At 26.4% G+C, this 41,103-nt stretch carries 44 protein-coding genes; 14 read left to right on the forward strand and 30 right to left on the reverse strand.

The features are described from left to right. The 20 genes from L8U98_RS07200 to L8U98_RS07295 all read right to left on the reverse strand — a co-directional run. Positions 1-3,837: inverse autotransporter beta domain-containing protein (locus L8U98_RS07200; RefSeq protein ID WP_263737855.1), on the reverse strand; the 3,837-nt coding region annotated here is incomplete at its 3' end. Between the two features lie 20 nt (positions 3,838-3,857). Then, a complete protein-coding gene (locus L8U98_RS07205; RefSeq protein ID WP_263725386.1) occupies positions 3,858-4,268 on the reverse strand; it encodes a single-stranded DNA-binding protein in 411 nt (136 codons plus the stop codon). 12 nt (positions 4,269-4,280) lie between these two features. Beyond that, positions 4,281-6,311 carry a DNA topoisomerase III gene (gene topB, locus L8U98_RS07210; RefSeq protein ID WP_263725385.1) on the reverse strand — a complete coding sequence of 677 codons (2,031 nt, stop codon included), beginning with the start codon at positions 6,309-6,311 and terminating at the stop codon, positions 4,281-4,283. 10 nt (positions 6,312-6,321) lie between these two features. Next, complete coding sequence (locus tag L8U98_RS07215; protein ID WP_263725384.1) at positions 6,322-6,990, reverse strand: hypothetical protein; 669 nt, start codon at positions 6,988-6,990, stop codon at positions 6,322-6,324. A 246-nt stretch (positions 6,991-7,236) separates the two neighbouring features. Next, positions 7,237-7,941: a hypothetical protein gene (locus L8U98_RS07220; protein WP_263725383.1), complete on the reverse strand. Its 705-nt coding sequence runs from the start codon at positions 7,939-7,941 to the stop codon at positions 7,237-7,239. After that, on the reverse strand, positions 7,934-8,611 hold the full coding sequence (locus L8U98_RS07225) for a TrbM/KikA/MpfK family conjugal transfer protein (protein ID WP_263725382.1): 678 nt from the start codon (positions 8,609-8,611) through the stop codon (positions 7,934-7,936). Before L8U98_RS07225 ends, L8U98_RS07220 begins: the two co-directional genes overlap by 8 nt. Continuing rightward, positions 8,608-8,739, reverse strand: a complete 132-nt coding sequence (locus L8U98_RS07230; protein WP_256378939.1) for a hypothetical protein — start codon at positions 8,737-8,739, stop codon at positions 8,608-8,610. The genes L8U98_RS07225 and L8U98_RS07230 overlap by 4 nt, the downstream gene beginning before the upstream one ends. Next, a complete protein-coding gene (locus L8U98_RS07235; protein WP_012662271.1) occupies positions 8,732-9,169 on the reverse strand; it encodes a cag pathogenicity island Cag12 family protein in 438 nt (145 codons plus the stop codon). The genes L8U98_RS07230 and L8U98_RS07235 overlap by 8 nt, the downstream gene beginning before the upstream one ends. Further along, positions 9,153-10,949: a conjugal transfer protein TraG/VirD4 gene (locus tag L8U98_RS07240; protein WP_044599627.1), complete on the reverse strand. Its 1,797-nt coding sequence runs from the start codon at positions 10,947-10,949 to the stop codon at positions 9,153-9,155. Before L8U98_RS07240 ends, L8U98_RS07235 begins: the two co-directional genes overlap by 17 nt. Beyond that, the gene (locus tag L8U98_RS07245; RefSeq protein ID WP_257395666.1) at positions 10,939-11,514 is read right to left on the reverse strand and encodes a hypothetical protein; all 576 of its coding nucleotides are present in this window, start codon (positions 11,512-11,514) and stop codon (positions 10,939-10,941) included. The genes L8U98_RS07240 and L8U98_RS07245 overlap by 11 nt, the downstream gene beginning before the upstream one ends. After that, on the reverse strand, positions 11,504-12,505 hold the full coding sequence (gene virB11, locus L8U98_RS07250) for a P-type DNA transfer ATPase VirB11 (RefSeq protein ID WP_012662268.1): 1,002 nt from the start codon (positions 12,503-12,505) through the stop codon (positions 11,504-11,506). Before virB11 ends, L8U98_RS07245 begins: the two co-directional genes overlap by 11 nt. Next, positions 12,505-13,680, reverse strand: coding sequence for a type IV secretion system protein VirB10 (virB10, locus tag L8U98_RS07255; RefSeq protein ID WP_263725381.1), 1,176 nt, complete (start codon positions 13,678-13,680; stop codon positions 12,505-12,507). Before virB10 ends, virB11 begins: the two co-directional genes overlap by 1 nt. After that, positions 13,677-14,612, reverse strand: coding sequence for a P-type conjugative transfer protein VirB9 (virB9, locus tag L8U98_RS07260; protein ID WP_012662266.1), 936 nt, complete (start codon positions 14,610-14,612; stop codon positions 13,677-13,679). Before virB9 ends, virB10 begins: the two co-directional genes overlap by 4 nt. Continuing rightward, entirely contained in the window at positions 14,609-15,277 is a 669-nt protein-coding gene (locus L8U98_RS07265; protein WP_250324999.1) for a virB8 family protein, read from the reverse strand. Before L8U98_RS07265 ends, virB9 begins: the two co-directional genes overlap by 4 nt. A gap of 230 nt (positions 15,278-15,507) precedes the next feature. Further along, positions 15,508-15,969, reverse strand: coding sequence for a hypothetical protein (locus L8U98_RS07270; RefSeq protein ID WP_263725380.1), 462 nt, complete (start codon positions 15,967-15,969; stop codon positions 15,508-15,510). Next, the gene (locus tag L8U98_RS07275) at positions 15,959-16,969 is read right to left on the reverse strand and encodes a type IV secretion system protein (RefSeq protein WP_263695817.1); all 1,011 of its coding nucleotides are present in this window, start codon (positions 16,967-16,969) and stop codon (positions 15,959-15,961) included. The genes L8U98_RS07270 and L8U98_RS07275 overlap by 11 nt, the downstream gene beginning before the upstream one ends. A 289-nt stretch (positions 16,970-17,258) precedes the next feature. Continuing rightward, the gene (locus tag L8U98_RS07280; protein WP_263659910.1) at positions 17,259-17,813 is read right to left on the reverse strand and encodes a Bro-N domain-containing protein; all 555 of its coding nucleotides are present in this window, start codon (positions 17,811-17,813) and stop codon (positions 17,259-17,261) included. 13 nt (positions 17,814-17,826) lie between these two features. Beyond that, on the reverse strand, positions 17,827-19,143 hold the full coding sequence (locus L8U98_RS07285) for a type IV secretion system protein (RefSeq protein WP_263725379.1): 1,317 nt from the start codon (positions 19,141-19,143) through the stop codon (positions 17,827-17,829). Next, positions 19,140-21,914 (reverse strand): VirB4 family type IV secretion/conjugal transfer ATPase, encoded by a 2,775-nt coding sequence (locus L8U98_RS07290; RefSeq protein ID WP_263725378.1) that lies wholly within the window; start codon positions 21,912-21,914, stop codon positions 19,140-19,142. Before L8U98_RS07290 ends, L8U98_RS07285 begins: the two co-directional genes overlap by 4 nt. A gap of 6 nt (positions 21,915-21,920) precedes the next feature. After that, complete coding sequence (locus L8U98_RS07295) at positions 21,921-22,181, reverse strand: TrbC/VirB2 family protein (RefSeq protein WP_012662257.1); 261 nt, start codon at positions 22,179-22,181, stop codon at positions 21,921-21,923. 453 nt (positions 22,182-22,634) lie between these two features. On the opposite strand from L8U98_RS07295, the gene L8U98_RS07300 reads away from it, so the two are divergent. The 3 genes from L8U98_RS07300 to L8U98_RS07310 all read left to right on the forward strand — a co-directional run bounded on the left by L8U98_RS07300 (position 22,635) and on the right by L8U98_RS07310 (position 24,257). Further along, positions 22,635-22,970: a hypothetical protein gene (locus tag L8U98_RS07300; RefSeq protein ID WP_012662256.1), complete on the forward strand. Its 336-nt coding sequence runs from the start codon at positions 22,635-22,637 to the stop codon at positions 22,968-22,970. Positions 22,971-23,263: 293 nt separating this feature from the next. Next, positions 23,264-23,470, forward strand: coding sequence for a CJH_07325 family protein (locus tag L8U98_RS07305; RefSeq protein ID WP_173777034.1), 207 nt, complete (start codon positions 23,264-23,266; stop codon positions 23,468-23,470). Continuing rightward, complete coding sequence (locus L8U98_RS07310) at positions 23,460-24,257, forward strand: hypothetical protein (RefSeq protein ID WP_263725377.1); 798 nt, start codon at positions 23,460-23,462, stop codon at positions 24,255-24,257. The genes L8U98_RS07305 and L8U98_RS07310 overlap by 11 nt, the downstream gene beginning before the upstream one ends. A 79-nt stretch (positions 24,258-24,336) precedes the next feature. On the opposite strand, the gene L8U98_RS07315 is transcribed toward L8U98_RS07310, so the two are convergent. Continuing rightward, positions 24,337-25,110 carry a hypothetical protein gene (locus tag L8U98_RS07315; RefSeq protein ID WP_263725376.1) on the reverse strand — a complete coding sequence of 258 codons (774 nt, stop codon included), beginning with the start codon at positions 25,108-25,110 and terminating at the stop codon, positions 24,337-24,339. Positions 25,111-25,205: 95 nt separating this feature from the next. Beyond that, a complete protein-coding gene (locus L8U98_RS07320; protein ID WP_263725375.1) occupies positions 25,206-25,592 on the reverse strand; it encodes a hypothetical protein in 387 nt (128 codons plus the stop codon). Between the two features lie 287 nt (positions 25,593-25,879). Here L8U98_RS07320 and L8U98_RS07325 point away from each other — a divergent pair, with 287 nt between their 5' ends. From L8U98_RS07325 to L8U98_RS07335, 3 genes are all read left to right on the forward strand, one after another. Further along, on the forward strand, positions 25,880-26,548 hold the full coding sequence (locus L8U98_RS07325) for a plasmid partitioning protein (protein ID WP_044599638.1): 669 nt from the start codon (positions 25,880-25,882) through the stop codon (positions 26,546-26,548). A 4-nt stretch (positions 26,549-26,552) separates the two neighbouring features. Continuing rightward, entirely contained in the window at positions 26,553-26,777 is a 225-nt protein-coding gene (locus L8U98_RS07330; protein ID WP_263662990.1) for a hypothetical protein, read from the forward strand. A 121-nt stretch (positions 26,778-26,898) separates the two neighbouring features. Further along, positions 26,899-27,501 carry a recombinase family protein gene (locus tag L8U98_RS07335; RefSeq protein ID WP_263725374.1) on the forward strand — a complete coding sequence of 201 codons (603 nt, stop codon included), beginning with the start codon at positions 26,899-26,901 and terminating at the stop codon, positions 27,499-27,501. Between the two features lie 71 nt (positions 27,502-27,572). Here L8U98_RS07335 and L8U98_RS07340 read toward each other — a convergent pair whose 3' ends face one another. The 4 genes from L8U98_RS07340 to L8U98_RS07355 form a co-directional block, all read right to left on the reverse strand. Further along, positions 27,573-28,487: a helix-turn-helix domain containing protein gene (locus L8U98_RS07340; RefSeq protein WP_263725373.1), complete on the reverse strand. Its 915-nt coding sequence runs from the start codon at positions 28,485-28,487 to the stop codon at positions 27,573-27,575. A 234-nt stretch (positions 28,488-28,721) separates the two neighbouring features. Next, positions 28,722-29,555: a hypothetical protein gene (locus tag L8U98_RS07345; RefSeq protein ID WP_263725372.1), complete on the reverse strand. Its 834-nt coding sequence runs from the start codon at positions 29,553-29,555 to the stop codon at positions 28,722-28,724. 70 nt (positions 29,556-29,625) lie between these two features. Next, entirely contained in the window at positions 29,626-30,945 is a 1,320-nt protein-coding gene (locus tag L8U98_RS07350; protein ID WP_263725371.1) for a relaxase/mobilization nuclease domain-containing protein, read from the reverse strand. Further along, the gene (locus L8U98_RS07355) at positions 30,945-31,475 is read right to left on the reverse strand and encodes a hypothetical protein (RefSeq protein ID WP_257911298.1); all 531 of its coding nucleotides are present in this window, start codon (positions 31,473-31,475) and stop codon (positions 30,945-30,947) included. The genes L8U98_RS07350 and L8U98_RS07355 overlap by 1 nt, the downstream gene beginning before the upstream one ends. A gap of 203 nt (positions 31,476-31,678) precedes the next feature. Here L8U98_RS07355 and L8U98_RS07360 point away from each other — a divergent pair, with 203 nt between their 5' ends. The 3 genes from L8U98_RS07360 (at position 31,679) to L8U98_RS07370 (ending at position 33,824) form a co-directional block, all read left to right on the forward strand. After that, positions 31,679-31,951, forward strand: coding sequence for a hypothetical protein (locus L8U98_RS07360; RefSeq protein ID WP_044599609.1), 273 nt, complete (start codon positions 31,679-31,681; stop codon positions 31,949-31,951). A gap of 70 nt (positions 31,952-32,021) precedes the next feature. Beyond that, on the forward strand, positions 32,022-32,732 hold the full coding sequence (locus L8U98_RS07365) for a hypothetical protein (RefSeq protein WP_012662288.1): 711 nt from the start codon (positions 32,022-32,024) through the stop codon (positions 32,730-32,732). Between the two features lie 18 nt (positions 32,733-32,750). Next, a complete protein-coding gene (locus L8U98_RS07370; RefSeq protein WP_263737856.1) occupies positions 32,751-33,824 on the forward strand; it encodes a toprim domain-containing protein in 1,074 nt (357 codons plus the stop codon). A gap of 41 nt (positions 33,825-33,865) precedes the next feature. On the opposite strand, the gene L8U98_RS07375 is transcribed toward L8U98_RS07370, so the two are convergent. Together L8U98_RS07375 and L8U98_RS07380 are read right to left on the reverse strand one after the other, a co-directional pair. After that, complete coding sequence (locus L8U98_RS07375) at positions 33,866-34,432, reverse strand: hypothetical protein (RefSeq protein WP_263725369.1); 567 nt, start codon at positions 34,430-34,432, stop codon at positions 33,866-33,868. Between the two features lie 264 nt (positions 34,433-34,696). Then, a complete protein-coding gene (locus L8U98_RS07380) occupies positions 34,697-34,999 on the reverse strand; it encodes an EexN family lipoprotein (protein ID WP_263725368.1) in 303 nt (100 codons plus the stop codon). Positions 35,000-35,550: 551 nt separating this feature from the next. Between L8U98_RS07380 and L8U98_RS07385 the strand changes: the two genes are divergently transcribed. From L8U98_RS07385 to L8U98_RS07405, 5 genes are all read left to right on the forward strand, one after another. Next, complete coding sequence (locus L8U98_RS07385; protein ID WP_263696079.1) at positions 35,551-36,447, forward strand: replication/maintenance protein RepL; 897 nt, start codon at positions 35,551-35,553, stop codon at positions 36,445-36,447. Beyond that, the gene (locus L8U98_RS07390) at positions 36,444-36,857 is read left to right on the forward strand and encodes a type II toxin-antitoxin system VapC family toxin (protein WP_044599615.1); all 414 of its coding nucleotides are present in this window, start codon (positions 36,444-36,446) and stop codon (positions 36,855-36,857) included. The genes L8U98_RS07385 and L8U98_RS07390 overlap by 4 nt, the downstream gene beginning before the upstream one ends. Before the next feature lie 63 nt (positions 36,858-36,920). Continuing rightward, positions 36,921-37,646 carry a hypothetical protein gene (locus tag L8U98_RS07395; RefSeq protein WP_263663061.1) on the forward strand — a complete coding sequence of 242 codons (726 nt, stop codon included), beginning with the start codon at positions 36,921-36,923 and terminating at the stop codon, positions 37,644-37,646. A gap of 93 nt (positions 37,647-37,739) precedes the next feature. After that, entirely contained in the window at positions 37,740-38,930 is a 1,191-nt protein-coding gene (locus tag L8U98_RS07400; RefSeq protein ID WP_263737857.1) for a DUF5710 domain-containing protein, read from the forward strand. Between the two features lie 19 nt (positions 38,931-38,949). After that, on the forward strand, positions 38,950-39,165 hold the full coding sequence (locus tag L8U98_RS07405; protein WP_044599617.1) for a hypothetical protein: 216 nt from the start codon (positions 38,950-38,952) through the stop codon (positions 39,163-39,165). A gap of 40 nt (positions 39,166-39,205) precedes the next feature. Here the strand turns inward: L8U98_RS07405 and L8U98_RS07410 are convergent, their stop codons facing one another. Then, the gene (locus L8U98_RS07410; protein WP_263725366.1) at positions 39,206-39,508 is read right to left on the reverse strand and encodes an EexN family lipoprotein; all 303 of its coding nucleotides are present in this window, start codon (positions 39,506-39,508) and stop codon (positions 39,206-39,208) included. A 299-nt stretch (positions 39,509-39,807) separates the two neighbouring features. Then, positions 39,808-40,443: a recombinase family protein gene (locus tag L8U98_RS07415; RefSeq protein ID WP_263725365.1), complete on the reverse strand. Its 636-nt coding sequence runs from the start codon at positions 40,441-40,443 to the stop codon at positions 39,808-39,810. Positions 40,444-41,103 lie beyond the last annotated feature (660 nt).

Raw genomic sequence — 41,103 nt, forward strand, 5'->3', positions numbered from 1 at the left:
GTTATTAAAGGGTGATTTTCCTTGACCATTTAAATAAGCCTCGCCTTTAGCATTAAATTTGCTATCTTTTGAGGTAATTTCTCCATCTCCACTTAAAGTCCATTCTACACTTGCGTTTGGTTTTCCGCCTTTGACTGTTACTTTGAATGTTTCATCGCCTACAAGTTCAGTTTTATCACTTGAAATGCTTAATTTGTATTGATATAAATTAATATCATTCATAGTAAAAGTTTCTTTAGTATCCCCACTTTTAATATATTTAAATTGTGGTTTTATCTTTTTAATTTTAAAATCATTTATTTTGTGATAAGCAATTGTCGCTTCGCCTTTGTTATTTACTTGCACACTATCGCTTTTTGGTTTAATTACTCCATTTGTAATAGGTTCTATTATGCTATCAGGTAAAAGTCCTTTTACTAAAATTGAATAATCTGTATCATAATCTATTGTATTATTGTGTTTGCCATAAAGAGTAGAATTAAATACTGGATATGTTATTACTGGTGTGAAGGTTCTTAAATCATACACAATAGTTTTATTTGAATTTTTTCCTACACCTGAAGTAACAATTTTGATAGGAGTTTTAAATGGAGTTTTTGAAGTTAATAAGGCTTTAGCTTCTCCATTTTGATCAAAGCTTAATTCTTGATTGCTTAATGTGCCATCGCCAGTTAAATCCCATTCTACTTTTTCATTTGGCTTTCCTCCCGTAACTTTAACTTCAGTTTTATCTAAAACTAAATCTTTTGTAGGTAAGCCATTTTCATAAGCGTCAAGCTTATCTTTTTGACTATTCATTTCTAAAGAATATTGATAAAGTTTGATATTATCTTTAACTTCAATTTTATTTGCAAGACTTTGATTATAAATAGCTGTAATTTCTAAATTTTTAACATTATAATCTTTGATTGCTTCAAATACTACTTTACTTTCGCCTTTTTCATTTGAAGTAGTTTCTTTGTTATTACTAATTCTAATTTTCTTACCACTGTTGGTATCTTTAGCTATCCATTCTACTTTAGTATTTGGCATTAATCCAGTAAGTTTAACTTCAAACTCACTCACATAATCAATTGTTCCATTTTCAAATAAAGCATTTGTAACTGGGTGCTTGTGAGTTGGTAAAATCATAGTGGCTTTATAATTTTTAACCTCTAATTCTTTGATTTTTTCACTCACTAATTCATCATTAGTATTTTTAGCAAAGATTTTTACCTTACCATTATTTTCTAAGCCTACGATTTTAACTTTACTTTCGCCTTTATTATCTGCAATAAGTTGTAATTCTTTAGCAGTAGAGCTTTTATTTTCATTTTCTAAGATAAATAAAGCTTTATCCTCGCCCTCTAATCTCCACTTTACATTAGTTTTGTTTGGGCGTAAATTTTTATAAGTAGCAATTGCTATTTCTTTATTTCCTATGACTTCTTTATCAATACTTAAATCATTATCGTTATTACCAAATACCATAATTTGCACAGGTGCTTTAAACTCAACTCCATTAACACTAGCAATAACTTTAACTTCTTCTTTATCTTTCATCGTATCATCAGCTTTGTATTTGATAGTAGCATTACCATTGTTATCAGTTGTATCTGAAGTATTTGTTTTAATTAATTCGCCTTTGCCTATTAATTTCCAAACAACTTTTAAATTATTAGCTAAGTTTCCACCTGCTAAAGTGATAAGACTTTCTTCAAATCTTTCTATTTTTTCAGGATCTGCTTTAATTTTAAAATCAAGTTTTATAATTGAAATAGGAAATTTACCATTTGCTTCGCCAGCTACTGCATTTAAATCAGTTTTTGGAGTGCAAGAACGAATGATTTGCACATAAACTTTTCCGCTATTGTCTGTAATGTAATCAAAACCTTTTTCAAATACTACACAAGAATGAGTTGGTGTAACTCTCATAGGAGTATTTTTTACTACTTCATCAAAGCCATTTTTTAATAATATACAATGTTTATCATTACCTAAATCCCCACAATAAGAAATATGATACTTATTTGGAGTTGCTCTATATTCAAGAACCATAGAATAATCTCTATCAATAAATTGAGTTCTAGTGCCTTCAATAGTATTACTAATTCCTGCTAGTTTTGGTTCAAATGCTAATTTCATAGCTTTTTCATCAAGTGGTATGTTAATGTTTGCATTAATTGAAGTATTCTTTTTAGAACTCTCTGCACTTCTGCTATGACTTAAAGTAAAAGTTAATGCAGGGAATGGAGAATATGAAATTCCCCCTTCATATATTAATGGATTTTTCTCTAAATCATCAACGCTATTTGCTCCAAAAATACCTACTTTATCGCCATACCATTGTCCCATTTTTGCAAAAACTGAAACATTAATAAGAGAAGGAAAAGCATATTTTATTTTTGCGTCCCAGCCATTTGCAGGGCGTTCTTGCACATAATCTTTATCAAAATCATAGCTATCTATCCAGTTACTCAATCTTTGATAAACATTTGCATTAAATGCGAGTGTATCTAGCATGCTTTCAAAACCCAAAGACATTCTTTTATGCCCTCTGCTAAAATCATGATCATAGACTGAGTTTAGTCCTAACATAATATTACCTGAATTATTTAAAGCTGTTGCATTTGGATAATATCTTATACCCCCACCAAAGTGTCCTATGGTTCTATCATTAGCAAATTCGCCTATACCACTTTGTAAAAAATAAGATATTTTTGGATTATCTTCACTTACAATAGGTAAAAGTGCTTTAGCATTACCACTAAAACCGCTTCTTTCGTTGTAATTAAATGAAAAATCTGTATTAATAGAAGTATTTAATGAATCAATAAATTCTTTAGCTAGTTCATTTGCACTTGCATTTAAATAAGAACTTGCCATATTTTTTACAATTTCTTCTTTGCTCTTGCTATCTTCACTATCATAAATAGCACCAGCTGTTTGAATAACTTTCATTACTTTATTTGAAAATTCTTGATCTTCTTTGCTTAAATTATCATCTTTTTTACTATCATTTAAAGCTTCTTGTGTTTTTAAATTTTCATTATAATAGTTTGCATTTGTAGGGTTTTCAAGATAAACAGTTTCAAAAGGTTTTTTAATAATTTTTTTGTCTTTAAAATTAGTATGAGTGTGTTCTTTGATAACTTCTTTATCATAAAACTCAAGCCACTTAGCTGAAATATACTCTTCTTTATTAGCTAATTTAGCCCACTTAGTGCCTGTTTCATTAGTTATGATATTTTCAATATCTAATATTCTATTTTCTCTATAAATTTCTACTTGTTTGCTTTTTACATTTGGTTTTTCTCTTGAGATTATGCGATGAGCTTTTACTTTTGCTTTTCTTATAGTTTGTTCTTGAAAATTTGTATTATCTTCTTCGTTATTAATTTCTTTTAAATTATCATCAAGATTATTTTTTTCTTGAATTAGTTGTTCTTTTTTAGCAATTAATTCATTATTGTTTGAATTATTACTTAATTCTTTATCTATACTTCTGATTTCTTTGTTTATTTTTGCATATTTAGCATAGATTTCTTGCTCACTAAGTTCTTTGCTATCTTTTTCTTCTTTTATAATTTCACTAGCTTCATTAACTTGTGTTTCTTGTGATTGAATAGTGTTTGTGTTTTGGGTGCTTGAAGGTAAAATTTCATTATCAGTATTAGCTGATGAAATAATTTTTTTACTTAATATTTCAATCTCACTATCTACATTGTCAAAAATAATACTTGAATGTGTTTGATTTATTAAAGATGAACTTAATAAAAAAGACAACAAGATTTTTCTTAATATCCTTTTTTTTGGATATTTTGCTTTTAAAGATTTTTTATATATTACTGATTTCATTTTACCCTCTTTAGTTCTCATTAAAATGTTTCTTCTTCCATATTATCTGTTTGAGCAAAATTTTCAACAGAATTATCTTCTTTAGTTGCTTGGTGATCTATATTTTGCTTTTCTTTTTGATGAACAAATTCAAAATGATCAACTATAACTTGAAAACCAGTTCTTTTATTTTGATTTTCATCTTCATAAACTGAAGTAAAAATCCTTCCTTTGCATAAGAATTTATCTCCTTTTTTTAAGTAATTTGCTAAAGCATTTACCCTATTTGTTCCAAAAACAACCAAAGGAATCCAATCTGTGTGTTTTATTTCCTCATTTGCTTTTTTAGTAATAGTCGTAATTGCTAAACTATTTTTTGCTAAAAGTTCTTTTTTTCCTTGAGATACTTCCCAATCTTTACCAAGAAAACCACATAATACTACTTCATTCATTTTTTCATCTCCTTATTTTAATTTTGGCTTATTTTTTTCATCAAAACACATAAACTTACAACCATTTTTATACTCACTACATCCCCACCAATAAGTCCCTTTTGTGTTTTTTCTTCTTATTAAATAACCATTTTTACATTCAGGGCAACTATATTGTTTTTCTTTTGATAATTGTGAGAATTGATTCATACTCCCATTTTCTTTTATTTTCAAAATTTCACTATTAACCTCCTTTAATATATTTTGTAAGAAATCTTCTTTTTTTATTGTGCCTTGCTCAATCATTTTTTGTTGCTCAAACCATAAAGCAGTCATATCAGGGTATTTAAGAGTTTCAGGTGCTAAAGATATTAAGAGTCTTCCTTTTTTAGTAGATTTAACAACTTGTTTTTTATCTTTACTTACCTCAATATATCCTTGCTCAATTAAATTTTTAATATGAGTTGATCTAGTAGCAGGTGTTCCAATACCTCCATTTTCACCTTTTTTGTCTTTATCTTTTTCAATTAGTAATTTTTTTATTTTTTCATCTTTCACATATTTAGCAACACTATTTAAATCCTTTAATAAAGAATCCATCGTATAATAAGGACGCGGTTTTGTTTGCTTTTTCTCTATTTCAATATCTTTAATTTTGCAAACACTATTATTCTCTATTAGTGAAATGTCCAAATGATTATTAGTATCTTCATTGTCTTTTTCATCACTTTGCTTGAAAAATTTTCTAAAACCCTCGCTAATATTTTTGCTTTGAGAAGTGCCAAATACACTCTTATCATAAGTTTGTATCTCAAGATTTGTAACTTCATATTCTCTTGGTTTAAAAAACTGAATCACAAATCTTTTTGCTATTAAAATATAGATATTCTTTTCTTCTTCTTTTAAAAGCCCACAATCAAAATTGTTTTGAGTTGGTATTATTCCATAGTGAGCGGAAATATTTTTATCATTAAAAGCTTTGCTTTTAATGCTTAAATCACTCTTTTCAAGCAATAAACTTAAATCACTATCATTATTTTTTATATTTAATTTAATAGAATTTAAAATATTTGGAGCTTGTTCAAACATTGTTTCAGGTAAGTATTGACAATCTGATCTATTGTAAGTTATGGCTTTATATTTTTCTCTTAAATTTTGAGTGATTTCTAATGTTTTATCAGGTGAATAGCCATATAATTTAGCACACTCTGCTTGCAAAATTAAAAGACTATAAGGCAAAGGGGGATATTCTTTCTTTTTTTCTTTAAAAACACTAATTAACCCCGTTTTATTAATGTTGATTTCTTTTATTTGTTTAGCAATATTTTCATCGATAATCTTTTCTTCTGTTTTTAATCTTGCATTAAATACTTTTCCATTTATTTCAAATTTTCCTAGCAATGAATAATAATCTATGCTTTTAAAATTTTCATATTCATTATCTCTTGCTGTTATAAGCCCTAAAATTGGAGTCTGAACTCTTCCTAAAGTAAGAACTTCTCTAAAACCACTTTTTTGCTGTGCTACACTTGTATAAGCTCTTGTAAGATTAATACCTACAATCCAATCAGCCTGACTTCTTGCAAATCCTCTTTCACTCATTCCTTTAAATTGAGAATTCGGCTTCATTTTAGAAATTTCAACTTTAACTGCTTTTGGAGTTAAATCATTAATTAAAACTCTAAAAACAGGTTTTTTTGTTTTTGAATACTGAATAATTTCATCAATAAGAATTTGACCCTCATCATCTGCATCACCGCAATGAACAATACTATCTACTTGATCATTTTTAATCAATTTGCAGATAATTTCTAATTGTTTTTTGCTATTATTTATAGGAATATATTTAAATTCTTTAATGTCCAAAGGCAAATCATTTAAATTCCACAACTTCCATTTTTCATTATAAAATTCAGGTGTTGCTAATCTCAATATATGACCAAAAGCCCAAGTAATTAAATTATCGCCTTTTTGAACATAACCTTCAAATTTCTTAACATTACCATCTAAGCCTTCTGCAATTGCTCTACCAAGTTCAGGTTTTTCCGCTATAAACAATCTCATCTTTTACCTTTTATCTTTCGATATCTTTTTCTTTGCTTGGAACTTGAGTTTCTTGCTCTATTGTTTGTTCTTTAGAAAAACCATCTTGTTGTTTTGCTTTTTGCTCTTTCATTTCGGCTTCATTTTTTATTTCAAAACCAGTGCTTCTAACAATAGCTAGATAGCCATCACCTTTTTCAAGTTTAATCTTTTCTAGCTCTTCTTTAATTTCTTTATTAGTAAGCTTAATGTTTGTGTCAAGATAAAAACTTTTGCTACCATCTTGGTTTTGAAATTCGCTAATTCCAATTCCTTCAACTAAAGCTTTTCCAGCTTCTCTTTTATCGTTGATTGTGTAGTAAAATCTGTCAGTTTCTTCATTCCAGTTATTATTAATAAAGATATGATTATCTCTATTACTTCTTTCTTGCGGATCTGTTGGCAATAAAACAATGTTGAAATTTTCTTTATCTCTTCTTACAAAGTAATTTTTCCATTCATTATTTACTTTAAAAGAAGCTGTTACAGCTCCCTTATCCATTCCAACAACTTTTCCAGCCTCTTCTATCACATCAACTAAAGCGGTAGCAACTTGTCTTTGCTTAATTTCACCTGTTTGAGTGTCTTTATAGTTTAATGCGTTATTTACATCAACCATAAGTCTTGGATGATCTCCATTTGATAATCTTACAAATGCCATTTTTTCTCCTTAATAAAAATTTTTATGTTTTGTTTTTTGGTTTTTGGTTTGGGAATTTAAAAAAAATATATATAATTACATGTTCATTCACCTCCTTGTAGTGTGATATGAATGCCATTCTCATCTTTATTAAGAATGGTTTTGTTTTTTGGGAAGCTCAAAGTTAAGCTTTTGTCTTTATTTTCTTTTATAATGATAGAGCTTAACTTTTGGGCGTTTTGGGTTATTTTTTTATAATCTTCGTATTTAGTATACGATGAAAGAAAAAACTCCAAAAGAAAACCCAAATAAAACAAAAAACATCAATGAAACAATCATAGTTTGTTTGATATTTTTAGTTAGCTTCGAAAAAATTTTAGAAAAATCTAAAATTGCATTTTTTTCTTTTTCTAAAAACACTTTTAAAGTTTGATCATATGTTTGTAAGCTATCACTTAATCTAGCTTCGGTTTTTGACCTAAAATCCTTTAAATCATCATTACTTACTTTTAAAGCACTATTTAATGATTCAAGAAATGTATTATCAAAATTAACTAAAGAATTATCAAGTGCAGTTTTTAGTTCCATTGCTTTTTGACTAAATTCTTCTATTTCTAATTTTGAAAAAGATGAGTTCAAACTATCAAGTTCTGTTTTAATCAAAAGCGTTTTATTGATTATTTCCAATTCTTCTTGACTTGGGGGATTTTTAAAATACGAAATTAGAGAATCAATATTCATTTTAAGTTTATAAAAATTTTGCTCTAAATCTTTAAAAATTCCTTCTTTGGTATTCTCATCAAGAACATTATTTAAGCCTATATTGATAGTATTATTAATGATTTCTAAGATTTTTATCTGCTCATCAATAATTTCTTGATAGTTGCAAATTTTTACTTCATCAAGTAAAGAATTATTCATATCTTCTTGATCTATTTGCTCATCAAGTAAGCTTTGATTTTCTTCAGTCATTTTTTATCCAACATTTTTTATTAATAAAAATCTTTTTATAAAAAACCCATTTCCACTTAAAACCTACTCTCTCGCGATGTTTCTCTCTTAAATTATCAGGAAGTAAGTTATATTCTTGTTCAGAAATTTCTTTTAATTCATAACCTCTTTTCCAACTGACATCCTCTATAAAATTTTTAGAGCATATATACTCAAAACCTTGATAATCAGTATAAGAACTAGATTGCAATAGGTAACAAGATTGCGATAATTGTGGATTTATTCTATATCCATAATGCTCTATTTCTTCACATGATCCATCATCACATACTCTTTCTACCCATAAAAGTTTTTTTTCTACTCTTTTATTAAGTTCTTCCAAAGAACATTCACCATCTAAATGAGCTAAAATATCATTCTTATATTTAAGCATTTCAGTATCACTATTATCCACAGGGCAAAGATTTAAAAAAGCTTTTCTAGCATTAATTGTTTCCCAAGGTTTTTTAAACTTAATTGCAAAATATCTTGCAATTGCTGCATTACATTCAGGTGGTTTAATAGGCGAAACTAAACAAAGCATAGCTTCACAAGCATATCTAGTATCCCCACTTAAATAATCCAATTTTATAGCTTTTAAATTTGAGAACATAAACATAGCTAAAATTATTGATATCAATTTTATTTTCATTTTTTATTCTCCTTTTTTTTAATTTTTTTGGCTTCTTGTATCATTTTCTTTTCTACAATTTCATCTTGATTAATGGTTTTAATCACGGTTGGTTTAATCTCATTATTATCAAATAAAGAATTACTCATTTATCTCTCCATCTTTTGCATGAAAAAAAAGCATATTGATGGTATTTTTATCTCCCTTAATAATGCTTATAGGCTGTAAGATCATTTCTGCTTCAACACCATTTTTTTTAAAATACTCTTCATATTCTTGAATGATATTTTTTTCGCCTATTAAGATAATTCTTTTTGCATTATGAGCCAAAAGAAAAGTTTTTACTATTTGCTCATTAGTGAGCAAGCCTTCTTTATTTTTTGTAAGCTCTATTTGATAAATCCAGTCCATATTGCTTAACTTTGAATCTTTAGGAACAAATCTATATTTTTCCTCCAATAAAGAATTATTCAAGGTTAGCTTTGAACCGCCTTCAAGCTTTTTAGGTTTTGGTGCAGAACTTGCACATCCTATAAAAATTACACTTGCCAATAAAAGCAAACTAAGCGTTTTTTTCATTATTTTCTCCTGTTGTTGGTATTTGTATGCGACACTCTCCTCTTTGAAAAGCTCCTTTTAAGATATGTTCTTTAGGTATGCCTTTAATTTTTGCCAAAGTTGGAGAGACTTGTTTAAATTTATCAATAAAATATGGATCGTTATAATAAAAAGCTTTTTTACATAAAATAGGCTTTCCATTATCTATGGTAATAAGCTCATCTTCAAAAGACATTTCTCGAAGTTCTTGCGGAAGCATTAATGCCCTACTTGCTTCACTATAACTTGTAGATCCACCACTTGCCCCTACACTTCTTGATCTTGTTTTAAATGTAGTATTACCAAGTATTCTACTAATCTCCTCTGCATCTTCTTGCTCTCTTGGGGTATAAAAAATTTGACAAGCATGGTTAGTCAAAAGAGTTTTTGCTCCATCATCTCCATATCCATCAGGAGCAGGTGCTTTAAGTTGAGATTTTGATTGATAAATCATCAAAGAACGCATTAAATAACCTGCCATAAAACTTACTGCTGAAAGATATATAGGAATTTTTCTAGGTGCTGTAAATTCATCCATAAGCATTAAACAAGTATATTTAATTTGTGGATTTTGTTCAGGAAGTTCTTTTGTATTCAAAAGAATTAACTGCGACCAAAAAATATTCAATATAAATTTTGCATTAGTTAATTGATCAGGGGTTATACCTATATAAATAGTCATTTTCTTTTTGCGTAAATCTCTCAAATCAAAATCACTAGTTTGAGTAGAAAGTTTTAACACTTCTGCTTCAAAAGGAGTTAAAGGCTCGTTAAAAGAAGACATAACTCCTGATTTTGTATTATCACTTGAAATACTAAAATAAGTTTCTAACCTTCTTTTTGTGATATCTGAAAGCAGATCATCACAATTTGATAAGTACTTATAAGTATTATCAAATCCATTTATTTTTTTACCCTCATATTCAAAAGTAAAACCTTTTGAAAGTTGTAATATTCCAAAAAAACTAAATTCTGTTTTTAAGTTAAATGTTTCTAAAAAAAGTTTCCCATCTTCTTTTAAATTTAAATCTTTCCACAAATAACAAAGTCCTATAAATAGGTTTTGTGCAAGACCATTAAAGAATTGAGTTGTAGAATCCCCTTCTTTTGGATAAATGATATTTGCTAAATCCATTAACTGACTATCACAATTATCACTATCACTCATATCAATATAAGTTAAAGGGTTGTAACGATGAGTTCTTTTTGAAAATGGATTAAAAAGAAAAACATCTTGACCCAAAACTTCTTTTCTATATTTACTTGTAAAATCAAAACATTCTTGTTTTATATCCTGAACAACAGCACTCTCTTTCCAGTCCATTAAATTTGGTATTACAATACCAACCCCTTTACCACTTCTTGTTGGAGCTCCCAAAGCCACAAACTGAGGACCTTTAAATCTTAAAAATTTTCCCTTATATTTTCCGATGATTATTCCATTGTCTGAAAATAATTTCATTTTTTTAATTTCTGCTAAATTTGCAAATCTTGCCTCGCCAAATTGAGTTTTTTTGCTTTTAGCTATTAATGCTAAAAGCATTAAAACAATAACACTAAAACCAAACATACCAAAGAAAGAAATATAAGCTTTTGGGTAAGCATTTATTAATGCCTCAAAAGTGAATTTAAGATTGTAAAACCCAAGAATTCTTTTTAAGCTTACATCATTAAGATAAAACATCACAAAAGGACTTAAAAAATAAGCTATTAATAGTGAAAAAATACTTATAAAAACAAGCATTACAATCTTATCTTTCATTTTCTATTCCTTTTATTTTTGTAGAAAAGCTTTCTAATTTTTGTTTAAAATAATTAGAATTTTTTTCTTGTTTTAAAGATTTTTCTTCATAATAAGCTTTAACTTTTGGATTTTTAAATTCCATTCTCTTATTAAGATTTCTATCAGAATAAAAAGTTATAATAATTTCATCAGAGGGGGATAGTGGCGGGATGAGACCCTCCCCTTTGATCTTATCAGTAGCAACTCTAAAACGAATGCCTTCTTTATTTTCCCATTCATATACTTTTCCACCTCTTCCATCATCAAATGGTTCTTTAAAGACTTTCAAATATTCTCTTATAGAGTTACCAAGATTTAAAAGCTCTTCAATCTTTATTTCTCCTTCGCTTTCTTTTGCTAAATGTAATTTGATATGTTCAGCACCTCTTCCTTTGTCTCTTTTTGTGTTATGCCAACCCTTAACATAATGGACAACATAATCAATGATTGCCTCTTCAATAATCTCTAATTCTGTATTAATTGGAGTTGAGTTTTTATCGTTAAAACTCACATTATAAATTCCTCTTTTTTCTTTATTTGCCATTCTTCATCTCTTTAAAATATATTTGACTAATATGTCTTTTTCCATTATGAGCTCTAATATGGACAACTACATCAATAAGATTTTTAAGCATATCTTGTATTTTTTCAAAAGGTATTTTTTGACCTTGAGTATTTTGTAAAGTCATCAAAGCCAAACGCTCGAATGTTTCAGAAGTGCTTCCTGCATGGCAACTTGTAATGCTACCACCATGCCCACTAGAAAGAACATTGATAAAATCATAAGTTTCAGCACCTCTAAGCTCTGCCAATAAGATTCTATCAGGCTTCATTCTAAGACACGATTTTAAAAGAGTTGCAGAATTTAAAAAATCTTCATTTTTAGCTTCACTAGGATAAAAAAGTTGTACAAAATTTTTATGCTCATAAAATTTTATTTCTTCAACATCTTCTATAGTTATAATTCTTTGTTCTTTGGGAATAAAATCAATTAAAGTTTTCATAAAAGTTGTTTTACCGCTTCCTGTACCTCCTGCTATAATGATATTTTTTTCATACTCTACTGCTTTACAAATAAAATCTTTAAAATTTTTAGCTTCATAAAGCTTTTTCAACTCCTCATCCAAAGGATTTGTTATAAAATGATCAGTTTTTATTTCTTCAAAAAGACCACTTTTAACATGATCTTGTATTAAAAATCTTTTCTCACTTGGTTTTCTAATTGTAATTGAAATATGCTCTTTTTTAGTCGCTGGCGGAATTACTACCTGAACCCTTTCACCTCCATGTAATATACAAGAAAGGATAGGGCGTGATTCATCTATCTTATCTTCTTTAAAAGAAGCTAAAGAAGTAGCAAACGACTTAGAAGCTTCATAATCTAACTTACTTGTTTCTTCTTGCCATTTTCCATCATTAGTTTGTATGAAAATATTTTTTTTGCCGTTGTAGCATATTTCAGTTACGCTGGAATTAGCCAAATGTTTTCCAAAAAAATCATTAGCTAATTTTTCTAGGGTTCTTGAATTACTCATTAAAAGCCCTTTCTTTTTAATTGATAAACCTTAGAAAAATCAATATCTTTATTAACATATACACCTACTAAATCACCGTGATTTTTGTAAAGAGTTGGTTGGATATTAATCATTTTTTCTAAAGCAGTATTAGCTATTTCACGAGAAGTTTCTCTTGAATTTTCCGTATAATCAACGCTATTTTCTTTTTTATTAATAACTTGATTAGCTAAAATATTTAAAGAATCATCAATTATTGATAATAAAATAGCTGAACCAAAGCGTTTCATATAATGATGATCTACCCATCCTTGTATTCCACTTGCTCCAAGCTCATCAGTTGCACCTGAATAAACTGGTATAATAATATTATTAGGCGTTCTTATTTCTTGCCAAATAACAAAAAGCCTATCCATACCATCATTTAATTGTCCTGAACTAAAACTTCCTGTAATGGTGCTTCCTTTTTCAATTAAAAGAACATTGCCATTTGAAGAATAAACATCATTTGAAACAATACAAGCAATACCCCCTTTAATAGTGCTAACCAAACGAGTTTTTAAAGAACAACCTATATAAGTTCCTTTGGATAATAATAAATTTGGATCAAACTGACTAACACTAGCACTAGTTGGGGTAAAAACATCGCCGATAAAATCATTTGATCCATTAGATAATAAAGCATTATCTCCTTGCATAGGTTTAGAATTAAAAATATTATTTGAGCTTTCTTGTGTATTGTTTTCTTGTGCATTAAAAGCCCCACCATCACTACTACTACTTACCACAACTAACCCTGCACCTTTTACTATTCTTGGTTGTAAAGGTTTTGAGATAAACTCGAAAGGATTTTCTTTTGGAGTTACTTCAACGGGTTTTTCCTGTTCTCTTTCTTTCAATAACTCTTCAAAACTCTTTGTTTCTTCTTTAACAGGCTCTTCTTTTTGAGGTAAAATAAAATCTTTTAATTTCACACTACTAGCAATGTCTTTATTAACTTCTTTTGCTTGTGTATTTGCAGTATCATCACTACTACCAATAAAAGATTTTGCAAAGATATATGCAAAAATCAATAATATAAATACACAAGCAATAAAGAATACATAGATTTGAATTTTTTTAACATTAACGCTTTGTGCTTGCAACTCACTTTGTAAATCCATATCTTTTAATTCTTGTTTTTCTTGATTACTCATTGCTCATTTCCTAATAAAGATTGTTCTAGTAAAAGTGTTTTACTTGGATCGTTTATTACTCTTTGTATATTTTCATTAGAGGTTTCTCTAGTTTTATCTAAAGGATTTTTTCCATAGCCATTATTAAAAATTCCAACAACCTTATCTCCACTTCTTAGTAGAATTTGTTTTGCAATTTTTTGAACTACTAAAACATCATATTTTCCATCTTTTTTAATGTGAGTATTTAAGATCATTTCTTTGCCGTTTTCATATAAAAATACACTCGGAAATGTTTTTGTGTTATCAAAACCTAAGTAAGTAAAAACACCATCATCATAAGCATAATTTGGTGCTATATCTTCACTTCCTTTATTCGCTTTCATTAAAAAATCCCAGTTTCTAGGAACTATATTTTTATCAAGCTCTTCTCTTACAATTTTCTTTTCTAGCTCTTTTTTTATTTTATTCTCTTGCTTTAAGATTTTATCAGCGTGGCTAAAAGACAATTTATAAGTTGCTTGCTTGCTATCATTAGTTAGCAATAAATCAAAAATATAAGTTTTTAAATTAGTGGTAACAATTAAATTTGTTTTCCAGTCTTTTGGATTTGGATCAACAATCATCTCTTTTTGCTGACCTTGATTATAAGGATCATTTTCTACAAAAAGTCTAGTTTTATAAGCTTTTGGTTTAATAAATAAAAGATTTTTTTTCTCTATTAAATCCCAACCTTCAGAAAATCCTGTAGCGGTATTTATAATGACTTCTTCATCGCTAAATTCAATCATACTTACAAAACCATTTCTAGCTACCATTTTAAAAACATCTTTAGAGTTATACTCAGCATGTGCTACGCGTTGATCGTATTCTGATTTTTGCGGTTCATTTAATGCAAAAACAGGTAAAGCCAAAAATGAAAAAGAAAGGGCTAGGCTAATATTTTTTATCATCTTATTTCCTCATCAACTCTATAGTTAGTAACCTTAAAGCCAAGAGGGTTTAAAATTCTATTTTCTTCACTTGTTTTTGCTAGTAAAAAATCATACGCCAAAGTTATAACTTTAGTTGATTGCTGTGTGCTTTTTGTTACAGAATCTTTTTTAGTAATTAATGCTCTTATAGTAGAGGTTTTTACTCCATTGCTATTTCCAAGAACAATACTTAAAATCTTAACGCTTACTTCAACATTATCTTTATAAATTTGATCTAAAGCATTATCACCAGCATAGATAGCTCTATACTCATTTGCAACATTTTCATCACTCATTAATTGAGTAAGAACATAATCTTGATTTAAAAACTTATAATAATAACCTTCTCTAGCTTTTATATATTGAGAGATAAAGTATTTATCTAAAGCTTCAATAGAACTAATTTGCTCTTCTTGTAAGCTAGTAATAATATCCACCATACCAGTAGTATTATCCACTCTAATCACATAAGGTTCAGTAGTTTTTAATGGTGTTAAGAAAATTACAGCAATTACAGCAATAATTGATATTGCCATACTTATAAATGCAACTAACCAAGCTCTTTGATTTGATTTTTCAATCAAATATCTTACACTTGCTTCAAAATTCAAAGCATTAGAATTAATTTCATTTTGGTTTTTCAATTTTATGTTTAAAAGAAGTTAGTATAATTAAAAAGGGTGGAATGCCAAAGGGTGCCACCTTTGACATTCAATTTACCGCCCAGAAGGGAGGTGAGTTAAATGTTCAACATTATCCTTGTAATTATATTAGTTATGCTTTGCTTTGTCAAGGCATACTAATCTCCCTGCAATTATAGCAGGGTTTAGGATAATCCCTTTGGCTTTATACTAACTTTCTTTATCTCCTTTCTTTAAAATTTGTTTTCTAAAACTTCAGTTTCAATTATTTGCACATCTTTTTCTTTGAAAAAAAGATTTTGTTTTAAAACTTTTACAAAAACATCTCCTTGCTCCGTATGGTAAGTGATAGAATAATCAAACTCGCCAGCTTCAACCATCTTATCTTCATGATAAGAATTAGAATCATTTACAGCCTTTTTTAAAATCACATAAGACATACTCGGATAATTTAAAATAATTCTCTTTTTCTTTTTAATGTTTTCAAAGCTTTTAATGGAAGTTTCTTTTTCTTCTTTCTTTTCAAACACAGGAACAATTTCCATTTTTAAAAACTTTTCTTGATCTTTAATATCATTTACAGCAACCCAACCACTTTTATCATCAAATAAATAGTTATAATTAGTATTGTTTTTAATAGAACAAGCACTAAAAAAGATTGCACAAAATGCAAATAAAATTATCTTATGCTTCATTTCTCATCCTTTGTAATATGCTCTTTCCTAAAGACATAGCATTAGCACCTGCAACAGAAGCACCTGATTTCATAGCAGAATAAGCACCTTCTGCCATTTTAGAGCCTCCTTTTTGAGCATGCCCAAATAAATTTCCAAGAGTTTTTCCAGCAACAGAACTTATAGGATTGCTTACCCTTGAAAACACACTTTGCATAGCAGAATCTAAAGCAACGCTTCCTACTTTTTCAGCAAAAACCTTTGCTACAAAAACCATAGCAACTAATAAAACAGAGGAAAAAGTCATTCTCACGCCTATAAAAAAAGAATCAACATTTCCGTTAGAGTATTGTTTAGAAGTTTCATATACAAATGCATATATTTCTTTTGCAAAAACCTTAAAAAATAAACTCATAAAAAGAACTAATAAGGTATTAGAAATAAGCAATGCAAGCCATTGAGTAAAAACATTTTTAGTGCTTTTATATAAAAGACAATAAAACATTAAAGGTGCGGCAATCACCAATATAGTTTGAGTAAAGGCAGTAGCATTAATCACTACTAAAGCAGGTAGCACAGCTATACCAAATGCTATATAAACTATAATTATAGTAATTCCAGCTATTACTGTATCAAATCCACTAGCCTTAGCCCATATATTATCAGCTAAATTTCTAACTTCATTAAAAATAATATCAATTTGCTTATACATACTAAGGCTTCCACCAGCCCACTCATGAAAGCCATCCATAGCATTAATAACTAAAGTAAGCCATCCGCCGATATTTAAAGCAAAAGTGATGATCATAGCCTTAGCAGCTAAATCCCACATTACTTCTTTAGTAGGACTTTGAGAACGACCAAATAAGATTTCATAACCCTTATACATAATAGTAATGACAAGGGTAATAGAAAAAAGCACGGCAAGTTGAGTCATTTTTTCACTCAATGCTGCATTTCTTACTACTTCTAAAATCACATGAGTAGCATTACCAAGCTCTGTAAAGAAATTACCTTGCATGGTAAGCCTTAAAAGAAAATACAAGATTAAACATTATTGTGTTTTAAGAAGTTTAAGAAGACTAAGGTATAATACCCCGAAGGGTTAGCCGTAGGCTGCAACCCTATGGCTTAATCTAACCCTTAGAATGGGGGTGAATTTATGTCATACAAAATTATAACTATAATTATACTTGTTTGTGTAATTATAGTCAAGGCTTATTAGCTTTGCCCCTTTTAAAGGGGTATAATTTTACCCTACGGCCTTTCTTAAACTTTCTTTATCTCCTTTCTTTAAAATTTGTTTTTATTTAAATTAATTTGGTTTTAAAATTAAGTTTTTGTAAAACTTGTGTTTTTCCATTTTTAAATTTTTCTACTATTTCATATTCTATTAGTTCTATAAATTTAGAATTTTGTTTTTGTTCTATTTCCTTTATAGCATTTGCTATCTTTTCCTTATAAGGTGTATCAGGAAGATCGTATTTGTTGTTATAATTTTCTAATTTTGGTGCATTGTTAAACGCATAATAACCTTGCTTTCTAATACTTGGTAAGACTTCTTTAATAACCCATTGTCTAAAAGGCTTTGCTTTTGGCTTATCACTTCTCATTAAAACAAAGTAAAGTTCAGGTTCATTAATTACAATAAATTTTTGCGTTCCTCCAGAAGTTTTAAAGGGGTACCACTCAAAACCGCCCCCTTTATCAAATTCCTTATTTATAGAGTCTCTAACACTATTTGTCTTTTTTATATTTAATATTTTGCATATATCATTTAGGCAAAACAAAGGTTCATTGTTTTTATCTCTTATTGTTCTTACTTGTCCTAATTCTTTATTTTCAAATAAAATAACACTACTCATTTTTCACTCCTATTTAGTCAAACAAAGCATTTGCTTTTTCTCTACCTTCATCTAAAAGCTCTTTAGAATCCAAAGGCTCTTTCCCCATTGATTCTGCAAACAGCTGTGCTGCTTGATCTTGTCTTATTCTTCTTTGATTTTCATAATGCATATTAGAAATTTCAAGATTAGTTTTAATGATTTCTAGTTTGGTTTTTTCTACATTAATCGCATTGTTAATGTCATTAGTTTCTTTAATATCTTTTGATTCTATAAGTCTTTGGTGTAGTTTCTCTAAAGACTTTGCTACGGTATTAACTTGGATAGAAGCTTGATTATAATGCTCCACTTGAGCTGCATAAGTAATCATATCCATTCTACATATTCTTTTTTGCTCTTCACTCAAATAACTAGCATTGCAACGATCAAAAAGAGTGAATTTTCTAAATGTATCTTTGCTCTTATCGCTTAAAAAGCCTTGTGGATCTTGCAATACATCATCATAAAAAGATTGTATGTTTTGTCCAGCTTCAGCAAAATCTAAATAAATTTGTTTTGTATCTTTCATAAAAGCAACGACATCTCTTGAACCTGTTTTAGACATAAGTTCATTTTGATAAGCCTGAATTTGTTGTTGATAGTGTTTAACCGTATCTTGCCATCTTGTAGCTTGTTTAGTCCATTCTGCAACTTCTTTTGCATTTTGGGTTGCCATTTGTGAATTTGCAGTCGCATCAACTACAGGAATACCAGCACTAAAAGCTAAGTTAGGTAAAATCAATAGGGAAGTAAGAATAAGAATAGATTTTTTAAATTTTTGGATATAATTTTTTGGGGTGTTTGCCACAAGGTTCGCACCCTTGTGGCTTAATTTGCACTCCGAAAGGAGGCGATTAAATTGAGTCATATAAATCTCATAGTTATTATTATACTTCTTTGTATGATAATAGTCAAGACTTATTAGCCTTGCCCCATTTTTATGGGGATGAGATTTCCTTGTGGCTTTAAATCTAAAAATAGCTACTAATATAACTTTAACATTAATACCAGCACTAAAAGCTAAATTTGCAATACATAATGATGAAATTATGGAAAATAAAAATTTATTTTGTTTTTGGATATAATTATTTTTGGGGTTTGCCACAGGGCGGCAACCCTGTGGCTTAATCTTAACTCCAGAAAGGAGATATTTTAAGATGAAGTTCACACGCTTTATCTTAGTAGCAATTATACTACTAAGTTTAATAGTAGTCAAGGCTTTTTGAGTCTTACCCTGTCTTTTGACAGGGCTATTTAAGATAAAGCGCCCCTGTGGCTTTTTGGTTTGATTTTTACTTAAACTTAATCTCATTGTTCTTCCTTATAAAATGTTTTAAGTTTATTGATTTTTTCTTCCAAAGTTTTGTTTTCTTGATTAAAGATATTTTCTATTTTTTCTATATAGCTTGTGCCTGTAGATAAAATTTTTAGGTTTTCTTTGCCTAAAGATGAAAGATCCAAAGAACAAACAACTGCTTCATCTTGTCTTTTAACAAGGAATTGTCGTTTATGTGGGGCAAAGTTTTTAACTATTAAAAATTCATCTTTACTAAGACCTAGTCTTAAATACTCATCTTCTTTTGCTAAAGGGTTTGGTAAAAATATTTTTGTAGCAGATTGTTCAACTAAAGTATTTGCTATCTTTAGTTTTAAAAAGTCCTCTATACTTTGTGTAGCAAGTCTTAAAAAGCCATTTTGTTTTCTTATGGTTTTAAACTTGTTTTTTACTTCTTCTGCCACAATATCATTTTCTAACCACTTCCAAGCTTCATCAATATCTATACAAAGTCTTCTTCCATCTGCTAAATTCATAACACGCCAAAGAATAAAATAAGAGATTAATGCTGAAACATCTTTTTCATCTAAAAATTCAGTTCCATCAATACCAAATAAATTAATATCATCAGGAAAATCTAGGTTGTCATATTCATTATCAAACACCCAGCCAAATTGTTTTCCTTTTTGGAATAAAGACAATCTACTTTTTAAAGAGTTATTGTCATTAAAATCATCTGTAATATTTTCAAGAAGTAAAGAAATAGGATATTTTCTTTCAGAAATTTCAAATTGAAACATTAGAGTATTTACAGCTTCATTGATTTGTTTTTCTTCTTTTGTATTAAGAATTTCACCATTGCGTGTTACACATAGTTTTATTAGTTGTTTTAAAAATCTTAAATTTTCTTCATTAGTTTCAACCATAAAAGGATTAAACCCAGTAGGCTTACCATTTTTAATAGAAATATATCTACCGCCAGCACAAAGAATATTGCCTAAAGCACCTTTATCTTTATCTAAAAATACAGCTGTAAATTTCTTTTTATCTTCAGGTATGTTTGCAGGAAAGCTATCTTTATTAGCATACTTTATCATTTGATTAATGATAAAATTCATAAACACGGTTTTACCACCACCACTTTGACCTAAAATCAAAGTATTAGCTAAATTCAAATCACCAAATTCATCTTTGGTTTTTCCATCGCTTTTGTGGAAATTTAAAAAATATGGTTGTTTATTTGGTGTTTTTAAAATAGTTACAGCATCGCCCCAGCAATTTTTTTCTTTTTTGCCCATTAAGAAATTATGTAATGCAACCAAAGATGAAAAATTTAAAGATGAGATCATATGAACTCTTGGGCGTATTGCAAAATTACTTGGAAATTGTGAAAAATAAGAAGCGGGTAGTGCAATATTTGCTAATGTTGAAGTAAAGCCTAAACTATTTAATGAAGTTATTACTTTATTAGTATTTTTCTTGCATTCATCAATGCTATCACCAAAAACACAAATACTAAAATGATAATTTCCAAAACTTATAACATTACTAATTAAATTATCTAATGCTAAATTTAATTGCTCTATCTGACTTACGCCATCATCTTCACTTGAAATTAGTTGATTGATTTGTTTATTTAATGCTGATTTTGAATCATATTTTGATAAAGGAACAAAAGTTTGAGTGATAGTATAATCTACATCAAGATACATTAAAGAATCTAAAATACCTGAAAAAGTTTCATTAGAATAATCTTTAATTTCAATAATTCTAGCAAATCTTTTTGTATCATCATTGTAGTTTAGCTGAATCATATCGTGGTTAAATTGAATATTTTTTAAAGTTCCTGTTAGATATTGATATATCGGAGTATCACAAACTACAACAGGATTAAATTTTCCACCTATTAAATAATTATAAAATTCTAATTGCTCGGAATATTTAATATTATTCTTTTTATATACACTTAATATTTTTGGTTTAAAATCTTTAATGTTAGCTTCAAGTTTTCCTAAGTATTCTTGGAATTTAAGAACAAAATTTGAAATTTCTTTTGCTTTTGATTTGTAATTTAATTTATTGAAAGTCTTTAAATCAATATTAGATTTTAAAGGCTTATAGACCAAAGTCAAATAAAGCGAATTTTGCTGAAAACTTTTTTTATCAAAACTCTTATGGTATTTCTCATCAATTTCCTTTAAAAAAGAATTTTCAAAATGAGAATCTAAAAATTCATGTAATTTAAATCTTACATTATGAAAATAAAAAGCAATAGGTTCATTAGAAAATGACATTATCATCATATTTAAAAGATTTTTTTTAAAAATTAAATTCTCATCTGACTCACACTCAAATTCTATACCCTCAATAAAAAATGTGCTAATTAGCATATGTTCTTTTGTAATAACAATACTATCTGTAAGTAAAGAGCTATAAGGAATTAATTTCTCTAAACTTGGTTCAGCATGAAGTGGAAATATAGATAATTTTGGAAAATCATTATTAGTTGGCAATCGTTTATAGCTTACGCTATTAAAAGTTTTAGCTTTATGGTATTTTCTACTCAAAAAATTACTAATAAATTTAGTTTTTAAAAAAAACAATCTAAACATTTGCTCATCTTTCTTAGTCATTGCTTTCATAATAAAATAAGAAATAACTCCAAAAATTAAAAGAAAAAATTGTTGTGTATAAACAGCTATTAAGATAAATCCTAAAATGTTTATTATAAAAGGCACTAAAGGCACTCCAAAAAGGAGTGCAGGGCGTGTTAATCCTTTAAAGAGCGGATCAAAATAGTTATTCATAAACTTTTAACCCACCAAAAGAGCAGCCAAAGAAGAAGCAGAACCTATAACAACACCACCAATTACCACTGGTAAAACTTCAGTCCATTGCTGTTTTAATATTGCCATTCTATAACCTGCAATACCAAAAGCTATTGTAATAGCAATAATAGAAACACCAAACAAAGCTGACTCTATATCTTGTGCCAAAGTATTGACTTTATCAATACCGCCTGCAGCAAAAGCTAAATTTACAGCTAATGCTATTAATAGTATTTTTTTAAACATTTAAAGGAGTCCTTTCATTAAAAAATAACGAACGATAAATTTAGCTCTTATATTAAATATAAAGGTATTATTTAATTTTAATTTTTTATTAAAATTAAATGTGTAATAAACATTTTTTTTGATTTTGGATTAAAAAGGAGTAAATTTGGCAACTAAAAAATCAGATTTGTATAAAAAAATTATAAAAGTAAGAAGTAAAATTAAACAAAACTTAAAACCTAAATCACGATTATATTTGAATCTAAAATTTCAGAGAAGAATATATGAGTAAAAAATATCCTTATTTTCTTTCAAATAAAATTTATTTTCATCCCATGATCTTATGGACTAACATTAAATGTAAAAATTGCAATGAAAATAAATATATTGAATATACAGAAGATGAAGCATATAAAAAGTTATCTGTCCAAAATGCAAAATGATGATTGAAGTAGAGAAAGGAAAAAGCAACAAATGAAAGAATTAGATTATTATAACTTTTTAGAAGAAGCAGATTATCTGATGAAAAAATATAAAGAAGAACAAAAAGAACTTACAGAAGAAGTATTTTTAAATTTCTTAAAAGAAATGATAAAAAAATACAATATTACAAAAAGATACGAATGTTTTAGAAATAAAAATAATTTTCTCTTTATAACAAAGAATAAACAATGCTATACAATAATTATCTTTAAAAAAGACGAAGATAAAAAAATAATTTTTTCAGGATATAGTCTTCAAACAAAAAAAGAAGGACAAGAATATTTTGAAGAAAATTTCAAAGAATATGAGAAAGTTGATTTTTTATGAAACATAAAATTTGAGAAAAGATTATATAACTTAAATCGAATTAAAAATAAATTATATTTATTTTATATCTAATAAATATCTTTTTAATATTTTTTAATTATGTGTCTTATATCTATATAATATATAAATATATTTTTTATAAACTATGAGAAATAAAAATCTCAGTATAAAAACAATATTTTCTGTGAAATTTTATATTAATATATATAATTATATGATAATATATACCAATATATAATAAAATATATTAGTAATGCAATACAAAAAATATCTCTCTAAGAAAGTGATTAAATATGGATAAAGAGTTATTAAGAGATAGTTACGGAAAAGTAGATTTTATAAATATGCCTTTTCAAAATACTGGGAGCGTATCTGATATTTGTGAAAAATTTCAAGATCCTATCTTAGATGAAGCTATGCAAAAATTAAGCGATGCTATAGATAATAGTTATAAAAATTCGGATATTTATGGATATATTCAAAAAAAATATGGAATATAAAATATCAGCAGCAACAACTTTATTTAAGTTATATATAGATTATCTTAGTGTTGATCTTTCTAACTTTTTCAGAAATGATTCAAATAGAGGTAGAAATACCAATGTTATATTAAGTTTTGTGGATATATTATTAGATATAGATCTTATAGATGTTTTTGGTGAAACACTATTAGAAACCAACAAAAAAGAATTAAAACTATTAGAAGTTTTTATTGATAAATTTCTTGCAACAGGAAGGAATCTTACGAATATAAAAAAAGAAAATATAAATGTTTTATGTGTTGCTAAAATACTTGAAGATGAAGATTTATTTAATTTGTTTAGAGAAGCAAAATTTGCAGGAAATTATTTCAGAAAGGTTTCAAAAAAACCTTATATGAAAGACTTTAAACAGTATTATAATAGTAAAAAACCCAAAGGATTTACACAATCTGTTTTAGAACTTCACAATGCTTTATCGCATTTAGCTATTTTTTTACTTCAAGATGATCAATCTGATTTATTTAACAATATAGATAAAGCTAAAAATCATATTTATAGATCTATACTTGATTATTACAAAATAATGATTAGATTTTCGATTAATGAAATTCAGCAAAAAGATTTATTAACCCAATCATTTTATTCAATACGAGAACAAGAATTTTTATTTTTAGGTCAAGATTTAAAACACAAAAAAATTAATTTTTTCAATCCCAAAAATCAACTAATTGAGAAAGTGGATATAATAAAAGCTTATAAAACACTTTTTAATACAATTAATAATATACTAGATCCTAGTGTCTAATATAATTTCTTGTTGTAAATAAATTATTTTTTGCATATCGCTTATTATAGCCAAGAGATATGCAAAATGATTTTTTATATTAAAAATCGGTCTTTAATTTAGAGATTAAACAATCAGAAATTTTTTCTACAGGACAACACACCACTTCAGTACTTACACCAATATAGCGATATACAGCTTCACATTTTTTAGCAAATCTTTTATCTGTTGTAAATAATTTGTCTGATTTTGTAGCACATATAGCATGTGCTACATCATAAATACCAGAAACCACTTTATTGTATTTTTTATCAGCATTAAAACCATAAAGATTTAGTAGTTTGAATAATTGCTCAATAACATATTCAAGTTCAATAAAGTTGTCTTTTATTTTATTATATATACCTTGTTCAATTTTTAAATCAGTAGAAATTTGTCTATCTAACATTTTCATACGTTCAGATTCATTCACTTTTTTCATATTTTCATTTATTTCAGCTATATGCTGTTTAATTTTATCAAGCTCCCAAATTTTGTCATAATTACATTCGCTACTAATACCCATATATTTTTTATCTTCTTCTAAAAGTTGTTTATAGTAATTTTCAAATGCACTATGATAAAATTTACCATCTGACTTAATTATCTCGGTAGTTGGATTTTTACAAACACGTCTATAACAACAAATAGGTTTTTCAAATACTCCTGTTATTCCTCCGTTAATTAATGGTCTAAACTCATAGTTATTGGTAAATTCTGAAATTTTTTTAAGAAATTCTTCTATATTATATTCTCCTTGGCTATCACTCCAAGCACTATATATTTCTTCTATATGAGCATAACTATAAACAAATTTTATATAATTATCCTTCAATTTGGAAACAGCTTCTTCTATTGAAGAATCTTTAAAAGAATATATGTAAATATTATGATCGAGGTAAAATATCATGCTTAATCCTTTGTTAAAAGTTAGTTTTTCTTAATCTTTTTTATCTTTTTAATATCGTTTGATATAGTTTTTTGACTTACCATAAGACAACTAGCTATTTCCGTTTGTGTTTTTTTTCCCATTAATTGCTCTACCTGTTTTAATCTTTCATCTGGAGTTGTTTTAATATACTGAACTTTTTCTTGTCTTTGAAAATTTCCATTTTCCTCATATGTTACAACAGCTCCTTTAACCCCATCGTTTATTTTTATAACAGTTTTATTATTGCTTATGTTAATACTACAATTTGCATTTTCAGGAAAATTGTTTTTTATACTATTTATAACACTCTCAACAACATCTACAGCTTGGATTGTTTTGTTTTGAACTAATTTATTTTGATTAGTATTTTCTTTAAGTTTATTCATATTTATTCTCCTTATTTATTGTAATATTGTTACTTTAATTAGTAAGTATAGTTTTTACTAGTAAATTACTAATAGGGCAATTATACATAAAAATAAATTAAATAAATCTTAATTATTAATTATAAAAAAAATTTAACTTTTGGAATAAAAAAATAATAATTTTTTTATTGTTATTATATAGTATATTAAATAAATATATTTTACACTTTTTATATATATTTTTATACTATGTATTTAATATTTTTATGATATAATTATGATATATAATAAATATCATAAGGATAAGTATGATTATATCCATCTGTAATGAAAAAGGCGGAAGTGGCAAAAGCACATTAGCTGTAAATTTAGCAATTAAGGCAGCTGAGAGTAAAAAGGTTTTATTGTGTGATAGCGATCCACAAAAATCTGTTATGACTTTTGTCAATATTAGAATGGAAGAAGGTATTAATAGAACATTCTCTGTTGTATCTAAAGTTGGCGAATCTTTAAAAGATTTTATACAAAAAGAAAAAAATAAAAATGAGTATGATTTAATTATTATCGATACTGGTGGTAGAGACTCAAAAGAAATGAGAATAGCATTAGGTTTTTCAGATGTTGTAATCATTCCTACAATCCCAAGTCAATTTGATGTTAGTGTTTTAGATAAAATGTTTACAATTATTAAAATGGCAAAGGAATTAAATAGAGATCTACAAACATTTGTTTTAATCAATAAAAGCTCTCCAAATCCTTTTTTAAATAAAAAGATTGAAGATTTAAGAGCCTATATTAAAGAGCAAGAAGATGACAATATTAAACTTTTAGATAATATTATCTGTGAAAGAGAAAAATATAAAACTTGCATTCAAATGGGTTTAGGAATTAGTGAAACAGAAATTAATTCTAACAATAAAGCTTTAGAAGAATTTAATACTTTCTATAATGAATTAATAAATAAAATCAAAGGATAATAAAATGGCATTTAAAAAAAATACAAATGTGAATTTAGATAGTTTTATCGAAGGAGCTACGGGAGAAACTTCAGCACAAAAAACCCCTACGCAATCTGGAAGAATCAAAAGAGATAAAAAGCTTCTTGTGGGTTTTACAAGTGAAGAATATGAAAGATTGTCAAATATGGCAGAACAAATGGGTATGGATAAAGGTGCTTTTATAAGATTTAAGGTGCTAAATAACTAAAAGATATTTTAAAAATATAATTTTGATATGTATATAATATATAAAAAATATTATATACATATTATAATGATACATACTATTAAAAAATAATACTTCAAACAATTTTAGATATAATTACATAATGGTAATAGCATATATAAGAATTAGCACAGCAAAACAAGACTCAGAAGTCCAAAAACTCCAAATATATGAATATTGTATAAAAAACAAAATTAATATTGATGAAGTTATGGAAGTTGAAATGAGTTCAAGAAAAAGTTTAGAAAAAAGGCGTATGAATGAATTAAAAGATAAACTCAATGAAGGTGATTTATTAATTTGCACAGAACTTTCAAGATTAGGAAGAAGTATGCTTGAAGTTATTACATTAATATTAGAACTTTCTGAAAAGGGTGTGCAATTTGTTTTTTTACGACAACCTGAATTAAGTTCATTTAACAATCCTTCTCAAAAATTACTCCTTTCTTTCTACGCTTATGTTTCAGAAACAGAGAGAGACTTTATCTCACAAAGAACAAAAGCAGGACTTGCTAATGCACGCAAAAATGGAAAAAATATAGGTCGTCCTGCAAATAGTTTTAATAGTATGTATGATAAAGATGAAGATCTAATAAAAGAGCTTATATCTAAAAAAATAACTTTACGCAATATTTGGAAATTTTTAGGCGAAAAAGGAACTTACAATAACTTTCATTATTTTTGCAAAAGAAGAAAATTGGGATAAATTTATATCAATAACTATCCCAAAAAAATATCTTATTAAATTAACAAAACGCTCAAGTGAAATTCTTAATTTTATTCCTTATTGTTTTTTTCTAGTAATTCTTTTTCTTTTTTAATTATTTGTATACATTTTCTGAAAAAACTATCATATTGTTCTTCCATATCATATCTTAAATCTAGTAAATCCAAAAGCATGTAAGATATTGATCCATGTTTTAAAATATTCTTTGGATAAAATTGTCTTGACACGAGCTTCTTGTAATCTTCTTCATTAAATTCCAACACGGAAATATTTGCCCTGAAATTATTAAAAAATTTAAATAAATCATATAAATCACTGCTTTCTCTGGCTTCCATATGAAAATTATTACCAATGCAAAAATCTACATGATAAAAATCATACTGATTGTCAAAATTCATTGCAAGAATTTTGGTATATTTGTTATTATTGCTACAAGTAATTATGTAAATTTTACTAAAACCTTCAGCTTCTTTCATCAATTGAGAATTAAATCTAGATTTAATAAATTCGACCCTAAAAGGAAAGTCCTTGCCAGTTAACAACCAATTATCATTAATGTGAAACATTTTTGCAAACTTATCTAAAAAATCAAAATCGGGATAAATATCCAAATTCAAAATTTTATTAATTTTTTCAAAACTAGGCTCACCCATTATTTTCGAACAAGTTATATCATTTAATTCATACTCATTCATTATATATTCTATTCTTTTAGCTAAATCAATCATTATATAATTTTTATTATTATCAAAACTATTCAAATTTAATGATCTAAAGCTTTCTTGAAAATTTTTAATGGAACATCGAAGCTTATGGTTTTCAATCATAAGTTCCATGGCCAATTGAGCTGTTTTAGAAATTCTTGAACTATCACTCCAAGAATCTATTGTTGTTTTTGATAAGCCCAATTTTTCGGCTAATTCCAATCTACTAATACCTAAAACACTACATATTTTTCTCAACATTAACAATATTCTCCTTTTATTTTTAATATAATAACATAATTATAATAAAAAAATTTATATATACATTTTAAAAATAATATATAATGTAAAATTACACAATAATTAGTATTTATTTATGTAAAAAATTAAATAAGCATAACGAAATTGAAATTTTGTCAAGATAAAATACAATAAAAAGTTATTCAAAGTTCAGCTTATTGATCTTAAAATAATATTATTTATTTTTTTATATCTTTAAAGAAAAATTTCACTAATATCTTGTGTTGTATCTTTTCGGTAATGAAACCCTCTAAGATCAATCATTCCTTCCTTAGAAATACCAAAAAGTGGCTCTATGATCTCGATAGCATCCCATACAACCCAAATATAAGGAAATAAACCGTTGTGTATAATTCTATTACACCAATTTTTAACTAGCATAATCTTATCAAAATCCACATTTGAAGGTAAATCAAAATATTGTCTATGATTTTCTTTTAGCTTATTAAGAACTTCATGTAAATTTATTTTATACTCTTGCAAATCACCAAATATCATCCACTTTATTTTTTTCTCTAGTGCCATACGGATTGAAAAAGCCTTTCCAATGAGAGAGGTGTGAAATGGTGTATACAATTGCGAGAATCCAAATGAATTGTAAAATGATTCTTGTGGTGCAATATAATCACCCAAACCTTGTATGCTCCCAATTATATTATTGATTTCCTTAACGATATACCGCAAAGACTCATCAATTAATTTTTCTTTGTGCTTTATCGTATTATAAAATCTTGCCATATCATAAATAATAGTCTGCGTTATTATCTTTTGTGGCATACCACTAGCAATTTCCCAAAATACAAAATACCTATTTTCATTTACCGATTCAATGGCTCTATAAATTGATAAATAATGGCTTTTAATATATTCATCATTAAATTGCTTTGGTTGCTTAAAAATCAAATCAAACTTATCATTTATTGTATTTTTTTTCTTGTATAAACCATCTTCTAATAAATCAAGTATATTATTCAAAATTAATAAATTGTTTTCTTTATCTTGATATGTTATTTTTTCAAGCATTTCCATTATAATTCTCCTTAAAAAACCTATATTATAAAATATATAATGCGATATTTATACTATGGTTCTCTATAAATTACCCATCTCTTTCAATCTCATTATTCCTAGAATTTGTCCATCGCAAGCTACTATAGGTTCGTTCTCGCTTTCCTTGCTGTAGCTGATTGAGTGCATTGATGTGCATAGGCATTTGAGTTCCTTTTCGCTCATGAACCACAGACTGTTCGGACAATATTCGCATAGAGTCTCTTTCTTTGGCAGATTCTCTTGGGATATTTGATTTATTACTGGACTCTTGTAAGATTCTCTGTCTATATTGTTCTGTATAATCTCTCTCATTGTTTTCCTTTATAGTATATTTTGGATTATTTTTTTCATCTGATTGCAATGGTTTTAGCTCTTTTTCTCTACCTAAAACAGAAGCGTCCCAAACAGATTTTTTTGCCATTTTGGTTACTTCAAAAGTCTTTCCATTTGCTTTAATTTTTTTCTTAATTTGATATGTTTCTTGTCCTATAATTTTAAACTTTGCATATTCCCCTTTTAAAATTTTATTTTCTTTGATAACTCTTTCAAGATCATTACTCCATATTACAGCTATACCTTTTTTTGTTCTATATTTCACATAAAAACTACCTTTAGCTTTCTCATCAAGACTAAATTTATATTTTGCTTTTCCATAATCTAAAACTTGATAATAATGCATTTTAGTTTGTTCTTTATTTTTTTCAAGTTTATAGGATACTTCTTCATTGTTTTTTGAACGAATAGTTGCTTTTGCTTCCACACCTAAATTGTTTAATGCTTTAGCAAAAGATAATCTCAAATTCATTAAATCTGATTTTTTTGGATTAATTCTTTTTCCATTTTTATCTGCAACTTTTAAACAAACATGACAATGTGGATTATCAGTATCATCATGAAAAGCAACTGCAAAAAAATTATCTGGATACATTTTTTTTAATGTCATTAAAACAGCTTTTTTCATTTTTTCTGGGGGTGCATTTTTATAGTCTTGCATAGAAAAAACCATATTAATAGTATGTCTTTTTTCTTTTTTTTCTTGTCCAAATCTAGGAATAGGAGCGCCCTCATTTTCATAAATTTTTTTTAAAATTTTTAACTCATCTTTTCCTTTTAATATATCAAAATCACTTGTAATTATTTCTACTGTTCCTTCTCTTGAAATATAATCTAAATGTTTACAAACTGCTTGCAAATTTTTTGAGCCTGATGTAATTTTTACAACGACTTCAGTGTTTTTTCTAAAAACTTTATTTGTTTTATTTGATATATTTTTTTTAACAAAATTATATGTAGATTTAGATCCAACTTCTATTTTAGTATAAACTCTTTTTGCTATGATCTCATCATCAAAAATTTTAAATCTTGACATTAAATTCTTTCATTATTTTTAAGAATAATTTTTTCTAATTCTTTGGATAATTTTTCAATATTTATTGAAATATCCTCAAAAGATTTTTCTAAATTTTTTTCATTTATTCTCACACTTTTTCCGCTTCTTAAAATTTTTAAAAGCTGATATATATTCCTTCCTATTGTGTTTATTTCTGTTCTTGCTAATATAAATTCATCGATATAATTTTTATCAAAAAATTTATCTTTATAAATATGATTTAAAGTTAAAATTCTTATTTGTTTTGTTGCAGTTCCATTTCCATTTTTCTTTGCAAAATCTGAAAATATTTTATATTCATCTTCAGTAAGTTTAAATCTAATTTCTTTTTTTGGTTCATTATTTTGATAATTTATTTTATCTATGGTGTTTATATTTTCTTTTTCATTATCATAAATATTTTTTAAAATTGTATTTATTATTTTACTGAAAGAAACTTTCATTTCTTTTTTTAGTCTAACAAGATAAGAATAACTTTTTTCATCAAAGTAAATATTAGTTTTTTTCATAAAAATTACAACACCTTTTATTGAGCCTCGCAGAGAATATTTTGCTATTTACTAAAAAATGGTGTCATTTTTTGGAGTAAATAGCTATCCTGCTATTGATACATTTTTTACACCTGTATTTTAGTCAATTTATCTTTACATAAAAATTAATATTTTCAACATTTATGATATAATTAATATATAAAATATTCACAAGGAGTAAGATGAAAAAAGATAGCAAAGAAATAGAATTACTCAAACAAGAGTATAAAGAAAAAATCCAAAAAGCAAAACAAAAAGAAAAAGAGAGAAAAGAGAAGCTTTGTAAGAAGATAGGCTCTGAAATTATCTCTTTGTTAGATAAAGATGATTTTAGAAATTTATTTTTTGATTATATTCAAAAAAATAATTTAGAAAAGATAAAATCATTATGTAGTGAAGTTGATGATTTTTTTAATATCAACTATACCAACAATAAGGAGGATAAAAGCAACTAAAAAAATATAAACAATTTTTACAATAATCCAAAAAAACAAAACCAAAAAACAAAATTATTAAGGATGAAAAATGGAAAACATAGATATACAAGAAAATGAAAACAAAAACATAACATTTGAAAATATAAAAGTAAAAGTTATTGATAATTCATCATTATGTGAAGAATATCAAGAGTGTGTTTTTAATGGAACTTATGACAATACATCAAATCCTAAAGAGATTGAATCTCTTTTTAATACTTTAAAAACTTTTGATTCTTGTGAAAAGCTAAAACGAATGGAAAAATTATCTTTTTCAAAACAAGAAATTGCGTTTGAAATTATCACTGATGATTTAAAAATACCGCTAAAGGTAAGATTGGGTGATGGACATTTTGAGAAAGGTTTAGATGAGTTAATTAAACTAGGTAGTCAAAATATTGATGCTAGTATTAACAAAAGAATCAATCCAAAAATAAAAGAAAATTTTGACAAAATATTATCTCCGCTTAAAGCTGAAAATTTTCAAAATATTCTAAATGGAACTTTTGAAGCAATTAAAGAAGTTGGAGTTTTATCAAATGCGAATGAATTTTCTAATTTTGTTTCAGAATTTTTAAAAGCTTACAAGGAAACTCAACAAACATCTGAAAGTAATAAAACCATAGATAATTCAAAAGATAAGAAAAAAGATAAAAACTATTTTTTTAAAAAAGTTGATGAGTTTTTTCAAAAAAAGCTTAATTCTCGTGAAAGGGAACATGTTCGGACTAACGAAAAATCTTTTTCTAAATCACTATAAAATTTAAAAGGATTATCGATGTATTATAATAGTTCAACCAACACCTCCCTAGCTCTTCAATCATTTAAAAAATCACTTGAAGAAGAAGGATTAATTATAGATAATTTACCTATTATGGATGGTAAAATTCATAGAGTAAAAACTACTAATGATAAAGGTAGAGAATTAAGTGGTGCTTATATTGGATATTTAAATAACAATTTTCCTGCAGGTTTTATACAAAATTTTAAAACAGGCGTAAAGAAAAATTGGAAAATGCAAGTAGAAAAAAACTATAATGGTAATTTAAAAAGTTCTCAAGAATTACATAATCAAATAAAAAAAGATCAAGAGCTTAGAGAAAAAGAAATTTTAGCCTTACAAGAAAAAACTGCCTTAAAATTAGAAGATGAGTATAATAATGCAAGATGGGCTAATTCTAACCATGCTTACTTAAAGAAAAAAGGCTTTGATGAAAACTTTTATCTTAAGCAAGATAAAATGGGTTCATTATTAATTCCTTTAAAAGATGAAAATGGAAAATTATGGTCACTTCAAAGAATATTTTCAAATGGAGATAAAATCATAGGAGTAATTAAAACTCAAGAAGAAAAAGATCAAGGTGTGGAATATCTTGCAAAAAAACAAGGTTGTTTTCATATTATAGGAACTAAAACACTTCATAATTTAAAAGAATTTTATTTATGTGAAGGTTTTGCTACTGGTGCTACTTTGTATAAAGCTTTAAATAAACCTATCATAATGGCAGTAGATGCTGGTAATTTAGAAAGTGTGGTTAAAAAACTAAATACTCTCTATCCTGATAAAAATATCACAATATTTGCTGATAATGATGTAAAAAAAGAATTAAAAGGTTTAGAAAATACAGGTAAAAAAACAGCTTTAGAAATTAAAGAAAAATATTCTAATGTTAGTGTAATTTTACCAAATTTTACACAAGAGCAAAGCTCTCAAGGTATGAGTGATTTTAATGATTTAATGCTTTTAAAAGGACTAGAATTTGTAACAAAAGAAATTAAAATGCAGATGTTTAGGGATAAAGTAATATGCCTAAAAAAAGAAAATTCTGATAAAGAATTAACTAGGGATTAAAATCTCTAGTTAATATTTATATTAACTATTTATATCATATATTATTGATATTGGGTAGATATATTAAACATCGTTAATGCACTAATTTCTAATTCTTTTTCATCACGACACTTTGAAATTGTATATAAAATACAAATATAAATATACGCCACATCTAGATTTAACTCATTTTCATCTCCAGAATTCTTTCTATGAATATCAAAAATAAATTTTTCATCGTATTGTTTTGTTACATGAGAGTGGCTTTGTTTAAAAAAATCAATAATATTTTTTATAGTTATATCTTTTGCTTGGATGTTTTGAATAAATTCTTCACTATATTCTAGTAGTCGTTGCAATTGCTGTTCTTTCTGATTTACTAAATTTAAGCAAGAGTTTAAACAACTTAGCCATTGTCCTCTTTCTTTATAAAAATCATCATCTAAAAAATTTAATACTTTACAGCAAGGATCATAATCTATTTGCCCTTCTTTTATTTTTAATTCATTAACATTAACCCCTAAAACATATGCTACAGTTTCCTCAGATTGCCCTTTGGTTTTCATTAAACACTTAACAATTGTTGCAGCAATAAAACTACCAAAATTTACATAAGAATTTTCGTTCATTATATTTCTCCATTATTAATTTATTAGATATTAATATTATAATATATTAAATTATAAAATACTGAAAAGGAATAAAGTTTCCATGAATATAAAATATCATCCACCAGTTTACAAAAGTTTAGCTTTTAATTGTCTTTTTGAAATGATTAACCTTATTGCAGATAAGTTAATTACCCATAAAGTAAATGCGGAAAAATTTTATAAAAAATTCAAAATCTTAACCAAAAAACGAGTAGCTAAACACTACTCATTTTTCACTCCTATTTAGTCAAATAAAGCATCAGCTTCTTTATCATATTTTTTTCTAAGCTCGCCATAATCCAAAGGCTCTTTCCCCATTGATTTACCTATATCTGCTTTAAAAGCATTTTCACATTCTATATATTCTTTTGAAGTTTTATCTTTTAGTATAGAGTCTTTATTATCTTTACAATATTTTAAAGTATCTTTTAATTCTTTTTCATTTTTGGAGTCTTTAAAATATTCCATAGACTTAGGCTCTGATGAACAAGCACCTAAAAAAACAATAAGACTAAAAGAAGCTAACCCTAAAATTACTTTTTTCATTTCATATCCTTGATATATTTTTTAAATATGTTCGTTATATTTTAATGATATTGAAATTATATCTAAAAAATATTAATTAGATATAAAATAAAAAAATTTTTTGATTTGAGATTATTTTATTTAATTATAACTATTTTAGTTTAAAAAATTTCTTTTATGAATATTTTATTGTTTTGGATTTTATTATTATAAAAGTTCAAAAGTAATATTATTACTTTTGATTTACATTATTTGCAAATGAGCGTTAGCGAAATTTGCGGTTTTTTGAATTTAAGAACAGATAAAGAAGAAAAAGACTTATAAAAAATGCTCTCAAATGCTTATAAAATAGCTATTTATTAAGGTTTTTGATTTTCCCACCCGTGGGACAAATTTTCCCACCCGTGGGACAAAAACTGCTCGTGGTGGGAAAAAACTAAAAAAGTAATTTTTCCCAAAATAATCAATAAAATTCATTGTATGGGATACAATTTGTTTTTTTATTTGGGAATTTATCATTTTTTGGGAAAATAATGCTATAATGTTTTTTAATTTTTGGGAAAAGGTAATATATGGCAAAGATAGTTAATTTAGAAAACAAAGAAACTAAAAAATTATATAGTAATGTTCAAGAGAAAGTTGATGCTGTAACAGGAGAAGTTACCACAGTAATAAGTTCTTTTTTACAAAGAGAAAAAACCAAAGATGATTTTATTAAATTATTTGTAGAAAACATTAGTTTTCTTACTGATAATCTTTCAAATCCTGCTTTAAGAGTTGTGTTGATGATGATTAAAAATTTAAATTATCAAAATGTTTTTCAATATAATAGTGAGTTTGTTCATTATTTTGAAAGTAGGAAGATTTTAGGAAAATCAAGTGTTTATCGTGCGATAAAAGAACTTGAAGATAAGCAAGTTATTTTTAAAGTAACAGAAGAGCAGAGAAAAGAATATGATATTATTGGTTCAAATTCATATATTATGAATCCACAAATCATAGGTAAGGGTTCTTTTAAAGATCTAAAAAAATTAAGACAAACTGTCGTTAAAACTTTTGATTTTGACAATTTAGAATTTAAGCAAGAAGTGTCAGTTGAAAGTGAATATGAAGGTCTTGAGCAAATTAAAAAAAATCCAGATCATTATGTTATTGAAGAAGTTAAGCAAATAGCTTCAGATAAGAATGTTGTAGAAAATCAAGTGATTATTTCTAAAAAAGATGATGAGCAAATAAATTATCCCTCATTAAAACAAGAGAAAATAATTGATGTTAATAGTAACATTCCTAGCTTATCAAATGATAATGAAGAACCTACATTATTCAATGGAAGTAAAAATGAGCAAAAGGCAATGGCTTTTATTAATGAATTTGCAGGTATGTTTAATGGAGCTTTTCATCCAAGTAAAACAGCCAAAGAAATGAAAAAAGAATTTTTAGAAAGTGACTTAAAAAAGGGTAATATATGAAAAAAGTATTTCTTGATACAAATATTTTTATTGATTTTTTTGATGAAGCAAGAATAAATAATGAACAAGCTAAACAATTAATATATTTTTTAATATCTAATGAAATAAAAATAGTATTTTCAGAAGATATGATTTCAACTATCGCTTATTTAATAGATAAAGACAAATTACCAGCCCTTATGTCTTTTTTTAAAAACACAATAACAAATCCATATTTTGATATAGTTTCATTTGGATCAAGCGTTATTAATATGGCTTGTGATTTTTACTTGCAAAATAAAGGTGATTTTGAAGATTATTTGCAGTATTTTTGTGCAGAAAAAGAAAATTGCACAGCAATTTATACTATGGATAAAAATTTTCCAAATTTAAAAATACCTATAAAAAGATATGGTGATACAAACATATAATAATATTTCATCTATCTCGTGTTATGTTAAGATATTTAAAACATTCAGAAATTAGAGGATAATATGAAAAAAAATAAAAACTTAATAGAATATATATTATTTTATCTATATAAAATAATATATATTCAAAAAAAATCATTAAATAAGATAAAATTTCATGAGTTGCTATCGCAGATAAGATTATCTTCCTATAATGATGATATTGTAAAGCATTATGATAACCTTAAACTTGTAGGAAAAATCACTCCAAAAATTGCAACATTAGAAATTATTCTTAGAAATAAACTTGATAGTAAATTATCAGAACAAGATAATGATTGGATAAAAAACTCTAATGATGAAAATATTAAAAAAGCTAAGATTGAAATTGAAAATAGAGAAAAAAATAAGATTTTATCCCATCATCAATATCTTTCTTGTATGAGCTTAGGAACTATTATCTATCTCATTAAAAAAAATAAATTACAAAATTCTATAATGGATGTAAAAAATATTGATTTTAGAGATTATGACAGCAGTAATAAAAATTTCTTTTTAAAAGATGAAAAGAAACGAAACTTTAGAAATATGCATAAGGTAGATATAATTCTTAGTTTATTACAAAATCTAAGAAATAGAAGCTATCATTGGGAAAATATATTAAAAACAATGGAAAAAAATGGAAAATATTATCCAAGATTAACGACAAAATTTAAAGACACTAGCATAGGATTAAATCCACAAAAAATAGATTTATTCTTAAGTGATATAATTAAAACTTTTGATAAAGAAATTTTGAAATATTGTTAAGAATAAAATAAGGATGGGACACAAGGAGTCCCTTGAATTTCCTTGAAATTATAGTCAATCTAACATTAAATTAAAATAAATAGGGGGAATATCTTGCCAAAAAAAAGAATGTTTTTGTTTGTTCCATATCAAGATATTCGTGAAGCTAAAAAACTTGGTGCAATGTGGGATAACAAACAAAAACAATGGTTTGCACCAAAATCATTAGATATTAATATATTTAAAAAATGGTTAGATAAAACCGCATTAAATAATAAAAGTAATTCTTATTCAACCAACACCTCCCTAGCCCTTCAATCATTTAAAAAATCACTTGAAGAAGAAGGATTAATTATAGATAATTTACCTATTATGGATGGTAAAATTCATAGAGTAAAAACTACTAATGATAAAGGTAGAGAATTAAGTGGTGCTTATATTGGATATTTAAATAACAATTTTCCTGCAGGTTTTATACAAAATTTTAAAACAGGCGTAAAGAAAAATTGGAAAATGCAAGTAGAAAAAAACTATAATGGTAATTTAAAAAGTTCTCAAGAATTACATAATCAAATAAAAAAAGATCAAGAGCTTAGAGAAAAAGAAATTTTAGCCTTACAAGAAAAAACTGCCTTAAAATTAGAAGATGAGTATAATAATGCAAGATGGGCTAATTCTAACCATGCTTACTTAAAGAAAAAAGGCTTTGATGAAAACTTTTATCTTAAGCAAGATAAAATGGGTTCATTATTAATTCCTTTAAAAGATGAAAATGGAAAATTATGGTCACTTCAAAGAATATTTTCAAATGGAGATAAAATCATAGGAGTAATTAAAACTCAAGAAGAAAAAGATCAAGGTGTGGAATATCTTGCAAAAAAACAAGGTTGTTTTCATATTATAGGAACTAAAACACTTCATAATTTAAAAGAATTTTATTTATGTGAAGGTTTTGCTACTGGTGCTACTTTGTATAAAGCTTTAAATAAACCTATCATAATGGCAGTAGATGCTGGTAATTTAGAAAGTGTGGTTAAAAAACTAAATACTCTCTATCCTGATAAAAATATCACAATATTTGCTGATAATGATGTAAAAAAAGAATTAAAAGGTTTAGAAAATACAGGTAAAAAAACAGCTTTAGAAATTAAAGAAAAATATTCTAATGTTAGTGTAATTTTACCAAATTTTACACAAGAGCAAAGCTCTCAAGGTATGAGTGATTTTAATGATTTAATGCTTTTAAAAGGACTAGAATTTGTAACAAAAGAAATTAAAATGCAGATGTTTAGGGATATGATATAATAACAAAAAAAGGAGTAAAATGTTTATAGATTTTTTAACTTATATGCTTACATTTTTAATCATACACGCTTTTATGTTTTTTTGTTGTGTTTGTTATGTAGCATATTTTAAAGTTTATATAATGAATTTTGAGTTTTCTTTTGGATATATAAAAGATTTATTAGTTGCTATTGCTATTGCTTTTATATTGGCATCCTGTTTTATTATAGGCTATCAAAAATTTATTCTTATTTGAAAAAACGAGTAGCTAAACACTACTCATTTTTCACTCCTATTTAGTCAAACAAAGCATTTGCTTTTTCTCTACCTTCATCTAAAAGCTCTTTAGAATCCAAAGGCTCTTTCCCCATTGATTTACCTACATCTGCTTTAAAAGCATTTTCGCATTCTATATATTCTTTTGAAGTTTTATCTTTTAGTATAGAGTCTCTATTATCTTTACAATATTTTAAAGTATCTTTTAATTCTTTTTCATTTTTGGAGTCTTTAAAATATTCCATAGACTTAGGCTCTGATGAACAAGCACCTAAAAAAACAATAAGACTAAGAGAAGCTAACCCTAAAACTACTTTTTTCATTTCATATCCTTGATATATTTTTTAAATATGTTCGTTATATTTTAATGATATTGAAATTATATCTAAAAAATATTAATTAGATATAAAATAAGTGATATTTTTTATAATTTTTTTAATTTCTTTATTATACCAAATTTGGGATAGAATAAAAACTAGAATAAAACAAACACTTAATAATTAATTACACATACAAATAATTAATATAAATTTTAGAATATTTTGTTAAAATTTATCGTTCGTTATTTTTTAATTTTTTTATTCTACTAAAAGCACACTATTTTTTCCCTTAAAAGAGAAAGTTAAATCTCAGGTTTGTATCTTTTTAGCAAATGTTTATATCCCATTGTAATTAGAAATTTTCTTAAAGTGTCTCTATGAACACCTATTCTTCTTGCTATTTTTGAATGCGAGTAGCCTTGCTTATCCCATTTTAAAATTTGTTTTAATGCTGGATAGCATGGATTTACTTCAATTCTATTCTTTTTTCCTTTGGGACGACCCAAAACTGCACCTTCCATTTTTTTTCTAGCTAAAGCCTCTTTGGTTCTCTGTGAAATCAATTGTCTTTCAATTTCAGCCGAGAGGGAGAAAGCAAAAGCAATTACTTTTGTGTTGATATTGTCATTAAGAGCAAAATTTTCTTTGATAGAATATATAGTGATATTATTTTTTATGCACCAGTTTAATTTCTCCATAATATCCAAAAGACTTCTTCCTAGTCTTGAAAGTTCTGTAACAACTAAGGAATCTCCATTTTTTAATTTTTTAAACAATCTTCCTAAATTCCTATGATCTATTGCTATTTTTCCGCTAACAACTTCTTGCACAAAGTAATTGATTTTAATTTCATTTCTTTTGCTCCACTGAAGTATTTCAAATTTTTGATTTTCAGTGTTTTGTTTATCGGTGCTAACCCTTATATAAGCATATATCATTGATGTTTCCTTGTAATAAAATAAAGATTGTTTATATCAAAAAAGGCATGATTTTTCTAGTTTAAAATAATTAACCCCTCAAGCTCAACATTAATCACTTGTAAAAAACAAATTACTCTTATCTTAGTTTTTAATGACTAAGATAAGAGTAATTAGAGTTATCATAAAGATAACAATTTTTTCCATTTTAACCTCCTTTTAATTTAAAATTGCCAAATTATATTTAAAAGGAAAATTTCTTACATAAAAGCTTCTTTAAACTTTTTCATTTTTATATAGTTTAAGATTATTTTTATTTATTTTATGTTTTGTGAGCTTTTAATCTATAAGTGAATAAAATTTTATATGATGTAGTTTTTAGAGCTTTAAGATAAAATAATATTGTTCAAACTTAGCAAATAATATTATATAAAAACAAATATCTTTATAACAAGCCCTCAACCCTGCTAATATGAAGGCTTATGTTTTAAGGATAAACTAAGCAGGGTTTTTCTAAAATGTTTTTTAAGAAATTAGAAATTAGTTCTTATCTTAGTTTTTAATGACTAAGATAAGAGTGATTAAAGTGATCATAAAGATAACAATTTCACTCATCTTAACCTCCTTTCGACTTTAATAAAGCCTCCATTTGGTTAAATCCTTAAAACAATAAAATTATAA

It is taken from the genome of Campylobacter sp. RKI_CA19_01128 (assembly GCF_025771175.1).
Taxonomy (GTDB): Bacteria; Campylobacterota; Campylobacteria; order Campylobacterales; family Campylobacteraceae; genus Campylobacter_D.

What these genes read in the sequence shown, in the direction of transcription:
- L8U98_RS07205 (WP_263725386.1), bottom strand. Translation starts at nt 4,268, where the DNA reads ATGAATGAAGTAGTATTATGTGGTTTTCTTGGTAAAGATTGGGAAGTA.
- topB (WP_263725385.1), bottom strand. Translation starts at nt 6,311, where the DNA reads ATGAGATTGTTTATAGCGGAAAAACCTGAACTTGGTAGAGCAATTGCA.
- L8U98_RS07215 (WP_263725384.1), bottom strand. Translation starts at nt 6,990, where the DNA reads ATGGCATTTGTAAGATTATCAAATGGAGATCATCCAAGACTTATGGTT.
- L8U98_RS07220 (WP_263725383.1), bottom strand. Translation starts at nt 7,941, where the DNA reads ATGACTGAAGAAAATCAAAGCTTACTTGATGAGCAAATAGATCAAGAA.
- L8U98_RS07225 (WP_263725382.1), bottom strand. Translation starts at nt 8,611, where the DNA reads ATGAAAATAAAATTGATATCAATAATTTTAGCTATGTTTATGTTCTCA.
- L8U98_RS07230 (WP_256378939.1), bottom strand. Translation starts at nt 8,739, where the DNA reads ATGAGTAATTCTTTATTTGATAATAATGAGATTAAACCAACCGTGATT.
- L8U98_RS07235 (WP_012662271.1), bottom strand. Translation starts at nt 9,169, where the DNA reads ATGAAAAAAACGCTTAGTTTGCTTTTATTGGCAAGTGTAATTTTTATA.
- L8U98_RS07240 (WP_044599627.1), bottom strand. Translation starts at nt 10,949, where the DNA reads ATGAAAGATAAGATTGTAATGCTTGTTTTTATAAGTATTTTTTCACTA.
- L8U98_RS07245 (WP_257395666.1), bottom strand. Translation starts at nt 11,514, where the DNA reads ATGGCAAATAAAGAAAAAAGAGGAATTTATAATGTGAGTTTTAACGAT.
- virB11 (WP_012662268.1), bottom strand. Translation starts at nt 12,505, where the DNA reads ATGAGTAATTCAAGAACCCTAGAAAAATTAGCTAATGATTTTTTTGGA.
- virB10 (WP_263725381.1), bottom strand. Translation starts at nt 13,680, where the DNA reads ATGAGTAATCAAGAAAAACAAGAATTAAAAGATATGGATTTACAAAGT.
- virB9 (WP_012662266.1), bottom strand. Translation starts at nt 14,612, where the DNA reads ATGATAAAAAATATTAGCCTAGCCCTTTCTTTTTCATTTTTGGCTTTA.
- L8U98_RS07270 (WP_263725380.1), bottom strand. Translation starts at nt 15,969, where the DNA reads ATGAAGCATAAGATAATTTTATTTGCATTTTGTGCAATCTTTTTTAGT.
- L8U98_RS07275 (WP_263695817.1), bottom strand. Translation starts at nt 16,969, where the DNA reads ATGCAAGGTAATTTCTTTACAGAGCTTGGTAATGCTACTCATGTGATT.
- L8U98_RS07280 (WP_263659910.1), bottom strand. Translation starts at nt 17,813, where the DNA reads ATGAGTAGTGTTATTTTATTTGAAAATAAAGAATTAGGACAAGTAAGA.
- L8U98_RS07285 (WP_263725379.1), bottom strand. Translation starts at nt 19,143, where the DNA reads ATGAGATTAAGTTTAAGTAAAAATCAAACCAAAAAGCCACAGGGGCGC.
- L8U98_RS07290 (WP_263725378.1), bottom strand. Translation starts at nt 21,914, where the DNA reads ATGAATAACTATTTTGATCCGCTCTTTAAAGGATTAACACGCCCTGCA.
- L8U98_RS07295 (WP_012662257.1), bottom strand. Translation starts at nt 22,181, where the DNA reads ATGTTTAAAAAAATACTATTAATAGCATTAGCTGTAAATTTAGCTTTT.
- L8U98_RS07300 (WP_012662256.1), top strand. Translation starts at nt 22,635, where the DNA reads ATGAAAGAATTAGATTATTATAACTTTTTAGAAGAAGCAGATTATCTG.
- L8U98_RS07305 (WP_173777034.1), top strand. Translation starts at nt 23,264, where the DNA reads ATGGATAAAGAGTTATTAAGAGATAGTTACGGAAAAGTAGATTTTATA.
- L8U98_RS07310 (WP_263725377.1), top strand. Translation starts at nt 23,460, where the DNA reads ATGGAATATAAAATATCAGCAGCAACAACTTTATTTAAGTTATATATA.
- L8U98_RS07320 (WP_263725375.1), bottom strand. Translation starts at nt 25,592, where the DNA reads ATGAATAAACTTAAAGAAAATACTAATCAAAATAAATTAGTTCAAAAC.
- L8U98_RS07325 (WP_044599638.1), top strand. Translation starts at nt 25,880, where the DNA reads ATGATTATATCCATCTGTAATGAAAAAGGCGGAAGTGGCAAAAGCACA.
- L8U98_RS07330 (WP_263662990.1), top strand. Translation starts at nt 26,553, where the DNA reads ATGGCATTTAAAAAAAATACAAATGTGAATTTAGATAGTTTTATCGAA.
- L8U98_RS07335 (WP_263725374.1), top strand. Translation starts at nt 26,899, where the DNA reads ATGGTAATAGCATATATAAGAATTAGCACAGCAAAACAAGACTCAGAA.
- L8U98_RS07340 (WP_263725373.1), bottom strand. Translation starts at nt 28,487, where the DNA reads ATGTTGAGAAAAATATGTAGTGTTTTAGGTATTAGTAGATTGGAATTA.
- L8U98_RS07345 (WP_263725372.1), bottom strand. Translation starts at nt 29,555, where the DNA reads ATGGAAATGCTTGAAAAAATAACATATCAAGATAAAGAAAACAATTTA.
- L8U98_RS07350 (WP_263725371.1), bottom strand. Translation starts at nt 30,945, where the DNA reads ATGTCAAGATTTAAAATTTTTGATGATGAGATCATAGCAAAAAGAGTT.
- L8U98_RS07355 (WP_257911298.1), bottom strand. Translation starts at nt 31,475, where the DNA reads ATGAAAAAAACTAATATTTACTTTGATGAAAAAAGTTATTCTTATCTT.
- L8U98_RS07360 (WP_044599609.1), top strand. Translation starts at nt 31,679, where the DNA reads ATGAAAAAAGATAGCAAAGAAATAGAATTACTCAAACAAGAGTATAAA.
- L8U98_RS07365 (WP_012662288.1), top strand. Translation starts at nt 32,022, where the DNA reads ATGGAAAACATAGATATACAAGAAAATGAAAACAAAAACATAACATTT.
- L8U98_RS07370 (WP_263737856.1), top strand. Translation starts at nt 32,751, where the DNA reads ATGTATTATAATAGTTCAACCAACACCTCCCTAGCTCTTCAATCATTT.
- L8U98_RS07375 (WP_263725369.1), bottom strand. Translation starts at nt 34,432, where the DNA reads ATGAACGAAAATTCTTATGTAAATTTTGGTAGTTTTATTGCTGCAACA.
- L8U98_RS07380 (WP_263725368.1), bottom strand. Translation starts at nt 34,999, where the DNA reads ATGAAAAAAGTAATTTTAGGGTTAGCTTCTTTTAGTCTTATTGTTTTT.
- L8U98_RS07385 (WP_263696079.1), top strand. Translation starts at nt 35,551, where the DNA reads ATGGCAAAGATAGTTAATTTAGAAAACAAAGAAACTAAAAAATTATAT.
- L8U98_RS07390 (WP_044599615.1), top strand. Translation starts at nt 36,444, where the DNA reads ATGAAAAAAGTATTTCTTGATACAAATATTTTTATTGATTTTTTTGAT.
- L8U98_RS07395 (WP_263663061.1), top strand. Translation starts at nt 36,921, where the DNA reads ATGAAAAAAAATAAAAACTTAATAGAATATATATTATTTTATCTATAT.
- L8U98_RS07405 (WP_044599617.1), top strand. Translation starts at nt 38,950, where the DNA reads ATGTTTATAGATTTTTTAACTTATATGCTTACATTTTTAATCATACAC.
- L8U98_RS07410 (WP_263725366.1), bottom strand. Translation starts at nt 39,508, where the DNA reads ATGAAAAAAGTAGTTTTAGGGTTAGCTTCTCTTAGTCTTATTGTTTTT.
- L8U98_RS07415 (WP_263725365.1), bottom strand. Translation starts at nt 40,443, where the DNA reads ATGATATATGCTTATATAAGGGTTAGCACCGATAAACAAAACACTGAA.